The organism is Reyranella aquatilis, from assembly GCF_020880995.1.
Classification (GTDB): domain Bacteria; phylum Pseudomonadota; class Alphaproteobacteria; order Reyranellales; family Reyranellaceae; genus Reyranella; species Reyranella aquatilis.
In genome coordinates this window covers 113,415-167,997 of record NZ_JAJISD010000011.1, presented here as the reverse complement: position 1 = coordinate 167,997, position 54,583 = coordinate 113,415, and the positions used below count along the sequence as shown (strand labels likewise).

The following is a 54,583-nucleotide window of genomic DNA, read 5'->3' as shown; positions in this document are numbered from 1 at the left end:
TTCTTCGAGATCTTCTTCTCGAGCGTGTAGGCCGAGAAGGCACCCAGGGTCGGACCGCCGCCCGGCAGAACGCCGAGCGCCGAGCCGAGAAGGGTACCGCGCAGGGCCGCGGGGACGGCCCGCCGGACCTCGTCCATCGTCGGCCACAACGACGTCACCTTGATGGTGCCGCCGGTTCGGGTGAGATGCCGTTCGAGGTTCACCACGATCTCGGCGATGCCGAACAGGCCCATGGCGATCGGCGCGAAGTCGATGCCGTCGCTCAGCTCCGGAATGTCGAAGGTGAAGCGCTGGGCGCCGGTGTTGACGTCGGTGCCCACCAGACCGAACAGCAGGCCGAGGAACACCATCGCGATCGCCTTGGTCACCGAACCGCTGGCCAGGATAACCGCCGCGACGAGGCCGAGCGCCATCAGCGAGCAATAGTCGGCCGGGCCGAACTTCTGCGCCATTCGCGTCAGCGGCTCGGCGAAGAGCACGATGATGAGCGTGCCGACGGTGCCGGCGAAGAACGAGCCGACGGCGGAGATCGAGAGCGCCGCACCGGCACGCCCGTTTCGAGCCATCTGGTAGCCGTCGAGACAGGTGACGACCGACGACGCCTCGCCCGGCAGGTTGACCAGGATCGACGTCGTCGAACCGCCATAGGCAGCGCCGTAGTAGATGCCGGCGAGCATGATCAGCGAGGCGGTCGGCGGCAGGTGGAAGGTGATCGGCAGCAGCATGGCGATGGTGGCCACCGGGCCGATGCCGGGCAGAACGCCGATCAGCGTGCCGAGCAGACAGCCCAGCAGCGCGTAGGTCAGGTTCTGGAAGGTGAAGGCGACGCTGAAGCCCAGCGAGAGATTGTCGAGCAGTTCCATCTCACCAGACTCCGCGCAGGATGTAGATGTTCATGCCGAGCCCGACCTTGAAGACGAGCGTGCACAGCACGGAGAGGACGACGATGTTGCCGATGACCTCGGTGAGCTTGAACTCCTCGCCGGCCAGCGAGGCGATCATGATCAGCACGACGAGGGCGGGGATCAGTCCGGCGCGCTCGAAGAGCAGGGCGAAGCAGACGATGCCAAGCGTCACCAGGGTGATCGGCTTCCATTTCGGTCGCTCGACCGGCTCGCTGCCGCTCACGATCGCGATGATGCAAACCAGCGCTCCCAGGCCGATCAGCGTCAGGGAAAGCATGCGTGGTACATAACCCGGTCCCATGCGAACCGGTGTGCCGAGTGCGAGTTTTTGCCCGAAATACAGGGCAATCAGTCCAAAGCCGATGAACATCAGCCCGGACAAGAAGTCCTTGCTCAGGAATCGATTCAACGATGCCTCCCCAGAAACGCGCCGCCTTCACTGTGCTATTGGGTCCGAACCCCCGGACCGCCAACAGCTAAACACAATTCGGCCGCTTTGCCCAAGTGCCAAGTGCATTACAAGTGATAAGTGCACTATCGCAGAAGCAGACGGACTGCGATTAGGGCGAGACAAGCGGCGAACAAGCGCCGAAGCAAAGCGACGGGCGCCCTTGCGGACCACCGGGCGGCCATCGGCGCGACAAAGAGCGCGGGCAGCGACAGCGTCGCAACGCAGAACAACGAGACATCGCCCAGCGCATCGAAGGGACGGCCCTGCGTATGCCGATCCATCAGCAGGAACACGATCGTCGCCGGAGCGGCAATCACCAGATTGAATAGCGCTCCGGCGCCGATCGCGCGTTTGATGGAAAATGAGAAGAGCGTCAGGATCGGTGTACTCAAGGTGCCGCCGCCCACACCGACGGCCGCCGCCAGGCCTCCGGCCACCGCCGGCGGGATGTGCGAAAAGGGAGGGCCCGGTTGCCGCTGCCCAATAATGAGGCGGTCTCCGGCCGCCATCTTGAGGGCGAGCCCGGCCGCGACCACGGCGAACAGGGTGGTCAACACTTTCGTCGGCGCGAGAGGCCCGAGTGCCAGCCCGATCACTGCGCCGAGCATCAGGGCCGGAAGCCAGGATCGAACGAGATCGGGGTCGATCGTACCTGCCCGCCAGTGGGCTCCGGCGGCGGTGACGGAGGCGACGAGAATGCTTGCCTGGGCGGTGCCGACCGCCAATGGTACCGCCAGCGGTTCGGCGATGTCGTTCAGGGTGAACACCTCGAGAAGGACGGGCACGGCGACGATCCCGCCGCCAACGCCCAGCAATCCCGCGAGCAGCCCGATAAGGACGCCAGTGGCCAGCAGCACGGCCCAGGCGGCTGGCGGGTAGGTCGAAAGCAGCGCTTCCAAGTGTTCGTGTTCCCCGTTGGTCGATGTTGCGTGTACTCCGGCGTCCGAGCAAACTCCCGGCCAAGGTAAACGCTCGTTCAGGAGGCTATTCGGGTGGCACGGCGGGGCGACGATTTCATCGGCACGATGGCGGTGCAGGAAAAGCACCGGTTCGACGAGCAGCCGCTCGCGAGGTTCATGGCCGCCAATGTCGAGGGCTTCACGCCGCCGCTGACGGTCGAGCAGTTCAGGGGCGGGCAATCCAACCCGACCTACCGGCTGACCGACGGGGCCGGCCGACGCTATGTCCTGCGGCGCAAGCCGCCGGGCAAGCTGCTGCCCTCCGCCCACGCCGTGGATCGCGAGTTCCGGGTCATCTCCGCCCTCAACCGCACGAACGTGCCGACTCCTCGCGCCTATGCGCTGAGCGAGGACGCGAGCATCGTCGGTACGCCTTTCTACATCATGGAGTATTGCGACGGCCGGGTGCTGTGGGATCCGACCCTGCCGGACGTGCCCCGGGAAGGGCGCCTGGCCATCTATCGCGCCAAGTTCGAGGCGCTCGCCCGGCTTCATCTGGTCGATTACGCCGCGCTGGGCCTGGCCGATTTCGGCCGCCCCGGCAGCTACGTCGCCCGGCAGATTTCGCGCTGGGGCAAGCAGTACAAGGCGTCGGAAACCGAGAAGATCGAGTCGATGGACCGGCTGTTCGAATGGCTGCCGGCCAACCTGCCGGCAAACGACGAGACCGTGCTGGTGCACGGTGATTTCCGCCTCGACAACATGATCTTCCATGCCAGCGAGCCGCGTGTGCTGGGAATCATCGACTGGGAGATTTCGACCCTCGGCGACCCGCTGGCCGAACTTGCCTATCTCTGCATGCTCTGGCGTACGCCCAGGGACTGGAACGGCCTGCTGGGGCACGACCTCGGCGAACTCGGCCTGCCGACCGAGGCGGAGATGGTGAACTACTACAGCACGCTCGCCGGCCGCGCCGTTCCCGAGCCGGCTCTCTGGGAATTCTACATGGCCTACAATCTCTTCCGGGTGTCATGCATCCGGCAGGGCGTCTATGCGCGGTCGCTCGACGGCACGGCGTCGAACGTGCGGGCCGCGGAGTCCGGCAAGTTGGTGAAGCCCGCGGCCGATCTCGCCTGGTCCATCGTCGCCAACATGGGCGGAGCATCACGATGAGCAAGCGCAAGACCGTCGGTGCCGGGGAGGGACTGCCGGAGGCGACGGAGCGCGAAGCGCGGCCGCCGGTCGAGGCCATTCGCGCCGCCGCTTTCGCCCAGTTCGCCGAGCGCGGCTATCCGGTCGTCACCGTGCGCGACATCATGAAGGCCTGCGGCCTCACGCAGGGCGCCCTGTACAATCACTTCAAGTCCAAGGACGAGCTGCTGCACGACATCATCGCCTCGACCCAGGGCGAACTGGAGCGGCTGTGTCAGGAGGCGGTCAAGGGGGCGGGCGCGGATCCGCGGGCGCAGCTCGCGGCCTTCGTGCGCGTGTACGTGGTGCGGCATTGCCGGCTGAGGATCGAGGCGCTGGTTGCCAACCGCGAGATCGGCTGGCTCGACGCGGCGCGCGTGTCCGACATCCGTCGCAGTCGCCGCGCCATCCGCGACATCGTCGTGACCATTCTCACCCGCGGGGTTGAGAGCGGCGTGTTCGATCCGCCTCGCGTCGACGGCAAGCACGACCTGAAGGCGATCGCCATGGCGCTGCTCGACCAATGTACCCATGTCTCGATGTGGTACGGTCCGGGCGGCGACCTTGCGGAGGAGCAGATGGCGAAGCTCTACACAGAGATGGTGCTGCGGGTCGTCGGTGCCAGGCTGCAGGACTGAGTATCCGGAAAGCGGGAGCAGGAAGGTCATGTTGGTTCGCGTCGTTGCCCTCGTCGCGTTGCTGGCCGTGCTTGGCGCCTGCACGCCGGACTCCGGCTCGGCTCCTCCGGCAGGTCGCGCCACCGCCCTCGCAGCGGCGCCCGACGGCATCCCGGCGGCGCGCTGGCATGCCGTCCTGATCGCCGGCGACAACGACAGTCCTTCGTTCGACAACGGAATAGACGCGCTGCGCGACAAGCTCTCGGCGCGTGGCGTCCGTGACATCAGGATCCTGACCTCCGATCCTGGCCGCAATCCCTCTGCCCAGGTCGCCAGTGCGGCGAACGTCTCGAACGCCCTGCGCGGTGCCGGCGGGGCGGGGGCCTGCCTCGCCTTCATCACCAGCCATGGCAACGAAACCGGCGTCGTCTTGCGTCTGGCCAACGGCGTGATCCGGCCGGGCACGCTCGACAGTGCGCTGGATGCCGGCTGCGGCACGCTGCCGACGGTCGTGGTCGTCTCGGCCTGCCACAGCGGCGTCTTCTTGACGTCGGCCATGCGACAGCCCAACCGGGTGGTGCTGACCGCCGCCGCGGCCGACCGCGTGAGCTTCGGCTGCGGGGCCGGCGACCAGTTCACCTACTACGACCAGTGCCTGCTGCAGCAGTTCGACGGAGCCTCGACCTGGAGTCAGCTCGCCCAGGCGACGCGGGCCTGTGTCCAGTCGCTGGAGAAGAGCATGGGCATCCGTACGCCCTCGCAGCCGCAGGTTTTCGTCGGATCGTCGGTTGCCGCTCTCCGGTTGCCAGGACGCTGACCCCTTCTTTCGGGCGCTGGACTTTCCGGCCCGCCGGGCATTTGCCTTTTCCTGAAGGAGCCCTTGTCCTCCGGCGCCCTTCCGGCCGTCCCGTCCAACGGGGCCATGGCGGAGGCGACATCCGCCGAAGCAGATTTTCGGGGGCGAGCTGTCGAAATCGAGCGGGGCCGACGCACATACTCCCGAGCGCCAATCGTCGCTCGGCCGGAGAAGCATCTCCGGCCCTGAATCGAAAGGGAATGTTCCGATGCATTACATGCTTCTGTTCAACGAGACGGCCGCCGAGCTCGGCAAGCGTACCGATCCGGCGCGGGCGGACGCCTATTGGGGCGGCTGGACCGCCTACATGCAGGCCATTGCCCAAAGCGGCGCGATGGTCAGCGGCAATGGCCTCCAGCCGCCCGAAGTCAGCACGACGATCCGCGTCGAGAACGGCAAGCGCCACGTGGTCGATGGACCGTTTGCCGACACCAAGGAAATTCTCGGCGGCTACATCATTCTCGACGTTCCAGACCTCGACGCTGCGCTCGAATGGGCGGCGCGTGCGCCATGCGTCTCGGCCGGGTCCGTGGAGATCCGTCCGGTGATGCTGCCGCCCGCCGCCTGATGGATGGGGAGCGCCGCGCCGCCGCCCGCGAAGCGGAGGCCGCGGCGCGATCCTCGTACGGCAAGCTCGTGGCGATTCTCGCTTCGCGCACGCGCGACATCGCCGCGGCCGAGGACGCACTGGCCGACGCCTTCGCCGCCGCGCTTGCGCAATGGCCTCGCGACGGCGTGCCCGCGAACCCGGTGGGCTGGCTGATGACGGTCGCGCGCCGCAGCGTCGGTCATGCCGAGGGGCGGCGCCGGACGGCGGCGGCGGCCGAGAACGTGCTGCGCATGCTGGACGAGGAACGCGACGAGGTTCGGCCCGATTCCTTCGGAGACGATCGGTTGGCGCTGATGTTCGTCTGTGCCCACCCCGCGATCGACAGCGAGGCCCAGGCTCCGCTCATGCTGCAGACCGTTCTCGGACTCGATGCCGAGCGGATCGCTGCGAGCTTTCTCGTGTCCGCAGCTACGATGAGCCAACGGCTCGTGCGCGCCAAGCGGAAGATCCGCGATGCCGGGATCGCCTTTTCCATTCCCGATTCCGGTGAGGTGCCGGCGCGGATCGCTTCCGTACTGTCGGCCATCTACGCCGCCTATGGCACCGCCTGGGAGGATGTGACCGGTGCCGACAGCAAGCTTCGGAACCTTGCTGCCGAAGCGATCTGGCTCGCCCGGCTGCTCCGTCAGCTCTTGCCGGAGGATCCGGAGGTCATGGGGCTGCTCTCGCTCATGCTCCACTGCCAGGCGCGCAGCGCCGCCCGCCGCTCAGCAGAAGGCGCGTTCGTGCCGCTCCACGATCAGGACATGACGGTGTGGTCGCGAAGCATGATCGAGGAAGCGGAGACCCATCTTCGGTCCGCTGCGCGCTTGGCCACACCGGGCCGGTTCCAGACCGAAGCCGCAATCCAGTCGCTTCATGCCCACCAGCGCATGACCGGCGAACGTTTCGCCGAGCCGCTGGTATGCCTCTACGACGCCCTTGCCCGATTTGCGCCGACAACGGGTGTACTGGTCGCCCGCGCGGTCGCTCACGCCGAGAACGGCGATTCCGCCGCCGCACTGGCGCAACTCGACGAGATCCCGAATGTGGGCCGCTACCAGCCATATTGGGCTGCGCGTGCCCGCGTCTCATGGTTGTCGGGCGACGAGGATGCGGCCTGGACATCGGCAAGGAAAGCGGCGGGCCTGAGCAACGACGCCGGCGTGCGGGCCTTCCTGCTCGCCGGCGGATTTCGCGGAACAGGCCGCTGAACCTCAACTCGAGGCAGGCTTGGCTCGAGGGCGCGTCCGAGCCGTTACCCGCCGATCACCGCGGTGAAGTCGCAGGTCACGTGGTGCGGGCTGTCGCCCGAGAGCTGAAGCGTGTGGCGGGCGGGACGCGAGGCCTCATCGGGAAACATCTTCACCCACTCGTCGTTCAGCGCCGCGCGGCCCGTCGAGGGCTGCTTCATCCAGAAGTTCACCTTGATGATGTCGTCGGGCGTGCCGCCGGCCGCCTCGATGCAAAGCCGGATGTGCTTGAAGATATTGGTGACCTGGGTGGCGAGGTCGGGTGGGACCGTGCGGGTGCCGGGCTCGGTGCCGTTCATGATGCTCGACATCACGATGTTGCCGATGCGGCTCGCATTAGGGATCGGATTCTGGTGGCTGTAGCCGGGATAGTTGACGCTCTTGCGCTTGGTCATCGCTTCTCTCCCTTTCAGGGCGGCGAGCATCGCATTTCCCGTCGCCCCGGCAAACGCGCCTTCGAGCGGGAGCGTCGCCGGCCGCCGGCTACAGCCGTTCGAGCGCCATGTCGCGCAGCCGTGCGCGCTGGATCTTGAAGCCGTTGGCCGAGGGTGTCCTGGGGAAGTCGTCGACCGCGAACACCCGCACCGGCACCTTGTAGTTGGCGAGGCCCTGCCGGCAGTGCGCGATGGCGGCGGCTTCGTCGAGCGTCGCCCCCGGGGAGAGGATCACGAAGGCGACCGCGCGGACGCCGTCGGGACGCGGCACCGCGATCGCCTGGCACCCGGCGATGGAAGGCAACTTCTGCAGATGGGTCTCGATCTCGAGCGGATTGACGAGGAAGCCCGAGAGCCGCAGCACGTCTCCCATCCGGCTGAGGAACGTGAAGCCGCCACGCCCGTCGAGTTCGGCGAGATCGCCTGTCCGGACATAGCCGTCGGCGGTCACGGTCTCGGCCGTCGCCGCGTCGTTTCCGTAGTAGCCGACCATCAGGGAAGGACCGGCGCATTCCAGCATCCCCGGCTGTCCGACGCCCAGTAGTTCGCCCGTTTCCGGATCGCGCACGCGGACATGGCCGAGCGGCGAGGTGGGAACGCCGCCGCCCTTCTTGCGATGCGCGACGTCGGAGTCGATCGGCTGCAGGGAGTAGAGGGCCTGTACCTCGCTCATGCCATAGAGACCGCAGAGACGCAGGCCGCGCTTCTCGGCGGTTTCAGCGATGTCGTCGAGCGAGGCATTGAACGCGGCGTAGCCCGCCCACTTCACCGAGGGGAACGGACGATCGCCCGGCACCGCGTCGAGCAGGCGCGCGTACAGGTCGTCGCTGCCGAACAGGGTGGTCGGGCGGTGATCAGCGATCAGGCGGGCGATCTCGTCGATCTCATAGGATTCCACCAGCACGCAGGGCTTGCCCGCAGCGAGGGTCGCCATCGTCTGGTCGAAGCCATAGACGCCGCACAAGGGCAGGATCGACAGCGACAGCGTGTCCGGCGCGGTGAAGCCGAAGGCGCGGGCGACCTGCTGGGCATGGCTGGCGATCGCGCCCTGGCGATGCAGCACGAACTTGGGCGCGCTGGTCGTGCCCGAGGTCGTGAAAATGTTGCAGGGAGCGCTGGCCCGCGCGTTGTTCAGGCCGAGCCGCGGACGCGACAGCAGGCGCTCGTAGGGCACGCGTCGCAGCCGTGCTATGGCGGACGGCACAGAAGCGGGTTCGTCGCCCACGGTCACGATGGCCGCAAGCCTGTCGAGCGCGTCCGGTTCGATGTCGGCGAGGATCGACAGGAAGTCGATGCGCCGGAAGCCCGGGGCGCAGGCCAGCACCTTGGCCCCCGAACGGCCCACGATGTCGGCGACCTCGACCGCGCGATAGCGGGTGTTCACGGCAACGGCGATGGCGCCGAGCCTAATGCAGGCGAGATAGAGGATCGGGTAGGCCGGTACGTTGGGCAACCACAGCGCCACGCGATCGCCCGGTCCGACGCCGAGGTCCGCGAGGCCCTGGGCGGCGCGGCGCGCGCTCTCGGTCAGTTCCAGGAACGAAACCGTCCGGCCTCCATGAGTCAGGGCCGGAGCGTCGGGCGTTTGTCCGGCGACGTCGGCGACCAGCGTCCAGACATCGGCGGCGGGTTGGGCGAGAGGCATGCGCGCGGAGACTACCCGAAGACCGCATCATCTCAAGCGCCGCGCCTTGACCCGGCATGCACCTTGCCTGACGCTCGGCAGTGGGGATGAGGGGGTGTCATGCTGCGTCGAAACCTGTTTGCTGCTCCGTTGATGTTTGCCGCTGCGTCGGCGCGCGCCCAGCAATGGGTCCCGAAACAGCCGATCAAGATCCTTGTGGGCTATGCGCCAGGCGGAACGGCGGATCTGGCCGCCCGCATCGCGGCCGAGACCATACAGCGCCAGCATGGTTACACCGTCATCGTCGAGAACAAGACCGGCGCCGGCGGATTCATCGCCCTGAAGGCCGTGGCCCAGGCGCCGGCCGACGGCTACACGGTGGGCATCGGCATCATGGGGCAGCTCGCGGTCGGTCCGGTGGTGCCCGGGTCGCAGATTCCGCTCGATCTCGACAAGGAGCTGACCCCGATCTGCAATCTGGTCGGTGTGCCGATGGCGCTGATCGTGCGCATGGATGCACCGTTCACGACCATCCCGGAGTTCGTGGCCTATGCAAAGGCCAATCCCGGCAAAGTGAGCTACGCCTCGACGGGGCTCGGCTCGACCAACCAGCTTGGCGCGGAGTTCCTGGCGGCCGAGGCGGGCGGGCTGAAGCTGATCCACGTTCCCTATCGCGGGGGCGCGCCGGCCATCGCCGACGTGGCGGCGGGCAATGTCGACTTGTTCTTCGGCAACGTGTCGGAACTGATCGGGCAGGCGCGCGGCGGCAAGGTCCGCGTGCTGGCGCTGGCTTCGGCCAAGCCCACCGCGCTCGCGCCCGAACTGCCGCTGCTGACCAAGGACATTCCGGCGCTCGACATCAACAACTGGTTCGGGCTCATGGGACCGGCGGGCCTGCCGGCGGAGATCAGGAGCGGGCTCGCGAAGCTCTTCATGGATGCGATTGCCGACCCCAAGAATGGCGAAACGCTGGCCAAGCAGGGGCTTGAGCCAATCGGGCAGGGGCCCGATGCTTTCGCCGCCTACATCATCAAGGACCGCGAGCGCTGGGCGAAGGTCGCCAAGCAAGGCAATGTGAAGGCCGAATAGCAAAGGACGTGTAATGAGTGCGCCGCTTTCCCTCGGCATCGACATCGGGGGAACATTCACCGACCTCGTCATCCACGATCCACGCACCGGCCGGGCCGTCATCTGGAAGGAAAGTACGACACCCGACGATCCCGCCCGCGGGGCGCTCGAAGGCACCCGGCGGGTGCTTGAGAAGGCAGGCGCCAAGCCGCAGGACATCGGCCGCGTCGTGCATGCCACGACGCTGTTCACCAACGCGCTGATCGAACGCAAGGGCGCGAAGACCGGCCTGCTCACCACGGCCGGCTTCGGCGACGCGCTGGAGATCGCGCGCGAGCGCAAGTACGAGCTCTACGACCTTTTCATCGAGATGCCGAAGCCGCTGGTGCCGCGACCATGGCGCCGCGAGGCGAAGGAACGGCTGGCGCCGGACGGCACGGTCGAGGTCGCGCTGGACGTCGATGCGGCGCTCGCCGAAGTGGCTCACCTCGTGGAGCAGGGCGTCGAAAGCCTCGCCATCTGCTTTCTTCATTCCTATGCCAACGCCGCGCACGAGCGCGCGATCGGCGCGGCCGTTGCCGAGCGCTTCCAGAACCTGTCGATCTCGCTCTCCTCAGACATCGCTCCGGAAATCCGCGAATATCCGCGGGCCAGCACGACGGTGGCCAATGCCTATGTGCGGCCGCTGGCCGAGATCTATCTCGAACGCCTGGAACAGGCATTGCGCACCGAGGGAATTCCCGGCGGCCTGTTCCTCATGCTGTCCAATGGCGGTCTTACCCATGTGAGCGAGGCCAAGCGCGCGCCGGTGCAGTTGCTCGAGAGCGGTCCGGCCGCGGGCGCGCTGGCCGGTGCCTGGTTCGGACGAAATGCCGGCCTCGAACGCGTGCTCGCCTTCGACATGGGCGGGACGACCGCCAAGCTGGCGCTGGTCGACGACGGTGAACCGCTGGTCGCATGGGGCTTCGAGGCGGCGCGCGAGAAGCGCTTCCTGCGCGGCTCCGGCCTGCCGATCCAGATCGCCACCGTCGAACTGATCGAGATCGGCGCCGGCGGCGGCTCGATCGCGCATCGAAGCGACCTCGGCACGCTGAATGTCGGCCCGGAGAGCAGTGGCGCCCAGCCGGGCCCGGCCTGCTACGGCCGCGGCGGCACCGAAGCCACGGTGACGGACGCCGACCTGACCCTGGGCTATCTCAACGCCGACTTCTTCCTGGGCGGCGCGATGAAGATCGACGCCGTGGCGACCAGCGCCGCGTTCGGCAAGCTGGCGGGCGCGCTGGGCGTCGAGCCGGGCCGGGCGGCCTTCGGCGTCCACGACGTCGTCAACGAGAACATGGCCGGCGCTGCGCGCGTGGCGATCGCCGAGCGCGGTCGCGTGCCGTCCGAATATGCGCTGCTGGCGACCGGCGGCGCGGGGCCTGTCCATGCCTGGCACGTCGCGCGCAAGCTCGGCGTCAGTCGCGTCGTGTGTCCACCGGGGGCCGGTGCAGGCAGCACCATCGGCATGCTGATGGCGCCGGCGCGCGTCGATCGCGTGGCGAGCTTCACCACGGCGCTGGCCGGCGCCGACCTCGCCGCGGCGGGACGCATCTTCGCCGGTCTCGAAAAGGAATCGCTCGACCTGCTGCATCTCACCGGCGCCGACGTGGCCGGCCGGACCGTGCGGCGCCTGGCCGACATGCGGTACATCGGGCAGGGCAGCGAGATCACCGTCGTGCTGCCGCCGGAGCTGACCGAAGGGGCGGTGAAGGTGGCCTTCGAGGCAGCCTACAAGGCGCTGTTTGCGCGCGTGCCGCCCGGCGCCGCCATCCAGTTCGTGGCGCTGCGCCTCTCGGTCAGCGCGCCGATGCCCGGCACCGGCGGCGAGCTCGAACTGCCGCGCCATGCCTCGGACAACGCGCTCAAGGGCACGCGGCCGGTGTTCTTTCCCGATGAAGGCAAGACGCTGCCGACCCGTGTGTGGGATCGTTATGCCCTCGAACCGGGCGTCAGCATCGACGGGCCCGCCGTGTTCGAGGAAAACGAAAGCACCTTCATCGTCGGGCCGAACGCCACGGCGCGGCTGCTGCCCGACGGCTCCATCCTGGCGGAGGCAAACTGATGTCACGCACCTTCGATGCCATCGAACTCGAACTGCTGTGGCGGCGGCTGATCTCGCTGGTCGACGAGGCTGCCGCAGCGATGGTGCGCACCTCCTTCTCGACCCTGGTGCGTGAGAGCTACGACTTCTCCTGCGTCGTGACCGATGCCACGGGCCAGTCGCTGGTTCAGGCGAGCGAGAGTATCCCGAGCTTCATCGGCACGCTGCCCGAGACGGTGAAGCACTTCCTGCGCCACTTCCCGGAGGACCAGCTTTCGCCGGGCGACGTGCTGATCACCAACGACATCTGGCTGGGCACCGGCCATCTGCCCGACGTGACGCTCGCCAAGCCGATCTTCCGCAACGGCAGGCTGATCGCCTTCAGCGCGACGACAGCGCACGTGCCCGACATCGGCGGCAAGATCCGCAGCCCCGAGCCGCGCGAGGTCTTCGAGGAGGGGCTTCAGATTCCGCCGATGAAGATGATGGCGGCCGGCAAGACCGACGAGACGCTGGTCGCGCTGATCCGCAAGAACGTGCGCACGCCCGACCAGACGATGGGCGATCTCTATGCCCAGATCGTCGCGCTCGATCTCATGGAAGATCGCCTGCTGGTCTTGATGGAGAATTACGGGCTGCCCGATCTCACCGACCTCGCACGCGAGATCCAGGGACGCTGCGAGGCGGCGATGCGGGCGGCGATCCGAGAGCTGCCGGACGGGACGTATCGCAGCGAGCTGAAGACCGACGGCATCATGGACAAGCCGATCACCATCAGGATGGCGCTCACCATCAAGGGCGACGAGATCCTGATCGATTTCGCCGGTACCGACGCCCAGGTCGACCGGGCGATCAACTGCGCCATGTGCTACACGAACGCGATGTGCATGTATGGGGTGAAGGTCTGCACCAACTCCAGCCTGCCCAACAATGAAGGCGCATGGCGGCCGATCACGCTCAGCGCGCCGCCGGGCTGCATCGTCAATCCGCAATTCCCCGCGCCGGGCGGTTCGCGCATGCTGATCGGCCATTACATCCCGATGCTGGTGTTCGGCTGCCTGGGCCAGATCGTGCCGGACCGCGTGATGGCGGCCTGCGGCTCGCCGATGTGGGGCATGAACCAGTCGGGCGTGCGGGAAGGCGGCAAGCCCTACGCCAACATGTTCTTCTACAACGGCGGCATGGGCGGCAATACGCAGCGCGACGGCGTGACCTGCCTGTCGTGGCCGTCCAACGTCAGCTCGACCTCGATCGAGATCAGCGAGCACATCGCGCCGTTGCGTTTCCATCACAAGAAGTTGCGTCCCGATTCCGGCGGCGCCGGCCGTCATCGCGGCGGGCTTGGGCAGGAGATCCTGATCGAGAGCCGCAGCGAGACGCCGATCGCCGTTTCCTTTCTGGCCGAACGCACGATCTTTGCCGCGTTCGGCATCGAGGGCGGCAAGGACGGCGCGCCGGGTGAACTGCGCATCAACGGCGAGAAGACGGATCCCAAGAAGCAGTATGTGCTGAACAAGGGCGACACGGTTTCCCTGGGCACGCCGGGCGGCGGCGGGCATGGCGATCCGAAGCTGCGGTCCGAGGCCGCGCTCGCGGCCGACATCGCGGCGGGATACGTGACGGTGCAGTCAGTCTATCAGGGCGACGACTAACGAATTAGAACGGCTCCGTGCCCGCCACGATCACCCGGTGCATCAGCCGCCGTTCGCCTTCGGGATAGTCGGCGTTGGCCTTGTGCATCGTGCAGCGATTGTCCCAGATCACGATGTCGCCCTGCCGCCAGACATGGCGGTACTCGTATTTCGGTTGGGTCGCATGGGCGATCAGTTCGTCGAGCAGCGCATCGCTCTCGGCGCGGTCGAGGCCGACGATCTGCTCCATCCGGTTCGGGTTGAGGTAGAGCGACTTGCGGCCGGTCTCCGGATGGGTGCGCACCAGCGGGTGCGTCGCCTCGGGCATCGCGGCCATCTCCTCGGCCGGCCGGGTCGAGATGCGGCTGAGCTTGCGGCTCGAATGGTACTTGTGGATCACCTTCAGTGGATCGATGCGGGCCTTCATGTCGGCCGGCAGATCCGCGTAGGCGTCGTACATGTTGGTGAACTGCGTGTCGCCGCCACGCGACGGGACTTCTACACCGTAGAGCATGGTGAGCGAGCAGGGCGCCCGCATGAAGCTGTCGTCGGTGTGCCAGTTGGCACCGTTCACGATCTTCTTGCCGTCACCCAGCACGTCGCGGTCTTCACTCGAGATGATGTTCACCTCGGCGCATTCCGCCGTGCGGGCAAGCTGCTTGCGCAGCATCGGCATGCCGAACTTCGACATCGCTGCGAGGAACGCCGGCGGGTCGAGTTTCTGCCCCCGGATGCAGATCACGAGATTGTCGTGGAGCACGTCGGTCAATGCCGCCTGCGTCGCCTCGTCGGCGGGCACGTTGAGGTCGATGCCGCTCACCGCCGCGGCCATGTGGTGGCCGAGTTTCTCGGTCTGGAAAGTCATGGCGTTGCTCCGGTGATGCGGGATAACGTGCGCGCCGATTCGACGAATCTCAAGGGGGACCGCCATGAAGATCGCCTATTCCGCTGCAAGCCCGTATGTCCGGAAAGTGATGGCGTGCGCCATCGCGCGCGGGCTCAACGACAGGATCGAGCGCTGGAAGATCGGCACGACCGATCCCGCACTGGCGCCGGTCAATCCTCTCTCGAAGGTGCCGACGCTGATCACCGACGACGGCATGTCGATCTACGACAGTCCGGTGATCTGCGAGTATCTCGACAGTATCGGCAGCGCGCCGAAGCTGTTCCCTGCGCCGGGCGCGGCCCGCTGGAAGGCGCTCACCCAGGAGGCGCTGGCCGACGGCATCCTCGACGCCACCCAGCCGCGCCGCCGCGAGATCGCGCTGCCGCAGGACGAGGGCCGTCAGGGTTACATCGCGCTGCAGCAGGGCAAGGTCGCGCGCGCGCTCGACGAGCTGGAGAAGCAGGTCGATTCCCTGGGCGACCTGACCACGATCGGGGAGATCGCGATCGGCTGTGCGCTGGGCTATCTCGACTTCCGCTACGCCAACGAGCCGTGGCGCCCCGGTCATCCGAAGCTCGCGGCCTGGTACGAAAAGGTCGTGAAGCTGCCGCCCCTTGCCGAAACGATGCCGGTGGGGTGACAGTCGCCCTCCTGGGCGGAGGGATGCGATGCCGGCACGGACGGGTGAGCAGTTTCTGAAGGGGCTTCGCGGCCAGCGCGATGTATGGGTCGACGGCGAGAAGATCGCCGATGTCGTCGATCATCCCAAGCTGCGCGGTGCGGCCCACGCGCTCGCAGAGGTCTATGATCTCCACCACGCGGAGGCCGCGACCTGCCTCGCGCCCGATCCGGAGACCGGCGAGCCGATACCGGTCAGTCATCTGATCCCGCGTTCGCGCGAAGACCTGACCAGGCGCCATGCGGCGTTACGACAGGTGGCCGAGTATTCAGTCGGTCTGATGGGTCGTACTCCCGACTACATGAACGTGACCTATGCGGGATTCGCCGGCCGCCCCGACGAATGGGGTGCGCACGGTAACGAGGCCGGCGTCGAGCGGCTGGTCGCCTACCAGAAATTCCTGCGGCGCGGAGACGTGGCGCTCACGCACACGATCGTCCAGCCCACGGTCGACAAGGCGACCGGCGACGCGCCCTCGGCCGGCAACCAGCATGCCCTGCGCAAGGTCGGCGACACCGAGCACGGCATCGTCGTGCGCGGCGCGCGAGTGCTGGCGACGCTGGCGCCCTTCACCGACGAGATCGCGGTCTATCCCGGCGCACCGCTGCCGCAGGGCGCGGAGGACTATGCGCTGTCGTTCTGCATTCCCGTCGGGACGCCGGGCCTGAAGTTCCTCTGCCGCGATTCGATGTCGGCGCCGGACAACCGCTTCGACTTCCCGCTGTCGGGCCGCTTCGACGAGCAGGATGCCTTCGTGATCTTCGACGATGTCGAGGTGCCGCGCGACCGGCTGTTCATCGACTGCAATCTCGCCGCCTACAACACGGTGATGACGTCGAGCTGGCAGCCCAACATCATGCAGCAGACGATGATCCGCGCCTGGACGAAGCTCGACTTCGCCTGGGGCCTCGCGCTGCGCATGGCTGCCTCGATCAACGCAGCCGATCCCGAGACGCAGCGCCTGATTGGCGAGATCTGGACATACGCCGAGTTCACGCGTGCGGCCATCGTCGCGGCCGAAGCGGAGGCGCGCGAATGGCCGTCTGGCCTGTGGACCTGCGGCGTCCGCCCGCTGCATGCCTTGCGCGCCACCCTGCCTCTCTGGTTTCCGCGGGTGAACGAGATCCTGCGCCTGATCGGCTCGCACAATCTCCTGGCCGCGCCGACCGCGGCCCAACTTGCGGATCCGGATCTTCGACCGCTGATCGACCGCTACCTGCCGGGCGCCAAGGGCATGGCGGCCGAGGAGCGTATCCGCATCTTCCGGCTCGCCTGGGATTTCGCCGGCAGTGCCCTGGCCAGCCGCAACGAGCAGTACGAGCGCTTCTACCTCGCCTCGTCGGCCCGCAACCTGGCCCGCCACCTGCAGTTCACCGACCGGAGCCGGGCCGACCGGCTGGTGCAGCGCTTCCTGGACGAGGAATACTGAGGAGACGGGGCGAGGAGGGGCCGATGAGCGATATCGACACCAAGCCGCAGGCGGTCGAGCGGACGAAGACCAAGCAGCCGCCGCTCTACAAGGTGATCCTGTTGAACGACGACTATACGCCGCGCGAGTTCGTGGTCGTCGTGCTGAAGGCGGTGTTCCGCATGACCGAGGACCAGTCCTACGCCGTGATGATGACCGCCCACCAGCGCGGTGCCTGCGTCGTCGCGACCTACACCCGCGACATCGCCGAATCCAAGGCGAGCGAAGCCAACGACATGGCACGCGGCGCGGGCCACCCGCTCGAGTTCAGCACCGAGCCGGAAGAGTAGCCGCCGCCGGTTGCCCCGTTGCGCGGGCCGTTTCCGGCGAACCGCCGTCGCAGTGTTCGCGGGTATTCTCGGCGGCAAAGGGCGTGGATCGGGAGCGAGATCCGCAAGTATTTGCAATCATTGACGAATCCAGGATTTTCGGCAAAAAGGCTTCGGGGAAGTTGGGTGGAAAATCAATGGGTTGACGGGCAGCCCTCCGATCCGTATTTTCCGCCCGCTTTCGGAATTCACCCCGGCACGGCCGGGGCTTTTTGTTGAGTTAGGGCCATGAAGATCCGTCATTCTCTCAAGTCGGTGAAGCTCCGTCACAAGGACTGCCGCATCGTGCGCCGCAAGGGCCGTGTCTACGTGATCAACAAGACCAATCCGCGCTTCAAGGCCCGCCAGGGCTGAGACGCGTCGGCGTCTTGCTGAAAAAAGCGGCGGGAGCTTCGGCTTCCGCCGCTTTTTCATTTGGCGTATGAGCGAAGCATGGAGATGCCGCCGCTCGATCCCGCCATTCTCGCCCGCCGCTCGGACATCGTCGCCGCGCTGCGGGCCATCGTTCCGGGCGAGGGCGTGATCGACGACCTCGACGGCATGCGGCCCTACGAATGCGATGCCCTGTCGGCCTATCGCCAGATGCCGATGGTCGTGGTGCTGCCCGAGACCGCTGCCCAGGTCGCCGCGATCCTCCGCTATTGCCAGGACAACAAGGTCAAGGTCGTGCCGCGCGGCGGCGGGACCTCGCTGTCCGGCGGCTCGATGCCGATCGGCGACGGCATCCTGCTCGCGATGGGCAAGTTCAATCGCGTGCTGGAGATCGACTACGCCAACCGCTGCGCGCGGGTGCAGCCCGGCGTCACCAATCTCGGCGTCACCAAGGCGGTCGAACACGAGGGCTTCTACTACGCGCCCGATCCCAGTTCGCAGATCGCCTGCTCGATCGGCGGCAACGTCGCGGAGAATTCCGGCGGCGTGCACTGCCTGAAATACGGCCTCACCACCAACAACCTGCTCGGCATCGAGATGGTGCTGATGAATGGCGAGATCGTGCGGCTGGGCGGCAAGCATCTCGACGCCGGCGGCTACGATCTGCTCGGCCTGATGACAGGCTCCGAAGGATTGCTGGGTGTCGTCACCGAAGTCACCGTGCGGCTGCTGCGCAAGCCTTCGACGGCGCGCGCCGTGTTGCTGGGTTTTCCGACCGAGGCGGGGGCGGCCGACTGCGTTGCCGCCGTCATCGCCTCGGGCATCATCCCCGGCGGCATGGAGATGATGGACAAAGACGCAACCAAGTGCGCCGAGGCCTATGTCGGCGCGGGCTATCCGCTCGACGCAGAGGGGCTGCTGATCGTCGAACTCGACGGGCCGCCGGTGGAGGTCGACTATCTGGTCGAACGCGTCGCCGATATTGCGAAGGGCCGTGGCGCCACGACGATCCGCGTCAGCCACGACGAGCAGGAGCGGGTGCTTTTCTGGGCCGGCCGCAAGGCGGCATTCCCGGCCGTCGGCCAGATCTCGCCCGATTACATGTGCCTCGACGGCTCGGTGCCGCGCGGCAAGCTGGTCGAGGTGCTGGCCGAGATGCGCCGGCTCTCCAAGCAATATGGCCTGCGGGTCGTGAATGTCTTTCATGCCGGCGACGGCAATCTCCATCCGCTGATCCTGTTCGACGCCAATGATCCCGACGAGCTCAGGCGCTGCGAGGAGCTGGGCGCCGACATCCTGCGGCTCTGCGTGCGGGTCGGCGGGGTGCTGACGGGCGAGCACGGCGTCGGCATCGAGAAGCGCGACCTGATGGGTGTGCAGTTCACCGAGATCGATCTCGACCAGCAGATGCGCGTGAAATGCGCCTTCGACCCCGACCACCTGCTCAACCCCGGCAAGGTGTTCCCCCAGCTGCGCCGCTGCGCCGAGCTGGGACGCCTGGTCGTGACGCAGAACAGACTCCCATTCCCCGACATTCCGCGGTTCTAAGAGTGTTGCACTTCGCCCTCACAGGAGCGCGCAACTCCAGTTGCGCTCATGCTCATGAAAGAATGCGCAACTGGAGTTGCGCGCTCCCATGACCAGCACGATCAAGCCGCGCGACGCGAAGGAGCTGCGGCAGGCGGTGGAGTGGGCGCTGAACGAGGGCGTCACGCTCGACGTGCGCGGCGAGGGCAGCAAGCTGGCGCTCGGCAAGCCGATGCAGTGCGACCAGATGCTCGATCTCTCCGGTCTCTCCGGCATCGTCGACTACGCGCCGGAAGAGTTGGTCGTGACGCTGCGCGCCGGCACGCCGATGCGCGAGGTCGAGGCGCTGCTCGCCCAGCGCAACCAGATGCTGGCCTTCGAGCCGCCCGACCTCGGCCCGCTGCTCGGCCGGGAACCGGGGCAGGGCACTCTCGTCGGCGCCGTCATGGGCAATCTCGCGGGCTCACGCCGTCTCTCGGCCGGTGCGGCGCGCGACCACCTGCTGGGATTCAGCGGCGTCAACGGGCGCGGCGAGGCCTTCAAGTCGGGCGGCCGCGTGATGAAGAACGTCACCGGCTACGATCTCTCCAAGGTGGTGGCGGGATCGTGGGGCACGCTCGCCGTTCTGGACGAGGTTTCGGTCAAGGTGCTGCCGGCACCGGACCAGACCGCGACGCTGCTGCTGCTTGGCCTCGACGATGCGTCGGCAGTGCGCGCCATGTGCTCGGCGATGGGTAGCCCGCACGAAGTCTCGGGCGCCGCCCACCTGCCGGGCCGCACGGCGCTGCGCCTCGAAGGCGTGGCGCCTTCGGTCGAGGCCCGGCTCAAGGGCCTGCGCGAGCTGATGGCCGACGCCGGCGCGAAGATGCAGGAGCTCGGCACCCTGGAGAGCCGAACCTTCTGGCGCGAGGTGCGGGACGTGACGCCGCTGAACGCCGCGCCCGATGCCGTTGTCTGGAAAATTTCCTGTCCACCCACGGAAGGGCCCGCGATCATGGCCCGCATCGAGGCCAAGCGTTCCGGAGCGCAGGCCTACTACGACTGGTCGGGCGGCCTGATCTGGCTGGCGCTGCCGCCTTCGGACGACGCGGACCATGTGATCGTACGCGGGGCGCTGGGCGCGACGGGCGGTCATGCGACCTTGATCCGGGCGCCGCAATCCGTGCGTGCCGCGGTGCCGGTGTTCCAGCCGCAACCCGCCGCGCTCGCGGCGTTGGCCGGGCGGGTCAAGGAAAGCTTCGACCCCAAGGGTCTCTTCAATCCAGGCCGGGTGGGCTGACGTGCAAACCAATTTCACCCTGGCCCAGCTTGCCGATCCCGAGAACGCGCGCAGCGAGCACATCCTGCGCAAGTGTGTGCATTGCGGCTTCTGCACCGCCACCTGCCCGACCTTCGTGCTGCTGGGTGACGAGCGCGACAGTCCGCGTGGCCGCATCTACCTGATCAAGGCGATGCTGGAAGGCGACCGGGCGCCGACGCACCAGGAGGTGCGGCACGTCGATCGGTGCCTGTCGTGCCTGTCCTGCATGACGACCTGCCCCTCGGGCGTGAACTACATGCACCTGGTCGACCATGGCCGGCACCGCATCGAGGAGAGTTACGAGAGGGCGCCGGCCGATCGCCTCATGCGCGGGCTGCTGGCCTGGCTGATGCCGCGGCCCGCGGCGTTCCGCTGGGCCATGGTGCTGGGCCGCCTTGCCAAGCCGCTGGCACCGATGCTGCCCGCGACCAGCACCGATCCGGGCGGCGCCACTTTCCTGCGCCGCCTGCGCGCCATGCTCGACGCGGTGCCCGACACCGTGCCGTCGCCGTCGCCGGTCGACCGGCCGCAGACCTTTCCGGCCAAGGGGATGCGCCGCAAGCGCGTGGCGCTGATGCCGGGCTGCGGCCAGCAGGTGCTGGCGCCGGAAGTGAACGAAGCGACGGTGCGGCTGCTGACCCGCCACGACATCGAGGTGGTGAACGTTGCGGGCTCCGGCTGCTGCGGCTCGTCGGTCCTGCATGTCGGGCAAAACGAGCAGGCGATCGCGCTGGCCAAGGCCAACATCACCGCCTGGCTGCGCGAGATCGACGGGGCGGGGCTCGACGCCATCGTGATCAACGCCTCGGGCTGCGGCACGACGGTCAAGGACTACGGCAACATGCTGGCCGACGAGCCCGAGTGGCACGAGAAGGCGCTGCAGGTCGCAAAGCTCGCCAGGGACGTGAGCGAAGTGATGCTCGATATCGGCCTCGTGAACGTGGAGCCAAAGGGACTGACTGTCGCCTACCATTCGGCCTGCTCGATGCAGCACGGCCAGAAGGTGATCGAACCGCCCAAGAAGCTGCTGCGCGATGCCGGCTTCGTCGTGAAGGACGTGCCGGAAGGCCATCTCTGTTGCGGTTGGGCGGGCACCTACCAGGTACTGCAGCCCGAACTGTCGCGCCGCCTGCGTGACCGCAAGGTGGCCAACATCGAGAGCGTGAAACCCGATGTGATCGCCGCCGGCAATTTCGGCTGCATCGGCAACATCGCCGCGGGTACCGGCATCCCGATTGCCCATACGGTGGAATTGCTCGACTGGGCGACGGGCGGCCCCAAGCCCGCCGCGCTCGGCTGACCGAGGGAGTTCGAAGGATCCTTGATATTCCGGGGCTGCAGGAGAGGACTATGATCGTTCTTCGCACTTGCCTCGCCGCCCTGCTCAGCTTGATCCTCACGATCGACGTACAGGCGCAGAGCGCCGGGAGCGGCACCGTGCTCGATACACTCTTCGCGAAGCTGCAGGCAGCCACCGATCCTTCCGCGATCCGCTCGCTGGAGGCGGCAATCTGGGAGCAGTGGGTGATGGTGCCCGACATGAGCCAACGCGCGATGATGATGCGCGGCATTGCCGAGATGCAGCAGCAGGAGTTCAAGACCTCGATCGATACCTTCACGCGCCTGATCGACGTGGCACCGGATCTCCCGGAAGCATGGAACAAGCGGGCGACGGTCCACTGGCTGATGGGCAACTTCACGGCCTCGCTCGCCGACATCTGCGAGACGGTGAAGCGCGAGCCTCGCCACTTCGGTGCCTACTCGGGCCTCGGCATGATCCGCGCCGAGATGGGCGAGAACGCGCGCGCCATTGCCGCTTTCGAACTCGCCCGCAAATGGAACCCGCACATCGCGGGGATCGACGGAGAGATCAATCGACTCAGGGCGCTGGACGGAGACGGCAGCGGCGGTGCCGATCCATTGGGCTGCGGACGCCCGTCCACCTGACTGTAGTGCACCGACCGCGTAAGGTCGGCGTCAGCGAACCTGATCATCATCGCTTGGCGCTGCATTTCCCCGAGTGCCGCGTCGGCGCCAGGAAGCGGGTGCCGAGACGGTTCGTGCTCGCGGCTCCCACAGCTGCGAACGAACGGTCGACCCCACGCAGCGATACCTCCCCGCTGCGTGGGGCTCGCTTCCCTCCAGATTCGCTATGCGTGCACGGCAGTCGAGGTGACACGGCCGGTGCTTGCCCATCCGGAAGGGTAGGGGCAAAGTCATTTCACGTTTCAATTCAGGAGTGATTCCATGGCCACGCTGTATGTCGGCGGCCGTCTGTTCGACGGCGAGAAGGTGCAGGACGGGCAGGCGGTGCTGGAGGAAGGCGGCCGCATCAAGCGCGTGGCCCCGGCAGGCGAGTTCAAGGGCTTTGCCGGCGAGCGGGTCGACACGTCCGGTGCCACGCTGATCCCCGGCATCATCGACTGCCATGTCCATTCGCTGTCGGGCGCCGAGGGCAATCCCGGCGCCGTGCAGGATCGCCTGAGCGCGGCCCAGCTGACCGTGCGCGGAATGGAGTTCATGCGCCAGACGCTGGAAGGCGGCGTCACTGCCGTGCGCGATTGCGGCGGCAAAGACTATATCGAGTTCGCCATTCGCGACGCCTACAATGCCGGGCGCTTTCTCGGCCCGACGATGCGTTGCGCCGGCCGCATGATCTGCATGACCGGCGGTCACGGCAATCGCGTCGGGCGTGTCGCCGATGGTGTGGACGAAGTGATCAAGGCGGTGCGCGAGCAGGTCCATGCCGGCTCCGACCTGGTGAAGATCATGGCCACGGGCGGCGTCATGACCGCCGGCGTCAATCCCGAGGATGCGCACTACAGCGCCGAGGAGATGAAGGCCGGCATCTCGGAGGCGCATCGCTTCCACAAATGCTGCGCCAGCCATGCGCAGGGTGCACTGGGCATCCTGAACGCCGTGCGAGGCGGCATCGATTCCATCGAGCACGGCATCTTCATGGACGAGGAATGCTGCCGCGAGATGAAGGAACGCGGCGTCTGGCTGGTGCCGACGCTGGCGGCCGTGAAGAACATCCTCAAGGGCTACGACGAGGGCGACCGCTCGATCCCCGACTATGTGATCGACAAGAGCCGCCGAGTGTTCGACCGGCACATCGCCGCGACCAAGATGTATTACTCGGCTGGCGGCCGCATCGCCATGGGCACCGACGCCGGCACGCCGCACAACCGCCACGGCGAGAATGCGCGCGAGCTGGAGTTCATGTGCGACATCGGCATCTCGAGCCGCGATTCGCTGTTCTTCGCGACCGCGAGTGCCGCCGACCTGATGCGCCTGGCCGATCACGGCCGCATCAAGGAAGGCAACGTCGCCGACTTCGTGGTCTGTGACGGCGATGTGCTGGCCGACATCAAGCGTGCGGCGCGCAAGGAGAACCACCGGCTGGTGGTGAAGCGCGGCATCGTCGCCCGGGACAACCGCGCGGCCTTCGCCTCGCAGGCTGCCCGCGTCGCGGCGGAGTAGGGACCAGGGCAAGGCGATCCCGGAGCCTTCGTGGAAGAAATCTTCCTCATCCTCGTCGGGATCGCCTGGGCGCTCGGCACGCCGCTGATCGCCATCATGGCGCTGGTCCGCACGTCGGGCCTGCGTCGCCAGAACGAACGGCTTGCCGCAGATCTTGCGGCCCTGAGGCGCGAGGTTGCGGCATCGCGCGCGCAACCGCTGCCACCACCTGCCCTCGCGACGCCGCTGGAAGACACGCCTGTCGACGCCGCGGTGCCGCCACCCCCGGCGCCGCCGTTCATGCCGGAGCCCGGGCCTGACCCGGAGGCGTCGTCGAAGGCCGAGCCGGACGCCATCGTCATCGGCGCGGATCTGCCAGTCGCGGCAACGACCGCGGCGCCGCCGGTCGGCCCGCCAATCCTGGAGCCCGTCGGGGCGGGATGGGAGCAGAGGCTTGGGGCGCGTGCCTTTCTGTGGGTGGGCGCAATCACGTTGGCCCTCGCCGCCATCTTCCTCGTCCGCTACTCGATCGAGGAGGGCTATCTTTCACCCGAAGTCCGCGTGATCCTCACGGCCCTGTTCGGTTTCGCGCTGATCGCGGGCGCAGAGCGGATACGGCCGCGCGACGATCGCGTGTCGCAGGCCCTTGCCGCCGCCGGTGTCGCCGCGCTCTACGGCTCCCTGCTGTCCGCCGTGGCGCTGTACGGGATGATCTCCAAGGTCGCCGCGGGCGGCGGAGCCGCGGCGCTAACCGCCTTCGCCATCACGCTCTCGCTGCGCTATGGCATCTTCGTCGCGGGCCTGGCCTTCGTCGGCGGTTTCCTCAGTCCCGCGATCATCGGCAGCGAGCAGCCCAATACGCCGGTCCTGTTCGGCTATCTGCTGGCGATTGCCGCCGGCACCCTGACGGTCATCCGCGTGCGCGGCTGGTGGATGCTGGGCTGGGGTGTGCTGGCGGGTTCGGCGCTGTGGACCGTGATCTGGATGCTGGCCGATCCCGAACAGCCCGAGTTGCACTGGGTCGGGCTCTTCCTGGTGGCCCTCGCCGGGCTCTTCGTCTGGGCGTCGTGGCGACGCATCCTGGAGCGCGAGAATCCCCCGAGGGACGTGCTGGCGCTGGTCTGGGCCTCGCTAGCGGTCACAGGCGGCTTGCTCGTATTGGCGATTGCGCAGGATTCCGGTCAGCAGACGACGGGTTGGCTCGCGCTGGCAGCGCACGGGGTCGGAACCCTGGCCTTCGCGCGCTGGACGCCGCGCTTCCAGTTCGTGGGCGGACTCGCGCCGGCGCTGTCGCTGGCGGCGCTGGCCTTGTGGTGGTGGACGGCAGGCGGCGTGCCGGCCCATTGGGACGTCGACCGGTTCGGCTGGCTGGCAACCTGCTTCGGCGGCCTCTATGCGGCAGCCGCTTTTGCGCTGCTGTGGAATGCGCCGCGGCCGGGCTTCTGGGCGGCGCTCTCGGTCTCGGCCGCGCTCTCGCACTTCCTGTTCGCCTGGTATGTGCTGCGCGGCACGTCGCCGGGCGTGCCGTGGGGACTGATCAGCATCGGCCTCGCGGTGCCGTTTTTCGTCGGCGCCGAGCGCCTCACCCGCTGGCGCGAGACGATGCCGGGCGGCACCGAGGCGCTGGGCTTCCTTGCCGCCGGCGTCACCTTCTTCATCGGCACGGCCATCCCGCTGGAACTCAATCGCGAGTGGATCACCGTCGCCTATGCGGTCGAGCTGGCGGCCGTCGCTGCCATCGCCGCGCAGCTCGGCCTCGTGGCCCTGCGGCGGCTCTGCTGGCCATTGCTCGTCATCGTGGTCGTGCGCTTCGTCGTCAATCCGGAGATCCTGAAATATCCGATCGGCCTCACGCCCATCTTCAACTGGATGCTCTGGGGCTACGGTATCTCGGTCGCCGCCCTGGTCGTGGCGCTGCGCTTCCTGCGGCCGACCGGCGACGTGCGGCTCGTCCGTTCGGTGGAGGCCGCGGCAGCGTTGCTGGTCTTCGTCCTGCTGACGCTCGAGGTGCGCAGCGTCTTCCAGCCGACGACCATGATGACGCTGGGTGCGAGCTTCATGGAGCGCGCTTTCTACGTGCTGGTGTGGGGCGCCTTCGCCCTGGCGGCGCTTTGGAAGACGCGGCTCGACGGCGACGTCGTGGCGCTGTGGGCGTGGCGCCTGAGCAGCGCGCCGGCCGTCGCCGTCGTGCTCTTCCTGCAGGTGCTGGTGGCCAGTCCCGTGGTCCAGCCGGCGGATGTCGGCCGGCTGCCGATCCTCAACGGACTCCTGTTGGCCTATGCGGTACCGGCGGCCTTGGCGGCGCTGGCGCGGCGCTGGGTGGCGGACGTGGAGCCGGACCGGCGGCTCGTCATGGTCGTGGGTGGCGTCGCCTCGATCCTGGCCTTCGCCTATGTCTCGTTCGAGGTGCGCCACTTCTTCGATCCGGGCTTCGAGCGGCTTGGCTTCGAGGCGCGGGGACTCGAACTCTATGCCTACTCGATCGCCTGGCTGCTGTTCGGGGTGGCGCTGCTGGCGCTGGGCTTCCTGCGGAAGGCCGCGGCGCTTCGCCATGCCGGCATGGCCCTGGTCTGCATCGTGGTCGCCAAGGTGTTTCTGATCGACATGGCGGGGCTGCAGGGCCTGTTGCGTGTCTTCTCGTTCCTGGGCCTCGGCGCGGCGCTGATCGGCCTCGGCTACGCCTATCGCCGCCTGGGCTTCGACAGCAAATGACAGAGCTCTTTCCCGAACTCGCGATGTCGCTCGACGCGCTGCGGGCGCTGCAGCTCGAGCGGCTGCGCGCCACGCTCCGCCATGCCTACGACAACCAGGCGCCGTATCGCGCCAAATGCCAGGCGGCGGGCGTTCATCCGCAGGATCTCAGGACCCTCGACGATCTGTCGCGCTTTCCGTTCACGGAAAAGGGCGACCTGCGCGACGCCTATCCCTACGGCATGCTGGCGATCCCGCGTGAACGCTGCGTGCGCGTCCATGCCTCGAGCGGGACGACGGGACGGCCGACAGTGGTGGGCTATTCCGCGAAGGACATCGCCACCTGGGGCGAGCTGATGGCGCGCTCGCTTTACGCCGGCGGGGCGCGGCCGGGCGACATCATCCACAATGCCTACGGTTATGGCCTCTTCACCGGCGGCCTGGGCGCGCACTACGGCGCGGAGCGGCTCGGCTGCACGGTCGTGCCGATGTCGGGCGGCTTTGGCGAACGGCAGGTCCAGCTCATCCGCGAGTTCGGCGCCCGTGTCGTGCTGATGACGCCGTCCTACATGCTGGCGATCGCCGACGAGTTCGAGCGTCAGGGCATTGATCCGCGCGACACGGCGATGCGCATCGGCATCTTTGGCGCCGAGCCCTGGACGGAGGCGATGCGCGCCGAGATCGAGCGGCGGCTGGGCATCGACGCGGTCGATATCTATGGCCTGAGCGAGGTCATGGGCCCGGGCGTCGCCTGCGAGTTCGTCGAGAGCAAGGACGGGCCCACGATCTGGGAGGATCACTTCTATCCCGAGATCATCGATCCGGTGTCAGGCCGGCCGGTTGCCGAGGGTGAGCCCGGCGAACTGGTGTTCACGACGCTGTCGAAGGAAGCGATGCCCGTCGTGCGCTACCGCACGCGCGATCTCACGCGGCTGATGCCGGGCTCGGTCACCGCGATGCGGCGCATGGCCAAGATCACCGGCCGCAGCGACGACATGCTGATCGTGCGCGGCGTCAATCTGTTCCCGAGCCAGGTCGAGGAACAGATCCTGCGCGACCCGGCGTTGAGCGGGCATTACGTCATCGAACTCTCGCGCAGCGGCGCGCTCGACGACCTGCTGGTGCGCGCCGAGGCGCGCGAGGCTCAGGAAGAAGAGGAGAGGGCCCGGTCCGTCGCCGATCTTGTACAGCGCCTCAAGGGCATGTGCGGGCTGACGGCCGAGGTGGAGATCGCCGCGCCGGGCGGGATCGAAAGATCCCTGGGCAAGGCACGCCGGGTCATTGACCGGCGCCCCAAAGTCTAGACGCGGCGCCTACAGGCCCGTCGCCAGGCGGATGCGGGCCTTGAGCAGATCCGTGTCGTGCGGAAGCTGACTGACCTCGGCCTCGATCAGCGACGAGGTGGAAGTGGGGGCGGCCTTGGCCCGGCCGGTCGCCGCATCGACGACCACGGCGAGGGTGAGGAGCGCGGCCACGACGACCAGCAGATCGACCAAGGAAAAACGCATCCGGCGATACTCTTGGGGAATGGCGATGGCCCGGGGCTTGTTCTGGCCGGTTTGCATGATGGCCTCTTGGAGTTTCGTCTGGGCTGGAATGGTTGCTTATGATTGCCGTTTCAGTCGGCCCCGGGACCGGACTGCGGCGATAACAAGATGGATTGTGTCAACCGCGTCCGATCGTGGCTCCGGCGACGGCTGCGAAGGTCAGGATTGAGGCGGCAATTACCAGGAAGTCGATCCAGCCGAGTGATAGGCGACGGCGCTTCACGACCGGTCTCCGGACTTGCTGGGCGGGTTATCGCCGCGGGGCGGCGACGCCGGACGGTACTTCTCCAGCACCGGCATGAGCCTTTCGGCCGACACGTTCAGCGCGGTGGCGAGAGCCTGGACGTGACTCTTCATCTGCGCCTCGGTCGGTTGCTGCCGCTCGGCGTGCTGGGGCGGACCGACCTTGCGGAAGGCCTCGCGCACCCGGTCGGTGGGCAGGCCGAGATCGGACGCGATCTGCTCGACCGGGGGCCCGCCGCGGGCGGGCACTCCCTGCCCGGAAGGGCTTTGCGCGAGCACGCCACCTGCGAAGATGACGACGCAGCCGAGGGCGAGGAGAGCGTCAACGGTGGCGAAATTGCGGCGAGCCATGGAACCTCTCGTTGTGTCTTCACGAGAGCTTACGGGGACACGCCGACGATCATCCCTCGCCCGAAATCGTGCGCGGGTCGTGCGGTGTGGCCCAGGCCGTCAGACGTAGGCGATCCGCAGGATGTTGGTGGCGCCAGGGGTGCCGAACGGGACGCCCGCAGTGACGACCAGGCGCTCGCCTTCCTGGGCGATGCCCTGCTGGCGGGCGATGCGGACGGCGCGCTGGACCATGTCGGCGAAGTTGTGCGCGTCTTCCGTCTGCACCGGAAGCACGCCCCAGGTGAGCGTCATGCGCCGGGCGGTGTCGTGGTTCGGCGTGAGGCACAGGATGCGCACGTCGGGCCGCTCGCGGGCCGCGCGCAGGGTCGTCGAGCCGGTGTTGGTGTAGGTGACGATCGCGGCGGCGGAGAGCGTATGGGCGCATTGGCGGGCGGCCGCGCTGATCGCATCGGCGGTCGTCGCCTCGGGCTCGCGGCGGCTGGCATCCATGAGGCGGCGATAGAGGGGATCGCCTTCGACGCTCTTCAGGATGCGGTCCATGATCGTGACGGCTTCGACCGGATAGTCGCCGGAGGCGGACTCTGCGGACAGCATCACGGCGTCCGTGCCGTCATAGACGGCGGTGGCCACGTCGGACACTTCGGCGCGAGTCGGCGTCGGCGAATGGACCATGGAATCCAGCATCTGGGTCGCCACGATTGCCGGACGACCAGCGACGCGACAGGCGGCGAGGATGCGCTTCTGCAGCGGCGGCACGGCCTCGGGCGGCATTTCCACCCCGAGGTCGCCGCGTGCGACCATGATGCCGTCGCTCTGCTCGATGATCTCGTCGAGATGCTCGATCGCCTGCGGCTTCTCGAGCTTGGCCATCACGGCGGCGCGGCCGGCGACCAGCTTCTTCAGCTCCGCGATGTCGTTGGCATGCTGCACGAAGGACAGCGCCACCCAGTCGACGCCGAGCGACAGGCCGAACACCAGATCCTTGTGATCCTTCGGCGTCATCGGCGACATCGGCAGGACAAGGTTGGGCAGATTGACGCCCTTGCGATCGCTGATGGGGCCGGCGACCTCGACGACCGTGTCGATCGTCTCGGCATCGTGCTCGACGATGCGCAGGCGGACCTTGCCGTCATCGATCAGCAGGAGGCCGTCGGGCTTCGCGGCCTTGAATATCTCCGGATGGAGCAGGGGGATGCGCTTGGCCGTGCCCGGTGCCGGATCCATGTCGAAGCGCAGCCGCTGTCCCTTCTTCAGTTCCATCGGACCCTTCGCAAAGGTGCCGAGGCGCAGCTTGGGGCCCTGCAGGTCCATCAGGATGGCGATGGGGTGCTTGTATTCCTTCTCCAGCGCGCGGAGCTGCTGGACGCGCTTGCGATGGTCCTCATGCTGTCCGTGGCTGAAATTCAGGCGAAAGACATCGGCCCCGGCCTCGAACAATGTGCGCAGGCGCTCGGTGGTCGCGGAAGCGGGGCCGAGGGTGGCGACGATCTTGGTGAAACGGCTGCGATGCATCGGTCCAGTCTACTTTGCCGGTGACGACACTTTGAAGTCGCCCGCCTGTTCGTAGACCTTTACGACGGCAGCGTCATCCAGCTTGCCCCAGCCGGCGCCCGCCGCCGCGATGAACAATTGATGAGCGGCAGCGGCCAAGGGAAGCGGCAACCGCAGCTCATGGCCGGTATCGAGCACCAGGCCGAGATCCTTCACGAAGATCTCGACGGCGGAGAGCGGCGTGTAGTCGTCGTCGAGCATGTGGGGTACGCGATTGCCGAACATCCAGGAATTTCCGGCGCTGGCGGAGATGACCTCGTACACCGCGCGCGTGTCGGCGCCGGCCTTGGCCGCGAGCGCCATCGCCTCGGCAGCCGTCGCGATGTGCACGCCGGCCAGGAGCTGGTTCACCGTCTTCACCAGTGAGCCGATGCCGGCCTTGTCGCCGAGACGAAACACTTTCGCGGCGGTAGCCGAGAGGATCGACTCCGCCGCGGCGTAGGCCTGGGCATTGCCCGAGGACATGAAAGTGAGTTCGCCGGACTCAGCGCGCGCCCGGCCGCCGGACATCGGCGCATCGAGCAGATCGTGGCCGCTCGCCGCCAGGCGCTCGTCGAGCTTGCGCACGAAGGCGGCGGGGCAGGTGGCGCACTGCATCACGAGGCCGCCCTTGCGCAGGGACGCTGCGGCGCCGCCCTCGCCATAGAGGACGGTCTCGACCTGCTGGGCGTTGACGACGGCCACGATCACCACGTCGGCGCCTTTGGCGGCCTCGGCCGGCGTGGCGGCCGTGGTGCCGCCCGCGGCCACAAAGGCGTCGCGCGCGGCGGCGCTGGGATCGACGCCGATCACCTTGTGGCCGTGCTTCAGCAGGTTCTTCGCCATGCCGAGGCCCATCGAGCCCAGGCCCACGAAAGCGACGACGGGTGTGTTCTTGTCGGTCATGGATCAGGCCTCGATGCCGTATTTTTTCGCCCAACCGAGACCGGCACCGGTCGTCGTCCTGGGCTTGTATTCGAGCCCGACATAGCCGTCGTAACTGAGGCGGTCGAGCACATCGAGCAGGTAGAGGTGATTGACCTCGCCGAGATCGGGCTCGTTGCGATCCGGGTTGCCGGCGATCTGCACATGCGAAGTTATGGGAAACAGGCGCTCCATCCGCTTCTGCAGGTCCCCCTCGGTGACCTGCAGGTGATAGAGGTCGAGCTGCAGGCGCAGATGCGGCGCGCCGACTTCGTCGATGATCGCCTTCACCTGGTCTGTCGTGTTGGTGAAGTAGCCCGGAATGTCGCGATGGTTGATCGGCTCCAGCACGATGGTGATGCCGCTCTTGGCGGTGCGATCGCAGACTTTCTTCAGGTTGGAGACGAAGGTGCGGTGCATCGCTCTCACGTCGGCGCCCGGCGCGATCATGCCCGACATCACGTGCAGGGTCCGGCACTCCAGCACCTGCGCATAGTCCAGCGCCTTGTCGATGGCCGCCGCGAACTCGGCTTCACGGCCGGGCAGAGCCGCCAGTCCGCGCTCGCCTTTGCTGGCGTCGCCCGGCGGCAGGTTGAACAGTGCCTGCGTCAGCTTGTGCTTCTTCAACTCGGCGGCGATGTCGGCGGCCGGCGCCTCGTAGGGGAACAGGATCTCGACGGCCTTGAAGCCGTGCGCGGCGGCGGCGCCGAAGCGCTGCAGGAACGGCACTTCCTGGTAGATCCAGGAGAGATTGGCAGCGAGCTTGGGCATTCTTCTTGGTCCAATCAGGAAGGATAGGCTTCTTCGACGTCGCGCACTTCGCGATCCGACAGGATGCGGGGCTTGAAGCCCTGTAGCAGCAGATGCAGCTTGGCCGTCTCTTCCAGTTCCTCGATCGAGGCCGAGGCGGCCGACAGCGACGTTCCCGCGACCACCGGGCCGTGGTTGGCCAGCAGCACGGCGCGATGGCCCTTGGCATAGTCTCGGATGGCGTCGGCCAGCTTCGGATCGCCCGGCTTGAAATAGGGGACCAGCGGCAGCTTGCCGACCCGCATCACGAAGTAGGGCGTGATCGGCGGCAGGGTTGTCTCGGCATTGTGGTGGCAGGACGGATCGAGGCAGGAGATCGCCACGGCATGCGTGCAATGGAGATGCACGATGGCGCCGTCCTTGGGCCGCACGTCGTAGACCGAGCGGTGCAGCAGCGCTTCCTTGGTCGGGAGATCGCCCGCGACATGCTTGCCCGAGAGGTCGATCTTGGAGAGCTGGCCGGGCTCGAGTTCGCCCAGCGACGAATTGGTCGGCGTCATCAGCCAGCCGTCGGCGATGCGGGCGCTGATGTTGCCCGAGGTGCCGGGGCACAGGCCGCGCGCGGCGAGCTTGGCGCCCAGCGCGCAGATCTGCTCGCGCATCTTGGTTTCTGCGGTGCTCATGGCCGGTCGAACGCCTTCGTGAAGAAATCGGGGGCGCCGAAATTGCCGGACTTCAGCGCAAGCAGGATCGGCTTCGCACCGACCGAGGCGGTCCACGGCACGCCGGGATCGATCTCGGGGCCGATGCGCAGTGCCGTCACGTCGAGCGCGCTCACGACGGCGCCCGACGTCTCGCCGCCCGCGACGACCAGCCGGCCGACGCCGGCAGCCACCAGGCCGCGCGCCAGCCCCGCCATCGTCTTTTCGATGGCCTGGCTCGATGCCTCGACGCCGTACTTCGCCTGCAGGGCCTTGACCTTTTCGGGCTTGTCGCTGGCCGAGAGAAGGATCGGCCCGCTGCCGAGCTTGTCCTTCGCCCAGTCGAGCGCCTTGCCGGCGACGTCCTCGCCGCGGCAGATCGCGTCCGTGTCGAGGGCGAGATGCGGGCCCTTGAAGGTCGCGATCTGGCCGAGTGTCGCGGCCGAGCAGGAACCCGCCACGACTGCGCACGCACCCTCGACCTTCGGCAGAGCGCCGGCGCCGGCGCGATGGGCGAGCAGGCCGCGGCGGCGATAGGCGGCCGGAAGACCGAGGGCGACGCCCGAGCCGCCCGTCACGAGGACATCGTCGCCGATCGCCTCGCCGATGATGCCGAGATCGGTGTCGGCCACCGCATCGACCACGACATGGCGCACGTCGTCGGCCGCGAGCCTGTCCAGCGCCGCGCGCAGCACGGCCGAGCCCGACTGGACCTGCTTCAGTGCCACCAGGCCGACCTTGTGGGGCGTCTGCCGTGCGAGCACGCGCACCAGGCTGGCGTCGGTCATCGGCGTCAGCGGATGGTGCTTCATGTGCGAATCTGACAGCAGCAGGTCGCCCACGAACAGGTGGCCGAAGAAGGTCGTGCGGCCGTTCACCGGGAAGGCGGGGCAGTAGATCGCCTGCTTGGCCTTCAGCGCGTCGAGCAGGGCGTCGCCGACGGGGCCGATGTTGCCGGCGTCGGTCGAATCGAAGGTCGAGCAGTACTTGAAGAAGAACCGCACGCAGCCCGCGTCCTGCAGCGCCTTCAGGGCGTCAAGCGACTGGGCGACCGCGTCGGCGGCGGGGATCGAGCGTGTCTTGAGCGCCACGACGACGGCATCGACGTCGTCGGGGATCGTGCCTTTCGCCGGCACGCCGATTGTCTGGATCGTGCGCATGCCGCCCTTGACCAGCATGCCCGCGATGTCGGTTGCGCCGGTAAAGTCGTCGGCGATAACTCCGAGAATGGCCATGGTCCGACGTTAGGCGATGACCGTTGCCGGCATCCAGAACTTTCGGCGCCGGGCGCGCCGACGCGCCTCGTCCTCCCCGTCATAGTGATGCAACGGCGGTGCAGCATCGAAAGTGTCGCGGAGATCGAGTGCGTTCACGTTCACGATCCCGATGGCGCCGCTTTCGCCCGGCATCACGGCGCCGACATAGGTGCCGCAGCGGGCGCAGAGCAGGTAGTCGGTGATGCCGAGGCCAAACCGATAGCGCGACAGCGTGCCCGGTTCGGCGCGAAATTCGACGCTACCGCCGGGATCGCCCATGGTGCGGGCGCCGTGGCGCCGGCAGAAGCTGCAGCCGCAGCGACCGACGCGCATTTCCTCCGGCTTCTTGTCCGACGTGAGCGCGATGGCGATCGCGCCGCAATGGCAGGACCCTGGATAGGTCGTCATGGTGCGATCAGGGTGACTCTGAAGTCGTTGACGTTGGTGCGCGTCGGCCCGGTTATCAGGCTGTCGCCCAGTCTCTCGAAGAAGCCATGACCGTCATTGTCGTCGAGCAGGGCCTGCGGATCGCAGCCCCCCGCGCGTGCGCGGGCGAGCGTGTCGGGCGTGAACACGGCGCCGGCGATGTCCTCCGCCCCGTCGACGCCGTCGGTATCGGCCGACAGGCCCCAGATGCCGGGCGTGCCGCCCGCCGCGATGGCCTGGGCCAGCAGGTATTCGACGTTGCGGCCCCCACGGCCCTTGCCACGCACCGTGACGGTGGTCTCACCGCCGGACAGGATTGCCACCGGCTTGCCGCCGCGCTGCGCCGTGTCGATGGCCAGGCGGGCGTGCGCCGCGCCCAGTTCGCGGGCTTCGCCTTCGAGATTGTCGCCCAGCATCACGACGTCCACGCCGTGCGCCTTGGCCACGGCCGCCGCGGCGTCGAGGGAGCGCTGCGGCGTGGCGACCATGATCGTCTCGACGTCGTTCAGGCGCCGATCGCCGGGCTTCGGCGTCTCCTCGATGCGACCGGCCGCGCCGTCCTGCAGATGCTTCAGCACCGGGGCGGGCGGATCGATGCGGTACTTGGCCAGCACGGCGAGCGCATCGGCGAACGTCGTCTTGTCGGCGACGGTCGGACCGGAGCCGATCACGCCGGGATCGTCGTTCGGCACGTCGGAGATCAGCCAGGAGAGGACGCGCGCCGGTTGGGCAGCGATGGCGAGACGGCCGCCCTTGATCGCCGAGAGATGCTTTCGCACCGTGTTCATCTCGACGATGTTGGCGCCCGATTTCAGCAGGGCGCGATTGACGTTCTGCTTGTCGGACAGCGTCAGCCCCTCGGCGGGAAGCGACAGCAGCGCGGAGGCCCCGCCGGAGATCAGGCAAAGCAGGAGGTCGTCGGCGCTGAGTCCCTGCACGCGCTCGAAGATGCGGCCGGCGGCCTGGCGGCCCTTGTCGTCGGGCACGGGATGCGCGGCCTCGACGATCTCGATTCGCTTGCAGGTCTCGCCGTAGCCGTAGCGCGTGACGACCAGTCCTTCGAGTGGATGCGGCCACTGATCCTCGACCGCGCGCGCCATGGCGGCGCTGGCCTTGCCCGCGCCGATGACGATCGTGCGCCCCTTCGGCGGCTGCAGTTTCGCGATGTAGGGGGCGAGGCAGGTCGCGGGACGAGCGGCGGCGAGGGCGGCATCGAAGAGAGCGCGCAACAGGGCGCGGGCATCGGCATCTTTCATTTGCCCGATCTTCGCACTATAGGGGCGCGATGCAACCGTTGCTCGGGCCGGGCGATCCGCCTCCGTTTTCCGTCTTCAACGAGCAGGGCAGGGCGCCGCTGTTGTTGCTCTGCGACCATGCCAGCAAGGCGGTGCCGCGGGCGCTGGGGGATCTCGGCATCCCCGGGAGCGAGCTCGCGCGCCACATCGGCTGGGACATCGGCGGTCTCGACGCCGCCATCGAACTGGCGAAGACGCTCGATGCACCGCTGGTGTCGTCCGGCTATTCCCGTCTCGTGATCGACTGCAATCGCTGGCCGGGCGGCGAAGGCTCCACACCCGAGATCAGCGACGGAACCGTCGTGCCCGCCAACCGAGCGCTTACGAAGGAGCAGGTCGACGCCCGCGCCGAGGCCTGTTTCTGGCCCTATCACCGCGAGGTCGACCGGCTGCTCGATGCGATGACGGAGGGCGGCCGCGCGATCTGCCTGCTGGTGATGCACAGTTTCACGCCGGTGATGAAGGGCTTCGTGCGCCCCTGGCACGTCGGCGTGCTGTGGAACGATGATGCGCGCCTGCCCGAACCGCTGCTCGCGGAACTGCGCCGCGACGCCTCGCTGGTCGTGGGCGACAACGAGCCCTATTCGGCGCGCGCCTCCTACGAATACACGCTGACCGCCCATGCCCGGCCGCGGGCGCTGCCGCATTGTTCGCTCGAGGTCCGGCAGGATCTCATGGGCACGCCGGAAGATGCGCGGGCTTGGGGCCGGCGGCTGGCGCCCGCGATCTCAAGCGCCGTCGGAAAGGCTCTCTCATGAACTGCGTCGAACTCTCGGAAGCGCCGCGCGATCTCGTGCGACGTCACCTCGCCGATGCCGCGAACGGCTGGAGCGTCGGGACCTGGGGCGCCATCGGCGAATTCCAGTACGACGAGGGCGAGCCCGGTCTCGTCGTCGACGCAGAGAACCTGTCGGTGTCGAGCCGGCGCGGGGCGTTGCGGGTCGGCGACCTCGCGGAGGTCAAGCCGTTCGCCCTGGTCGACGAGAAAGGCCGTACCCGCGAAATCGCCTTCTGCTCGGCGCGGCCGGCGAGCGGGCGGACGGTGATCCATGCGCTGGACGCGGTGACGTTCGATCTTGGGATCGGCGTTCCTCATATCGACATGCTGGTGCGCCTGCGCGAGGACGACGCGGAAACCCGCCGCGCCCTGGAGGCGGGGATCGGCAGGCCGCTGCTGACGGCGGAGAATCCGGCCGGGCCGGCAATCGGCAAGGCCAGCCCTACGCGGGTCTTCGCGTCGGCCTTCGCCACGCTCGAAGTCCATCAGCCGATCCCGCCGCCGGGCGGCCGCTCGCCGGAAGGACCTCACAGCCACCTGCTGCCCCATCACCTCAAAGAGGGACGGATGCATGCGCCGGGATCGCCCCTGCCGGCTGGTTTATACTGCGGCCTGAGCCTATATCCCCGGACACGCCTTTAGCCTGTGGTTCAGGAGAGCATCATGGACGACAAGACCCGCACCGAACTCGAGGCCGCTGCTTTCCGGCGTCTGGTGTCGCACCTGCAGGAACGCACAGACGTCCAGAACATCGACCTGATGAACCTGGCCGGTTTCTGCCGCAATTGCCTGTCGCGCTGGTATCGCGAGGAAGCCGGCAAGCAGGGCATCGAGATCGCCGATCCCAAGGCCCGCGAGATCGTCTACGGGATGCCCTACGAGGAATGGAAGGCCAGGCACCAGAAGGAAGCTTCGGGCGATCAGAAGAAGGCCTTCGAGAAGGCGCAGCATAAGCACGGCTGACGTAACGCGGCCGCCGCCCCGGCCAGGCGGCCGGGGCTAGCCCGGCCAGTCGTCGATCGCGGCGGCAAAGCGTGAAAGTTCCTCAAGCAGTCGCTTCTGACCGTCGTCGCCGAGTATCCTGAGGCGGCTGCGCTGAACGTCGAAAACCCGTGGGATGGCCTCGTTGATGACGGTTTCTCCCGCCGCGGTGAGTTGTACCCGCAGCGTCCGGCGATCGCTCGGCTCGGCGAGCCGGGCGATGAAATTCTGGGATTCGAGCTTGTTCAGCCGGCTCGTCAGACCGGCCCCGCTCAAAAGCAGCGATTGAACCAATTGCTTGGGCGTGAGGCAGTAGGGCGTGCCGGCGCGCCTCAGAGCCGTCAGAACGTCGAATGTGCCGCGGGTCAGGTCGAAGGGGGCGAGAGCTTCCTCGATGAAGGCGGTGCACTGCATCTGGATCCTCGCAACGAGGCCGTAGATCTGCACCGGGCTGGTATCGATGTCGGGCCGTTCGGTGCGCCACTGCGAAAAAATCGCATCGACCTGGTCGCGGGCGGCCCGGGCACTTGCCGTCGGCCGCCGGCCCTGCCGCTTCGGCTTCGCGGCCGTGGGCCCCGGAGTGCGTTCGCTTCGTGGCTTGCCGCTGACCATCTTTCCTCCGTTGGCAAGGGCGAGGCCCCGATGCCGCCCAGGCTGCCGTTGGTCCGTGGCGGACCCCGCCCTCCGTGAAAGGGTTTGCACGGCCACGCTCAGGGCGTCCAGTCGATCACCCGGCGCTCGATCCATTCGATGCCGTGAAAGAGAGCGATGCTCAGCAGCGTAAGCAGCGCGATGGCGGCGAAGGCGAGAGGGGTCTGCGACTGCGACGTCGAGATGAGGATAAGATAGCCGAGCCCCTCCTGTGCCGCCACGAACTCGCCGATGACAGAACCGATGACGGCGAATGTCACCGCCACCTTGCAGCCCGTGAAGAAGTGCGGCAGCGCAACCGGAATGCGCAGGCGCCGAAAGATCATGTGCTGCGAGGCGCCGAGCGACCGCATCAGGTCAAGCATGGTTCGAGGAGCCGCTTCCAGGCCAGCGATCAGATTGACCAGGATCGGGAAGAAGCACACGAGGATGACGATCACGATCTTGGGCCACTCCGAGAGACCTAGCCATAGGATGATCAGGGGAGCGACCGCGACCTTGGGCACCGATTGGAGACCGAGCAAGATCGGATAGAGCAGCCTGCGGGCGGTCGCGTTCAGGGCGATCAGGACCGCCAGCGGCAGCGACAGCGCGATGGCCAGAAGGAATCCCACAAGGGTTTCGCGCAAGGTCACGAGACTGTTGAGGCCGAGTTCGGGCGCCCATTTGAGCGCCGTGCTGCCGATCTCGCTCGGGGCCGGCAGGATCCAGGCGGGAATCGCGAACACGCGGACGGACACTTCCCAAGCGACCAGAAGTATCAGGTAAACCGCGGGGATGGTGGCGCGGTCGGCGAAGCGCGAGGAGGAAGATCCGCTCATCGCTCAGGCCCTGCGGTCGAAGATGATATCGCGGATCTGCTGCTTCAGTTCCTGGAAGCGCGGCAGTGCGGGCGTGTCGGCATTGCGCGGGCGCGGCAGGTCGATCTCGATGTCGGCGCGGATCCGTCCGGGTCTCGGGGACATGACCAGCACGCGGTCGCTGAGCAGGATCGCCTCCTCGATGTCGTGAGTGATCAGGAATGCGGTGCGTCCCAAGTCCTGCCAGAGGCCGGACAGTTCGAGCGACAGCTCCTCACGCGTCAGCGCATCGAGCGCGCCGAACGGCTCGTCTAGCAGCAGCAGGCGCGGATCGGCGAGCAGTGCCCGGCAGAGCGCCGCGCGCTGGCGCATGCCGCCGGACAACATCTGGGGACGATGGTTGGCGAAAGCGCTGAGGCCGGTCATCTCCAGAAGGCGCAGCGCGCGCTCGCGCGCTGCCGCCTTGGGAAGCGCGAGAACGTCGGCGGGAAGCAGGACGTTTTCCAGCACTGTGTTCCAGGGGAACAGCACATGCTCCTGGAATACGATGCCGACCTCATGGGAGGGCGCATCGAGCGGTGTGCCGTAGCGCATCATCGTGCCGCCGTCGGGCATCTCCAGGCCGGCGACCAGCCGCAGCAGGGTGGACTTGCCGCAGCCGGAGGGGCCGACGACGGCGACGAAGCTGCCGGTCGGGATATGCAGGTCGATCGGCCCGAGCGCATGGACCGACGTTCCTGCTGCGCCGGGGTAGTGCTTGCTCACCCCTTGGAGATCGATGGCCACCACGTCCGCCGCCGGCCGCCATCATTCGACGAAGCCCGGAGCGTAGAGCTGCTCCGGCTGCACGGGCGACTTCAGGGTGAAGTTGGCAGACATGACCTCGACGGTGCCCGCGATGCTCTTCGGGTTGATGCTGCCCAGCGGCTGGCCGGGCACGGTCGCGAGCTCGCCGACCAGCTTGGTCTCGCCCTCGATGATCGCCGGGGCCAGTTCCTTCTGGTACTTGGCCATGATGGCGGCGGCTTCGGCCGGGTTGGCGAAGGCATCCTTCATGCCCCTGATCGTCGCCTTGACGAAGGAGCGCACCAGTTCGGGCTGCTTGGCGATCGTCTCCTCCGACGCGATCAGTCCGTTCCCGTAATAATCCAGGCCCGAATCCTTGTAGGCGATGCGCACCGTTTCCTTGGGCGCGATCGCCGCCGCGATCAACGGCTCGCCTACCGAGAACTGGCCGATCGCGTCGACGCGGCCGTTGGCAAGGAGCGAGGGCAGGGCGGAGCCTTCCGCGACGACCCACTTCACCTTATTGGCGTCGATGCCGGCCGCCTTGGCGAAGGCCGGGAACAGCAGGCGGACCGAACTCGACGCGGTGTCGGCGATGGTCTTGCCTTCCAGGTCCTTGGGCGAGGCGATGCCCGTTCCCTTCACGCCGAAGATGGCCTGCGGCGGCCGGGCATAGACGATCGAGACCAGCTTCACCGGCACGCCGTCATTGCCGCGCGCCAGGACCAGCGAGCCCGCATCGGCGAAGCCGATCGTCGCCAGGCCGGCGGCCACCTTCTTGATCGCATCGGCCGAGCCCTGGCCGCGCAGGAAGGTCACGTCGAGGCCGGCTTCCTTGTAGTAGCCCTTCTCGCGCGCGACGTAGAAGTAGGCGTGGCGTCCGTTGAAGCCGAAGTCGGTGATGAAGTTCACATCGGTCGCGCGGGCCGGCGCCGCACTGGCCGCGGCCATGCCGGCGACAAGGCCGATTGCGGCGGCGAGACGTCCAAGCAGTTCCATAGATCACACCCTCGTTCGAACAGGGAAGGCCCCCGGCAGGCTGCGGCGCCATCGCCGCCACTGAGCGTTCCGATTGCCTTTGCACATTTCATTCCATATCGAACGAAAAGCATACTGCAGTTCAGCGTGCCGCTCCGAGCCCGGTGCTCATCTCTTGGTCAAAATGACCAATAAACAGCCTGAAATTCGGTCTTTATGGGTGGATACGATGTCGCCCAAAGGGCTCGGAATGGCAAACCGGCCTCTATTCATTCGATATCGAATAATCTACGAAGGGTCTTCGAAACGCGTGATCGAGGTGAAGCGGATGGATCGGCAGACGCGAATCGCAGTTGTCGGCGGCGGGTTGGCGGGGCTCACGGTGGCGGCTCTGTTGCAGCGCAATGGATATCCTGTCGCCGTCTACGAGCAGACGCCGAACTTTTCGCGGATCGGGGCGGGCATCATCCTCGGGGCCAATGTCGCCAAGGTCCTGCGGTCGCTCGGCCTCGAACCCAGCTTCACGGAAACCGGCATTCGGCCCGATGCCTTCGTCAGTCGCGCCTGGGACAGTGGCGAGACGCTCTACGAACTCGTCTTCGACGCCGCCTGCGAAGCGCGGTTCGGCGGTCCCTTCGTCAACATCCATCGCGCCGACCTGCATCGCATCCTGCAGACGCCGCTTGCGCCGGGAACGATCCGGTTCGGTCATCGGCTGGCGGGACTCGAAGAGACGCCGGGCGGGATCACGCTGACTTTCGACAATGGTGCCAGCACCGAGGTCGACATCGTGATCGGCGCCGACGGCATTCGCTCGCGCGTGCGCGACGAGATCCTCGGGCACGAGCAGCCGCGCTTCATCGGACGCATTGCCCCGAGGGCGGTCTTCCCGGCCGAGCGTCTCGGCGACCTCGCGATCCGCGATTGCACCAAATGGTGGGGCCCCGATCGCCACGTGCTGGTCTATTACATGACGGCGCGGCGGGACGAGGTCTATGTCATGGCCGCCATCCCGGCCGATCGCTGGGACGGCGATGGCACGCCGATCCCTGGCACGCGCGACGACTTCGTGTCGGCGCTGGAAGGCTTCCATCCCGAGCTGCTGCGGGCGGCCGAGGCGGCGACCGACGTGTCCGTCTGGCCGATCATGGATCGGCCGCGTAACGACACGTGGCACAAGGGCCGCGTCGTTCTGATGGGAGACGCCTGCCACGCCGTGCGGCCGTTCATGGCCGCGGGCGGCTCGATGGCGATCGAGGATGCCGCCATTCTCCATCGCTGCATCGTCGAGGCGACCGACACCGAGGCGGCGTTCCGCCGTTACGCGGCCAACCGCATCCCGCGGGTGGCCGAGGTGCAGCGCATCTCCATCGCCAATACCTGGATGCACGGGCCGACGGAGGTTGACTGGTTCTTCGCCTACGATCCCAGCACTGCCCCGCTCGACGCCGCCGCCTGATCCCGGAGCCGCCAATGTCCGCATTCGATTCCGCTGCCGCCACCGACATCCGCCCCGACGCGATGAAAGTCCGCGATCTCGTCGGCTATGGCGAGACGCCGCCCCATCCGCACTGGCCGGGCAATGCGCGGATCGCCGTCAACTTCAACCTCAACGTCGAGGGCGGTGGCGAATCGACCTTGGCCAACGGCGATGCGGTGTCGGAGGGGATGCTGAACGACATCGGCGTGGAGACTAAGGCGAGCCGCCGGGTGCCGCTCGTCGAATCGGTCTTCGAGTATGGCAGCCGCCGCGGCGCGTGGCGGCTCCTCGACATCTTCGCGCGTTTCTCGGTCCCGGTGAGCGTGCTGGGCGTTGCCCGGGCGCTGGAACAGAATCCGCTGCTCGCGCGGGCCTGCGTCGAACGCGGTCACGAGATGGTCAGCCACGGCTATCGCTGGATCGACTATGGCGAGGTCGATGAGGCGACCGAGCGTGCGCACATCCGCCAGGCGGTGGAGATCCTGACACGCCTCGCCGGCAGTCGTCCGGTGGGCTGGATGACCGGGCGCCCCGGCGAGAACACACGCCGGCTCGTGGCCGAGGAGGGCGGCTTTCTCTACGATCGGGATTCGCTTGCCGACGAATTGCCCTACTGGGTGGAAACCGCAAACGGGCCCCATCTGGTGATCCCGTATTCCTACGAGACGAACGACAACCGGTTCGACGCGAACTCCGGCTTCTCGACCGCCCAGGATTTCTTCGAGTACATGCGCGACGCCTTCGACATCCTCTACGAGGAGGGTGCTGCGGGGGCGCCGAAGTTGCTGTCGATCGGACTGCACGATCGGCTGATCGGACGACCGGGCCGCGCGGGCGGCCTCGTCAAGTTCCTGCAGCATGCGACGGCCCGCGAGGGAGTCTGGTTCTGTCGCGGCATTGACATCGCACGCCATTGGCGGGCGCGGTTCCCGGCCCGTGCATAGAAGGGCCCCCTGCCGTGCGCCGTCCCCGTTATCCCCACCTTTCATCGCATCGTCATCATTGAGCCGACGGGTCCGCTCCCCCTATGGTCCGGCGGTCGAGAGCAAGGAGTAGGGACATGCCGGACGGCAGCGACATTTCCAAGAAGACGAAAGCCGGCCCGATCTCCGCAGACCGCCTGAAGAGCTTCGTCGAGCGTATCGAGAAGCTCGAGGAAGAGCGCAAGGCCATCGGCGGCGACATCAAGGACGTCTACAGCGAGGCCAAGGGCGTCGGCTACGACGTCAAGACCATGCGCAAGATCATTTCCCTGCGCTCGATGGATGCGGCCGACCGGGCCGAGCAGGAGACGCTGCTGGATGTCTACAAGCACGCCCTCGGGATGGTCTGAGACCGCTCGGACCGACTACGGAAAATTGATTTCGCACGCCTCGGGCAGGCGCTAGGGTCTTCCACGGCACGAACGCTCCACCAAGGAGCCGGCCGTGGAGGAAGCCCATGCGAAATACCGTTATCACCGGCGTCTGCCTTGCCTTGAGTTTCGGCGCACCACAGGCGTATGCCCAGCTTGCCGTCTCTTCGAACGATCACAAGATCGTCCAGGAGAACGGGGTCAACCGCAATCTGCCCAATCCGCCGCCCGACACGGTCACGATCATGGATCTCGGGGCGCTGCCCGTTAAGGTGGTCGGCACCGTCTCGAACGTGCCGGGCAGCGTCGTCGGCCCGCCGCTCTCGGTCGCGATCACCCCGGACGAATCGATTGCGCTGATCGCCTCCTCGTCGAAGATCGACCCCGCCGACCCGACGAAGCTCGTGCCCGACGATCGCGTGACCGTGATCGATCTCAAGGACCGCAAGATCCTGGGAACGCTCAACACCGGTCCCGGCGCGGCCGGCATCTCGATCACGAAGGACGGCAAGCGAGCCTACGTGGCCAACCGCATGGCGGGCTCGATCTCGATCCTGTCGATCGACGGCAAGGACGTGAAGCTGGTGAAGACGGTGCCGCTGATGGATGCCAAAACACTGCTCAGCCACCTGGCGGTCTCGCCGGACGGCGCGACCGGTGTCGCGACGCGCAACGGTGACGCCAAGGTCGAACTGATGAAGCTCGGCGGCGACAACATCACCTCTTCTTCCGTGCTGGATGTCGCGCCGCGCCCCTATGCCGTTTCTGTGACGCCGGACAGCAAGACCGCCGTCGTCGCGAGCCTCGGGGATCCCAAGGCCAATGGCATCCTCACCGTGATCGACCTCGCCACCGGCAAGATCGTGGGCACCACCGACATCGGTCACGAGAACCTCGAAGGCATGATGATGTCGAGCGACGGACGATGGATCGCCGCCGTCGCGCATGCCGGCTCGACCCGGCCCAAGGACGCGCCGCAATTCAAGCCCAACGGCATGGTCGTGCTCTACAAGCTCGACGGCACGGGCCTCACCAAGACCGGAGAGGCGCCGATCGGCGGCTGGTCGCAGGGCGCCTCGTTCTCGCGCGACGGATCGGCCATCGTCGTGCAGAACATGAACGAGAAGAACCTGCAGGTGTTCAAGAACGACAACGGCAAGCTCACGGACACCGGCCAGAAGATCGATGTCGGTGGCGGTGCGGCGGCTGTCAGGAGCTCCACCGACCGATGATCCGGCGGCGGAGTATGCTGGTCCTTCCGCTCGCCGCTGCCGCGGCGGGCGGGACACCGTCGGCGCGCGGGCAGGGCTTCCCGTTGCAGCCAGTGCACGTCGTCGTGCCGTTTCCGCCGGGCGGCGGCACCGATTCGCTCGCCCGTGCCATCCAGGAGCCGATGCAGAAGGCCCTCGGCGGCACGGGAGGCGGCACGATGATCGTGGACAACAAGGGGGGTGGCGGCGGCAGCATCGCGCACGAGTTCGTCGCCAAGCAGCCGGCCGACGGTCACTGGCTGGTGGTCAGCGCCAACAACCTGCCGCTCTATCCGCACATCGTCGCGAAGCTCGGCTTCGACGCCCGGACAGCCTTCGTGCCGATCGGCTTCATCGCCAAGCAGGAGTCGATCCTGGTCGGCAGTCTCGATGCACCCTGGCCCGACCTCAAAGCGATCATCGCGGCCGCCAAGGCTTCACCGGGCTCGGTTCAGTACGGCACGGCGGGGCTCACCACGCCAATGCATCTGTCGACTGAGCAGTTCGCCATGCTGAACGGTATCAGGCTGACGCATGTGCCATTCCGCGGCACCGGCCCGCTGGTGACCGACCTGCTGGGCGGCCATATAAAGCTCGGCATGTCGAGCATCACCAGCGTGGCGCAGCAGATCGCCGCCGGGAAGCTGAAGCCCTACGCGATGGCCTCGCTCGAGCGCTCGTCGGTCGCCCCCTTCATACCGACTTTCAAGGAACTGGGCGCGGGCGATGTCGACGGCACGATCGTCTATACGCTGCTCGCACCGGCCGGCACGCCGCCGGCGGTCGTCACCCGTCTGAACGAGGCGCTGAATGCTGCGGTGGCGACGCCGGAACAGAAGCAGGATCTCTCCAGGCGCGGCTTCGTCGCCATGGGCGGCACGCCACAGCAACTCGGCGACTGGCTGAAGGTGCAGGAACCCATCTGGGTGCCGGTGCTTCAGGCGGCGGGGATCAAGCCGGAGTAGAGGTCGCCTGAGCGGCTTGGCTCCGGCACGGAGAGAAACGGCTTGATCGACGTCAAGGCGGGCCTCCTTGTCATCTTCACATTGCCCTATCCCGCCGCGGAGAGCTGAATGCGCTCAATACTGGTTACTGTCGACGATACTCCGTCCGCGATCGCTGCGAGGGCGATCGCCGCTGGACTGGCTCGACAATGTGGGGCTCGGGTGAGGGGTGTGACGGCACTGGACGTCAGCGATCTCGAGGGCGCGGAAGCGGTTCCCATGGGTGGCGCGCAACTGGGCTACGAGCGGTACCGGCGTCGGCAGGAACTGGCAAGGGAGCGCCGCGAGCGCGTTGCTGGACTACCCGCCATGTTCGAAAGGGCTCTGGCCGAGTCCGGCATGCATGCGCCTTGCACGACGCTCGATGCGGACATTCGCGTCGGACTGCTTCGACTCATCGAAACATCCGATCTCGTCGTCACCGGGCGGGACACCGACTTCCATCTCGAGCCGCTCGACGGAGTGACTCCGCTCGTCGACCACATCATTGCAAAGGGATGTCGTCCCGTCGTGGTGTGCGGCCCCGACTGGAACGAGCGCGGGCCGGTCATGGTAGCCTACGACGGAAGCGCCCCGTCGGCGAAGGCGCTGCAGATCGCCGCTTTGATGGGGGTCTTTGGTTCTGCCAACGTTCGGGTCGTCTCGGTATCGCGCGAGGCTGCGGCGGCCGTGACGGCTGCCGAGCGCGCCCGCTCGTACCTGCGTCTGCATGGTTTCGATTGTGAACTCGAAGCTGTCGAAACGACGGAGAATCCGGCCGACGTTCTGCTGAGACGCGCGTCGGAGACCGGCGCGCGATTGCTCGTGATGGGAGCCTTCGGTCACCGTGGCTTTCGCGAGATCCTGTTCGGTTCAACGACGAGGCGCCTGTTCGACAGCGCACCGGTTCCACTCTTCATCTACCACTGACCACGTAGGGACCCGGCTTCGCCATTGATCCAGATCAAGGGCGGACTGGGGGGCATTCTCCAGAATTGCACACCATGTGAGATGGCCCTTTTGGCGATGTCTCGCACCGTGTTCAGCCATTTTGGAGAAGCGAGATGATTACGATCCGCAGGACCTACATGCCGCTGTCGACCTATCCGCAGGCCGTTCCGGATGAAGCAATCCGGTCGGCCGCCGGTTTCGCCGCGGCGCTGGGAGGGACGGTCGACGTCACGACTTTCTCGGTCGACATTCCAAGAGTGCAGTCGCCACTGGCTAGCCTCGTGATCGACATTCCCGCGCTGGTTCAAGCGGCCGAAGACAAGAGCAAGGCCGAATGCGTCCGGCTCGAGACCCTGGTGCGCGGGGTCGCCGCCGCTGCCGCCATGAATTGTGCCAGCAGGAAGGTCCTGCTGAGTGGGGTTTTCGAAGCGGCTGCCGCCGAAGCTCGATACTACGACCTCGCGGTACTTCCCTGGTCCAAGGAGGAGGCTACAGCCCGGGACGTGATCGAGGCTGTCGTATTTGGGTCCGGCCGGCCCACCATTCTGGTGCCGCAGTCGGGCCATACCACGTCGAAGCTCGAGCATATTGCCGTGGCGTGGGACGCAAGCCGCGTCGCCGCCCGCGCACTCGGGGACGCGCTGCCTCTTCTGGTACCGGGCGGTCGCGTCACGGTGCTGACGGTCCGGGACGAGAAGCCCCTTGCCGGTGCATCTATCGCCAGTCTTCTAGCGTCGTCGCTGGGCAAGCGGGGGATCACGGCGCATCCCATCGAGATCGACCTTCGCGACAGGACGATTGCCCAGGCATTGCAGGAAACGACGCTGGCGGAGGGGGCCCAGTTGCTCGCGATGGGAGGGTTCGGCCATTCCCGCATCCGCGACTTCGTTCTGGGGGGCGCGACGACCGGTGTGTTCGACGATCTGCGCCTCCCCGTGTTGCTCTCGCACTAGTACCAGATGTTCATCGGCAGGCCGTGACGGTCGCGGTCGTGCTCGGGGCCGAGGCGGGTCGCCTTGCCCTCGGCGATCAGCAGGGCCGTGCGGCAGACCGCGATGGCGTCGAGGACGTCGTCGTGGGCTGCGCCCGAAAGCGTCTGCGGCGTCCACTTGAAGCCGTGCCGCGCGAGCAGGGCGAGGCGTTCGGCGAAGCCCTCCGGCTTGCGCTTCTTGGAGAGGACCGGCTTGCCGCCGTTCATGCGGGCGAAGGCCAGTTCGGGGTGCGCTTCCCGCACGATCGCCTGCAGGGCCGGGTGCCCGCGCATCAGCGCATCGACTTCGCGCATTTTGGGAAAGAGATGGAACGTCTGCCGGGTCAGGCCGATCCCGAGGCTCTTGCTGAGCGCATTGGCATCGGCGTGGGTGGTGCAGCCGAGTGCCGGCCGACAGGGCGTGGGGAAGACCGAGCTGGTCTTGCCGGGGAGGAGCCTGCGGGCCTCGACCTCGCAGGCGCGCGGCGGGCGCGGCACGTCGATGAAGCCGATCGGCATGTCCACGGCCAAAAGGGAAAGACCCTCGCAGGCTTCCGCGAGGGTCTTCAAGACTCTGATGTCCAGGGTGCCGTCGACGTCGCGGCGGCAGACCACCCAGCCGGTGCGGCAGCCGTCGGCGCCCGCGACGATCAAGGGCGTTCTACCAACTCGCCATCCGGGCGGTGAGGTCGTGGTCGAGGACCGAGAGGAACTCCTCGGTGGTCATGTAGGGCTGGCCCTTGTCGATCAGCAGCGCGAGATCCTTGGTCATCTTGCCGCTCTCGACGGCCTCGACGCAGACCTTCTCCAGCGCCTCGGCGAACTTGACCACCTCGGGCGTGCCGTCGAACGTGCCGCGATACTTGAGCCCCTGCGTCCATGCGAAGATCGAGGCGATCGGGTTGGTCGAGGTCGGCTTGCCCAACTGGTGCTCGCGGTAGTGACGCGTCACCGTGCCATGTGCGGCCTCGGCCTCGACGGTCTTGCCGTCGGGCGTCAGCAGCACCGACGTCATCAGGCCCAGCGAGCCGAAGCCCTGCGCCACCGTGTCGGACTGCACGTCGCCGTCGTAGTTCTTGCAGGCCCACACGAATTCGCCGTGCCACTTGAGCGCCGAGGCGACCATGTCGTCGATCAGGCGGTGCTGGTAGCCGATGTTCTTCGCCTTGAACTTGTCGGCGAACTCCTTGTCGAAGACCTCCTGGAAGAGGTCCTTGAAGCGACCGTCGTAGCGCTTGAGGATGGTGTTCTTGGTCGACAGATAGACCGGCCAGCCGCGCATCAGGCCGTAGTTGAACGAACTGCGCGCGAAGCCAATGATCGATTCGTCGAGATTGTACATCGTCATGGCGACGCCGCCCGCCGGAAAGTCGAACACCTCACGCTCGATCACCGTGCCGTCCTCACCCTCGAAGCGGACCGTCAGCTTGCCCTTGCCCGGCACCACGAAGTCGGTGGCCCGATACTGGTCGCCGAAGGCGTGGCGGCCGATGACGATCGGATGCGTCCAGCCCGGCACGAGGCGGGGGACGTTCTTGCAGACGATCGGCTCGCGGAAGATCGTGCCGCCGATGATGTTGCGGATCGTGCCGTTGGGCGACCGCCACATCTCCTTGAGCTTGAACTCTTCCACGCGCTGCTCGTCCGGCGTGATCGTCGCGCATTTCACGGCGACGCCGTACCGAAGCGTGGCCTTGGCCGAATCGACCGTCACCTGGTCGTTGGTGGCGTCACGGTTCTCGATGCCGAGGTCGTAGTACTTCAGGTCTATGTCGAGGTAGGGAAGGATAAGCTTGTCCTTGATGAACGACCAGATGATGCGGGTCATCTCGTCGCCGTCCATCTCGACGATCGGATTCTTCACCTTGATCTTCGGCATCATGCTTCCTTTCGCATCGTCAACGCCGATGCGGGCGCGGTTCTAGCCAAGCGGCGTGGGCGCTGCAACGCGGCCTGCCCGCGCACGGTCTGCAAACGTCAGACGCGGTCCAGCCGCTTTTCGAAGCCTTCGGAGCGGGGCATTGCTGCAATCGCGGGCAGCACGTCCTTCAAGTCGTTCACGAAGGCGACATGGTCGAGATGGGTGGGTTCGGCGAAGCCGCCGCCCACCACGCCCTTGAGGAGCGCCGCCAGCGGCTGCCAGTAGCCGCCCTGGTCGATGATGACGATCGGCTTGCTGTGCAGGCCGAGGGTCCGCCACGACAGGACCTCGAAGAATTCCTCCAGGGTGCCGATGCCGCCCGGCAGGACCACGAAGGCATCGGAGCGCTCGAACATCTGGAGCTTGCGCTCGTGCATGGTCTCGACGACCACGGTCTCGGTAAGCGCCGGATGGCCCGCCTCGCGCTGCAGCAGGAAGTTCGGGATGATCCCGACCGCCCGGCCGCCGGCGTCCAGGGCTGCGTTGGCCACCAGACCCATCAGCCCGACGCCGCCGCCGCCATAGACCAGCGTGACGCCCTCTTGGGCCAGCAGGCGGCCGAGGCCGACCGCGGTCTCGCGGGTGGCGGGATCGGTGCCGAAGCGGGCACCGCAGAAGACACAGAGGGAGGAGGGGGTGAACTCGGGCACGAAAGCTGCTTTTCTGGGACGAACCAGCGCGTTTCAGCGCGGGTGTGACATGGTATTGTTACGCAAAGGCTGGCTGCGACGCCAATGGGGATGGTGGTCGCACCTTGGGGAGGGCGATGTCACGAACTGTTTTCGGGCTGGTCGCTGTGGGCGCCGTGGTGATCGCGATTGCCCTGGGCGTGGCCTGGCGCGGAAAGATGACCGAGCAGGCCGCCATCGACCGTCCGGCCCAGGTCCTCGGCACCGCCGCATCCGGCGGCCCGGCGACAACTGCCGCCGCGAACGGCCCGACGAGTGGGGGCACCGGGAGCGCGCCCGCAGGCTCACCGGCCGGTGCATCCCCGACGGTCACGCCGCCGACGAACGCGGGCGTGCCGACCTTCGACGTCGCCCGCATCGGGACGGACGGGCGGGCCGTGATCGCCGGCCGCGCCGCGCCGGGGGCCAAGATCGTCCTGCTCGACGGCGGCCGGGAGATCGCCAAGGCCGAGTCGGACGCGCGAGGCGAATGGGTCGTCATCGTCCAGGATCCGCCGCTCAGCGTGGGCCAGCACGAGCTGCGCGTGGTCCAGCACATCGAAGGCAAGGCGCCGCTCACCTCCGAACAGTCGGTGGTCGCGGTGGTGCCGGAACCGCCGGCGGCGAGCGCGTCGGCCCAGCCGCGCGCCGAGACGCTGGTGATGATCTCGCCGCCGACCGGCGTGGCCACCGTGGTGCAGCCGCCGACCACGGCGGGCCTGCCCAAGTCGGCCGACCTCTCGCTGTCGACGGTGGATTATGACGATCAAGGCCATGTCACCGTTTCGGGACTTGCCGCACCGGGTACCGTGGTCAGGGGCTATGTGAACGACAAGATGGTGGCCGAAGGCGTGGCCGCGGCGGACGGCCGGTGGCGGCTCAGGCCGGCCGAACCGGTCGCGCAGGGCAAGCATCTGCTGCGGCTCGATCGGATTGCCCAGGATGGCAGGCCGGTCGCACGGCTCGAGTTGCCGTTCGAGCGCGTCGTCGTGGCGCCGGTCTCGAACAGCGACGCACGGCGCCTGCATATCGTGAAGGGCGACAATCTCTGGAACATCGCCCAGGCCCATTATGGTGCGGGCTGGCACCACACCGTCATTTTCGCCGCAAACAAAGATCAGGTAAAAAATCCCGATCTGATATATCCGGGGCAGATTCTCAGCCTGCCCAAGGTCAACTGACCTTCGCAAACGGAGCGCGTCCGACACATGATGGCAAACTTCCTGGTGCCGATCCTCGCGGACGGTTGGCGCTTCATCGGCCTTTTCGCGGCCGCGACGTTCCTCGCGGCCCTGACCGGGGCGGCGTGGCTGTTCTGGCCGCTGATGGTTGTGACCCTGTGGTCGATCTACTTCTTCCGCGATCCGCCGCGCGGTGTGCCGCAGGATGACGGGCTGCTGATCGCGCCGGCCGACGGGCTTGTCCAGATGGTGGTCGATGCCGTGCCGCCCGCCGAGCTTGGACTGGGGGACAAGCCGCTGACCCGCGTGTCGATCTTCCTCAGCGTGTTCGATGTCCACATCAATAGAAGCCCCTGCGCCGGCACCATCGAGGTGGTCGCCTATCGGCCCGGCAAGTTCCTGAGCGCCAATGCCGACAAGGCGAGCGAGGACAACGAGCGGACGGCGCTCGCCCTGCGTCGCGCCGACGGGCGGCTGATCGGCTGCGTGCAGATCGCGGGATACGTGGCCCGCCGTATCGTCTGCTACGTCAAGCCGGGGCAGGCGGTCGTCGCCGGGGAACGATTCGGCCATATCCGCTTTGGTAGTCGTACGGACCTTTACCTGCCCGAAGGCGCGCGCCTGCTGGTTTCGCCGGGGCAGCGCATGATCGGCGGGGAAACCGTGATGGCCGAACTCGATCCCGTCGTTGCGGGGCCGCGCGTCGCCATTGAATTCTAGCGTCCGGGAGCAGCGACATGGACAGCGAGCGGCGTTCACAGAGAAGCGGATTGCGCGGTTTTTCCATCAACCGCCTGATCCCCAACGTCCTGACGCTCGCCGCACTGTGTTCCGGCCTCACCGCCATACGGTTCGGGCTGCAGGGGGAACTTCGCCTGGCCGTGATCGCGATCATCGTGGCCGCGATTTTCGACGCGCTGGACGGTCGGGTTGCCCGGCGACTTGGCGTCACCAGCCGGTTTGGTGCCGAACTCGATTCGCTGTCGGATTTCCTCTGCTTCGGCGTGGCGCCGGCGATCGTCCTGTACCTCGCGTCGCTCTCCCATGCCGGTGCGCTGGGCTGGGTGGTGACGCTGATGTTCCCGATCTGCTCGGCGTTGCGCCTCGCGCGCTTCAACACGGCGCTGGAAGCCGACACGCCGCCGCCGGCCTGGACAGGCTCCTTCTTCACAGGCGTCCCGGCCCCCGCCGGCGCGCTCCTCGCGCTGATGCCGCTGATGGTGAGCTTCGAGATCGAGGCGGCCTGGCCGCGTCATGCGGTGGTGGTCGGGGTCGTGCTGGTGGCCGTCGGCGGCCTGATGGTCAGCCGGCTGCCTACATTCTCCTTCAAGAAGGGCCGGATCCCACGCCATCTCGTGTTGCCGGCGCTCCTGGCGGCGGCGCTGGTCATGGGTGTGCTGGCGAGCGCTCCCTGGATCGCGCTCTCGCTGATTGGGCTGGGCTATCTGTGCCTGATCCCGTTCAGCATCGTCTCCCATCGGCGCCAGACGCTGCAGGATCGCAAGGCCGCCGAGGCGTCTGCCGTCGTGCCGCTGCGCTCCGTCGACAAGGGCATCCCGCCGCGCGAATAGCCCGGGGGCGCCGATGCTCGATCCCGTCCTGCGCCGCTGGATCGACCCGCCGCTTACGCGCACTGGCGCATGGATCGCAAACCGCGGTGTTTCGGCCAACGGCTTGAGCCTTGCCGGCCTCGCCATTGGGCTGTCCTGCGTGCCGCTGCTGGCGTTCGGGCACTATGGACTGGCCCTGGGGGCGATCCTGATCAACCGCCTTTTCGACGGGCTGGATGGGGCCGTCGCCAGACAGGGTCAGCCGTCGGCCGTGGGTGGCTATCTCGATATCGTCTGCGACATGGCCTTCTATGCCGCGATCCCTCTGGGCTTCGCCCTGGCGAGGCCTGAAAACTCCATCTGGGCGGCTCTGTTGCTCGCCTCCTTCGTCTGCACCTGCGCTTCCTTCCTCGGACGAGCCGTCATGGCAGCCGGCCGGGGAGAGCCGGATACCGGGGCGAGGGGGCGGAAGTCGTTCTTCCATGCGGCCGGCCTGATGGAAGGGACGGAGACGATCCTGGCCTTCGTCCTGTTCTGTCTCTTCCCGATGGCCTTCCCGTGGCTTGCCGGGTGTGTGGCCTTGCTGTGCTTCTGGACGGCGGCGGCGCGGGTCATTTCGACTTGCTTCGCAGAGTCGAATTTCTGATTTCGGAAAGTTTCGAAGGCGCTCCGATTCGCAGGGCGATCGCGGAAGGCCCGTCAAAATTCCTCATAAAAATCATATTGTTAGAAAAGATGACACAAATTGGTCTAGTTTCAATTGACCTGCCAATTCACTTTAAGTACGGTTGCTAAGTGATTCGGTGTGGGCCGCTGGGCGGCCGTCAATATTGAGCTGGAGATAGAAATGCTTTCGATTTTCCGCCGCTTGATGAAGAACACCGATGGCGCCACGGCGGTCGAGTACACACTCATCACGTCGCTGATCGCCGTCGCCGCGATCGCCTCCATGCGCTCCGTGAGCGGCAAGGTGAGTCATGTTCTCGGCGCGGCGACCAACGCTCTCAACTAACCGGTAGTCGAAGGCCTTGCCGCAGCTTGGAGTTCTGCTCCAGGTCGCCTGCCTGCTGACCCTGTCCATGCTGCTGTTTGCTGCCGCTTGGCAGGATCTGCGGCGCCTGCGCATCGGCAACGGGGTTTCGATCGCAATTGCCATCCTCTTCGTGATCTGGACCGGTGCCGGGGGCTTGGCGGCGGGCTCCTTCCCGTTGTCGTCCTTCGGCCTTTCACTGGCCTGTGCGATCGGACTGTTCGCGCTGGGGGCCACTGCCTTTGCCGCAGGCATGTTCGGCGGAGGCGATGTGAAGCTTCTCGCCAGCGTCGGTCTGTTCGCCGGCCCGGAGCTGGCCGTCGACCTGCTGCTGGTCACCGCTCTGACAGGGGGACTGATGGGATTGGCGGCCATGGCAGGCGCGCCGATCGGTCCGATGCCGGCGGCACGAGGAGAGGCGACGCTGCGGGACCGGATGCGAACCCGCATCCCCTACGGCCCGGCCATCGCGGCCGGCGGACTCTGGGTTGCAACCCGGCTGGCTCTGGGTTGAGATCGGCCTCGACGAAAGGAAAACCCATGTCTCCGCTCACGCCCAAGATTCTCCTCTCGGCCCTCTTCGCGTCGGTGCTCGTCTCCCCGGCCATCGCGCAGACTCCGGCGGGATCGGCGTCGGTGGTGCGCAGCAGCGTCGATATCCTGGCAACGCCCGGCGGTCCGGAGTTTCGTGATCCGAAGACCGGTCAGGTCTGGACGCCGCAGAACGTCGGGCAGGGCCCGATCGGCAAGCCGACGCCGGCCGACCTCGCCTTTGACCCGCTGGCGCAGGCGGCGCGCATCGAGGGCCGCGTGATCCAGCGCCCGGTCTTCGTCCCGCTCGGCTGGTCGACGCCGTCGGCCGGCCCTACCACGCCCCTCGTGACGCTCGACAATGCGAGCCTGCGCGCCGTCCCGGCCCGACGGTGGCAGGTC

Annotated in this window: 57 protein-coding genes and 1 pseudogene (2 of these 58 only partly in view); 36 read left to right on the top strand and 22 right to left on the bottom strand. The window is 67.2% G+C overall.

Going from position 1 to position 54,583, the window contains the following annotated elements; genetic code table 11:
- The 3 genes from LJ725_RS22860 to LJ725_RS22850 all read right to left on the bottom strand — a co-directional run.
- Nucleotides 1-863, bottom strand: partial view of a tripartite tricarboxylate transporter permease gene (locus tag LJ725_RS22860; protein ID WP_230553261.1) — the 5' portion only. 640 nt of this gene lie to the left of the window's left edge; 863 of the gene's 1,503 nt are visible here — the first part of the coding sequence; it begins with the start codon at nt 861-863; its stop codon lies beyond the left edge, outside the window.
- A gap of 1 nt (nt 864) precedes the next feature.
- Complete coding sequence (locus LJ725_RS22855) at nt 865-1,314, bottom strand: tripartite tricarboxylate transporter TctB family protein (RefSeq protein ID WP_230553260.1); 450 nt, start codon at nt 1,312-1,314, stop codon at nt 865-867.
- 125 nt (nt 1,315-1,439) lie between these two features.
- Entirely contained in the window at nt 1,440-2,255 is an 816-nt protein-coding gene (locus tag LJ725_RS22850; RefSeq protein ID WP_230553259.1) for a sulfite exporter TauE/SafE family protein, read from the bottom strand.
- 126 nt (nt 2,256-2,381) lie between these two features.
- On the opposite strand from LJ725_RS22850, the gene LJ725_RS22845 reads away from it, so the two are divergent.
- The 5 genes from LJ725_RS22845 (at nt 2,382) to LJ725_RS22825 (ending at nt 6,722) form a co-directional block, all read left to right on the top strand.
- Nucleotides 2,382-3,428 carry a phosphotransferase gene (locus LJ725_RS22845; RefSeq protein WP_230553324.1) on the top strand — a complete coding sequence of 349 codons (1,047 nt, stop codon included), beginning with the start codon at nt 2,382-2,384 and terminating at the stop codon, nt 3,426-3,428.
- Nucleotides 3,425-4,084: a TetR/AcrR family transcriptional regulator gene (locus LJ725_RS22840; RefSeq protein WP_230553258.1), complete on the top strand. Its 660-nt coding sequence runs from the start codon at nt 3,425-3,427 to the stop codon at nt 4,082-4,084. Before LJ725_RS22845 ends, LJ725_RS22840 begins: the two co-directional genes overlap by 4 nt.
- Nucleotides 4,085-4,112: 28 nt before the next feature.
- A complete protein-coding gene (locus LJ725_RS22835; protein WP_230553257.1) occupies nt 4,113-4,880 on the top strand; it encodes a C13 family peptidase in 768 nt (255 codons plus the stop codon).
- A 247-nt stretch (nt 4,881-5,127) separates the two neighbouring features.
- Complete coding sequence (locus LJ725_RS22830) at nt 5,128-5,487, top strand: YciI family protein (protein WP_230553256.1); 360 nt, start codon at nt 5,128-5,130, stop codon at nt 5,485-5,487.
- Nucleotides 5,430-6,722 carry an RNA polymerase sigma factor gene (locus LJ725_RS22825; RefSeq protein WP_230553255.1) on the top strand — a complete coding sequence of 431 codons (1,293 nt, stop codon included), beginning with the start codon at nt 5,430-5,432 and terminating at the stop codon, nt 6,720-6,722. The genes LJ725_RS22830 and LJ725_RS22825 overlap by 58 nt, the downstream gene beginning before the upstream one ends.
- 44 nt (nt 6,723-6,766) lie before the next feature.
- Here LJ725_RS22825 and LJ725_RS22820 read toward each other — a convergent pair whose 3' ends face one another.
- Nucleotides 6,767-7,156: a RidA family protein gene (locus LJ725_RS22820; protein WP_230553254.1), complete on the bottom strand. Its 390-nt coding sequence runs from the start codon at nt 7,154-7,156 to the stop codon at nt 6,767-6,769.
- Nucleotides 7,157-7,244: 88 nt separating this feature from the next.
- Entirely contained in the window at nt 7,245-8,840 is a 1,596-nt protein-coding gene (locus LJ725_RS22815) for an AMP-binding protein (RefSeq protein ID WP_230553253.1), read from the bottom strand.
- Nucleotides 8,841-8,939: 99 nt separating this feature from the next.
- Here LJ725_RS22815 and LJ725_RS22810 point away from each other — a divergent pair, with 99 nt between their 5' ends.
- The 3 genes from LJ725_RS22810 to LJ725_RS22800 are packed head-to-tail and all read left to right on the top strand — an operon-like array spanning nt 8,940 to nt 13,622.
- The gene (locus LJ725_RS22810; protein WP_230553252.1) at nt 8,940-9,908 is read left to right on the top strand and encodes a Bug family tripartite tricarboxylate transporter substrate binding protein; all 969 of its coding nucleotides are present in this window, start codon (nt 8,940-8,942) and stop codon (nt 9,906-9,908) included.
- Between the two features lie 13 nt (nt 9,909-9,921).
- On the top strand, nt 9,922-11,991 hold the full coding sequence (locus LJ725_RS22805) for a hydantoinase/oxoprolinase family protein (RefSeq protein ID WP_230553251.1): 2,070 nt from the start codon (nt 9,922-9,924) through the stop codon (nt 11,989-11,991).
- Nucleotides 11,991-13,622, top strand: a complete 1,632-nt coding sequence (locus LJ725_RS22800; protein WP_230553250.1) for a hydantoinase B/oxoprolinase family protein — start codon at nt 11,991-11,993, stop codon at nt 13,620-13,622. The genes LJ725_RS22805 and LJ725_RS22800 overlap by 1 nt, the downstream gene beginning before the upstream one ends.
- A gap of 4 nt (nt 13,623-13,626) precedes the next feature.
- Here the strand turns inward: LJ725_RS22800 and LJ725_RS22795 are convergent, their stop codons facing one another.
- Nucleotides 13,627-14,466, bottom strand: coding sequence for a TauD/TfdA dioxygenase family protein (locus tag LJ725_RS22795; protein ID WP_230553249.1), 840 nt, complete (start codon nt 14,464-14,466; stop codon nt 13,627-13,629).
- 64 nt (nt 14,467-14,530) lie between these two features.
- Here LJ725_RS22795 and LJ725_RS22790 point away from each other — a divergent pair, with 64 nt between their 5' ends.
- The 11 genes from LJ725_RS22790 to paaK all read left to right on the top strand — a co-directional run bounded on the left by LJ725_RS22790 (nt 14,531) and on the right by paaK (nt 27,619).
- Nucleotides 14,531-15,127 (top strand): glutathione S-transferase N-terminal domain-containing protein, encoded by a 597-nt coding sequence (locus LJ725_RS22790; protein WP_230553248.1) that lies wholly within the window; start codon nt 14,531-14,533, stop codon nt 15,125-15,127.
- 28 nt (nt 15,128-15,155) lie between these two features.
- On the top strand, nt 15,156-16,595 hold the full coding sequence (locus tag LJ725_RS22785; RefSeq protein WP_230553247.1) for a 4-hydroxyphenylacetate 3-hydroxylase family protein: 1,440 nt from the start codon (nt 15,156-15,158) through the stop codon (nt 16,593-16,595).
- Nucleotides 16,596-16,618: 23 nt separating this feature from the next.
- The gene (clpS, locus tag LJ725_RS22780) at nt 16,619-16,924 is read left to right on the top strand and encodes an ATP-dependent Clp protease adapter ClpS (protein WP_230553246.1); all 306 of its coding nucleotides are present in this window, start codon (nt 16,619-16,621) and stop codon (nt 16,922-16,924) included.
- Between the two features lie 267 nt (nt 16,925-17,191).
- Nucleotides 17,192-17,317, top strand: coding sequence for a type B 50S ribosomal protein L36 (gene ykgO / locus LJ725_RS22775; RefSeq protein WP_068191747.1), 126 nt, complete (start codon nt 17,192-17,194; stop codon nt 17,315-17,317).
- Nucleotides 17,318-17,395: 78 nt separating this feature from the next.
- Nucleotides 17,396-18,883 carry an FAD-linked oxidase C-terminal domain-containing protein gene (locus LJ725_RS22770; protein WP_230553245.1) on the top strand — a complete coding sequence of 496 codons (1,488 nt, stop codon included), beginning with the start codon at nt 17,396-17,398 and terminating at the stop codon, nt 18,881-18,883.
- A gap of 88 nt (nt 18,884-18,971) precedes the next feature.
- Complete coding sequence (glcE, locus tag LJ725_RS22765; RefSeq protein WP_230553244.1) at nt 18,972-20,141, top strand: glycolate oxidase subunit GlcE; 1,170 nt, start codon at nt 18,972-18,974, stop codon at nt 20,139-20,141.
- Between the two features lies 1 nt (nt 20,142).
- Nucleotides 20,143-21,462, top strand: coding sequence for a glycolate oxidase subunit GlcF (glcF, locus tag LJ725_RS22760; protein ID WP_230553243.1), 1,320 nt, complete (start codon nt 20,143-20,145; stop codon nt 21,460-21,462).
- A 50-nt stretch (nt 21,463-21,512) separates the two neighbouring features.
- Entirely contained in the window at nt 21,513-22,109 is a 597-nt protein-coding gene (locus LJ725_RS22755) for a tetratricopeptide repeat protein (RefSeq protein WP_230553242.1), read from the top strand.
- 300 nt (nt 22,110-22,409) lie between these two features.
- The gene (locus tag LJ725_RS22750) at nt 22,410-23,645 is read left to right on the top strand and encodes a metal-dependent hydrolase family protein (protein ID WP_230553241.1); all 1,236 of its coding nucleotides are present in this window, start codon (nt 22,410-22,412) and stop codon (nt 23,643-23,645) included.
- A gap of 30 nt (nt 23,646-23,675) precedes the next feature.
- Nucleotides 23,676-26,336 (top strand): DUF2339 domain-containing protein, encoded by a 2,661-nt coding sequence (locus tag LJ725_RS22745; RefSeq protein ID WP_230553240.1) that lies wholly within the window; start codon nt 23,676-23,678, stop codon nt 26,334-26,336.
- Nucleotides 26,333-27,619 (top strand): phenylacetate--CoA ligase PaaK, encoded by a 1,287-nt coding sequence (paaK, locus tag LJ725_RS22740; protein ID WP_230553239.1) that lies wholly within the window; start codon nt 26,333-26,335, stop codon nt 27,617-27,619. The genes LJ725_RS22745 and paaK overlap by 4 nt, the downstream gene beginning before the upstream one ends.
- A 9-nt stretch (nt 27,620-27,628) precedes the next feature.
- Here paaK and LJ725_RS22735 read toward each other — a convergent pair whose 3' ends face one another.
- The 9 genes from LJ725_RS22735 to LJ725_RS22695 all read right to left on the bottom strand — a co-directional run bounded on the left by LJ725_RS22735 (nt 27,629) and on the right by LJ725_RS22695 (nt 35,299).
- Nucleotides 27,629-27,880, bottom strand: coding sequence for a hypothetical protein (locus LJ725_RS22735; RefSeq protein ID WP_230553238.1), 252 nt, complete (start codon nt 27,878-27,880; stop codon nt 27,629-27,631).
- A 201-nt stretch (nt 27,881-28,081) separates the two neighbouring features.
- Nucleotides 28,082-28,456 (bottom strand): hypothetical protein, encoded by a 375-nt coding sequence (locus LJ725_RS22730; RefSeq protein WP_230553237.1) that lies wholly within the window; start codon nt 28,454-28,456, stop codon nt 28,082-28,084.
- 99 nt (nt 28,457-28,555) lie between these two features.
- Nucleotides 28,556-29,968 (bottom strand): pyruvate kinase, encoded by a 1,413-nt coding sequence (gene pyk, locus LJ725_RS22725; protein WP_230553236.1) that lies wholly within the window; start codon nt 29,966-29,968, stop codon nt 28,556-28,558.
- A 9-nt stretch (nt 29,969-29,977) separates the two neighbouring features.
- Complete coding sequence (ltnD, locus tag LJ725_RS22720) at nt 29,978-30,892, bottom strand: L-threonate dehydrogenase (protein WP_230553235.1); 915 nt, start codon at nt 30,890-30,892, stop codon at nt 29,978-29,980.
- 3 nt (nt 30,893-30,895) lie between these two features.
- Entirely contained in the window at nt 30,896-31,681 is a 786-nt protein-coding gene (gene otnI / locus LJ725_RS22715; protein ID WP_230553234.1) for a 2-oxo-tetronate isomerase, read from the bottom strand.
- 14 nt (nt 31,682-31,695) lie between these two features.
- On the bottom strand, nt 31,696-32,343 hold the full coding sequence (gene otnC / locus LJ725_RS22710; RefSeq protein ID WP_230553233.1) for a 3-oxo-tetronate 4-phosphate decarboxylase: 648 nt from the start codon (nt 32,341-32,343) through the stop codon (nt 31,696-31,698).
- A complete protein-coding gene (gene otnK, locus LJ725_RS22705) occupies nt 32,340-33,596 on the bottom strand; it encodes a 3-oxo-tetronate kinase (RefSeq protein WP_230553232.1) in 1,257 nt (418 codons plus the stop codon). Before otnK ends, otnC begins: the two co-directional genes overlap by 4 nt.
- 9 nt (nt 33,597-33,605) lie before the next feature.
- On the bottom strand, nt 33,606-34,025 hold the full coding sequence (locus LJ725_RS22700; RefSeq protein ID WP_230553231.1) for a GFA family protein: 420 nt from the start codon (nt 34,023-34,025) through the stop codon (nt 33,606-33,608).
- On the bottom strand, nt 34,022-35,299 hold the full coding sequence (locus tag LJ725_RS22695) for a glycerate kinase type-2 family protein (protein ID WP_230553230.1): 1,278 nt from the start codon (nt 35,297-35,299) through the stop codon (nt 34,022-34,024). The genes LJ725_RS22700 and LJ725_RS22695 overlap by 4 nt, the downstream gene beginning before the upstream one ends.
- Nucleotides 35,300-35,328: 29 nt before the next feature.
- Between LJ725_RS22695 and LJ725_RS22690 the strand changes: the two genes are divergently transcribed.
- Genes LJ725_RS22690 through LJ725_RS22680 form a run of 3 tightly spaced genes read left to right on the top strand, consistent with a single transcriptional unit; the run spans nt 35,329 to nt 37,079 of the window.
- Nucleotides 35,329-36,096, top strand: a complete 768-nt coding sequence (locus tag LJ725_RS22690; protein WP_230553229.1) for an N-formylglutamate amidohydrolase — start codon at nt 35,329-35,331, stop codon at nt 36,094-36,096.
- Nucleotides 36,093-36,758: a DUF6925 family protein gene (locus tag LJ725_RS22685; RefSeq protein ID WP_230553228.1), complete on the top strand. Its 666-nt coding sequence runs from the start codon at nt 36,093-36,095 to the stop codon at nt 36,756-36,758. Before LJ725_RS22690 ends, LJ725_RS22685 begins: the two co-directional genes overlap by 4 nt.
- A 21-nt stretch (nt 36,759-36,779) precedes the next feature.
- Nucleotides 36,780-37,079, top strand: coding sequence for a DUF1244 domain-containing protein (locus LJ725_RS22680; RefSeq protein WP_230553227.1), 300 nt, complete (start codon nt 36,780-36,782; stop codon nt 37,077-37,079).
- A 36-nt stretch (nt 37,080-37,115) separates the two neighbouring features.
- On the opposite strand, the gene LJ725_RS22675 is transcribed toward LJ725_RS22680, so the two are convergent.
- From LJ725_RS22675 to LJ725_RS22660, 4 genes are all read right to left on the bottom strand, one after another.
- On the bottom strand, nt 37,116-37,709 hold the full coding sequence (locus LJ725_RS22675; protein WP_230553226.1) for a MarR family winged helix-turn-helix transcriptional regulator: 594 nt from the start codon (nt 37,707-37,709) through the stop codon (nt 37,116-37,118).
- Between the two features lie 98 nt (nt 37,710-37,807).
- On the bottom strand, nt 37,808-38,569 hold the full coding sequence (locus LJ725_RS22670; RefSeq protein ID WP_230553225.1) for an ABC transporter permease: 762 nt from the start codon (nt 38,567-38,569) through the stop codon (nt 37,808-37,810).
- A gap of 3 nt (nt 38,570-38,572) precedes the next feature.
- Nucleotides 38,573-39,334, bottom strand: coding sequence for an ABC transporter ATP-binding protein (locus LJ725_RS22665; RefSeq protein ID WP_230553224.1), 762 nt, complete (start codon nt 39,332-39,334; stop codon nt 38,573-38,575).
- Between the two features lie 21 nt (nt 39,335-39,355).
- Complete coding sequence (locus LJ725_RS22660; RefSeq protein ID WP_230553223.1) at nt 39,356-40,333, bottom strand: ABC transporter substrate-binding protein; 978 nt, start codon at nt 40,331-40,333, stop codon at nt 39,356-39,358.
- Between the two features lie 307 nt (nt 40,334-40,640).
- On the opposite strand from LJ725_RS22660, the gene LJ725_RS22655 reads away from it, so the two are divergent.
- The 7 genes from LJ725_RS22655 (at nt 40,641) to LJ725_RS22625 (ending at nt 47,283) form a co-directional block, all read left to right on the top strand.
- Nucleotides 40,641-41,771 carry an FAD-dependent monooxygenase gene (locus tag LJ725_RS22655; RefSeq protein ID WP_230553222.1) on the top strand — a complete coding sequence of 377 codons (1,131 nt, stop codon included), beginning with the start codon at nt 40,641-40,643 and terminating at the stop codon, nt 41,769-41,771.
- 14 nt (nt 41,772-41,785) lie between these two features.
- On the top strand, nt 41,786-42,736 hold the full coding sequence (locus LJ725_RS22650) for a polysaccharide deacetylase family protein (RefSeq protein ID WP_230553221.1): 951 nt from the start codon (nt 41,786-41,788) through the stop codon (nt 42,734-42,736).
- Nucleotides 42,737-42,852: 116 nt separating this feature from the next.
- On the top strand, nt 42,853-43,125 hold the full coding sequence (locus LJ725_RS22645) for a DUF2312 domain-containing protein (RefSeq protein ID WP_230553220.1): 273 nt from the start codon (nt 42,853-42,855) through the stop codon (nt 43,123-43,125).
- A 107-nt stretch (nt 43,126-43,232) separates the two neighbouring features.
- A complete protein-coding gene (locus LJ725_RS22640; protein WP_230553219.1) occupies nt 43,233-44,378 on the top strand; it encodes a YncE family protein in 1,146 nt (381 codons plus the stop codon).
- 14 nt (nt 44,379-44,392) lie between these two features.
- Nucleotides 44,393-45,361, top strand: a complete 969-nt coding sequence (locus tag LJ725_RS22635) for a Bug family tripartite tricarboxylate transporter substrate binding protein (protein WP_230553218.1) — start codon at nt 44,393-44,395, stop codon at nt 45,359-45,361.
- A 210-nt stretch (nt 45,362-45,571) separates the two neighbouring features.
- Entirely contained in the window at nt 45,572-46,309 is a 738-nt protein-coding gene (locus LJ725_RS22630; protein WP_230553217.1) for a universal stress protein, read from the top strand.
- Nucleotides 46,310-46,443: 134 nt separating this feature from the next.
- Nucleotides 46,444-47,283, top strand: a complete 840-nt coding sequence (locus tag LJ725_RS22625; protein WP_230553216.1) for a universal stress protein — start codon at nt 46,444-46,446, stop codon at nt 47,281-47,283.
- Here the strand turns inward: LJ725_RS22625 and LJ725_RS22620 are convergent.
- The 3 genes from LJ725_RS22620 to LJ725_RS22610 all read right to left on the bottom strand — a co-directional run bounded on the left by LJ725_RS22620 (nt 47,280) and on the right by LJ725_RS22610 (nt 49,871).
- On the bottom strand, nt 47,280-47,954 hold the full coding sequence (locus LJ725_RS22620) for a DUF429 domain-containing protein (protein WP_230553215.1): 675 nt from the start codon (nt 47,952-47,954) through the stop codon (nt 47,280-47,282). The genes LJ725_RS22625 and LJ725_RS22620 overlap by 4 nt on opposite strands.
- Before the next feature lie 7 nt (nt 47,955-47,961).
- Complete coding sequence (locus tag LJ725_RS22615; protein ID WP_230553214.1) at nt 47,962-49,179, bottom strand: NADP-dependent isocitrate dehydrogenase; 1,218 nt, start codon at nt 49,177-49,179, stop codon at nt 47,962-47,964.
- Between the two features lie 98 nt (nt 49,180-49,277).
- Complete coding sequence (locus LJ725_RS22610) at nt 49,278-49,871, bottom strand: LOG family protein (RefSeq protein WP_230553213.1); 594 nt, start codon at nt 49,869-49,871, stop codon at nt 49,278-49,280.
- 116 nt (nt 49,872-49,987) lie between these two features.
- Here LJ725_RS22610 and LJ725_RS22605 point away from each other — a divergent pair, with 116 nt between their 5' ends.
- The 7 genes and pseudogenes from LJ725_RS22605 to LJ725_RS22575 form a co-directional block, all read left to right on the top strand.
- Nucleotides 49,988-51,070 carry a LysM peptidoglycan-binding domain-containing protein gene (locus LJ725_RS22605; protein WP_230553212.1) on the top strand — a complete coding sequence of 361 codons (1,083 nt, stop codon included), beginning with the start codon at nt 49,988-49,990 and terminating at the stop codon, nt 51,068-51,070.
- A gap of 24 nt (nt 51,071-51,094) precedes the next feature.
- A pseudogene (locus LJ725_RS22600) lies at nt 51,095-51,790 on the top strand (phosphatidylserine decarboxylase); the annotation flags it as partial.
- 50 nt (nt 51,791-51,840) lie between these two features.
- Entirely contained in the window at nt 51,841-52,641 is an 801-nt protein-coding gene (pssA, locus tag LJ725_RS22595) for a CDP-diacylglycerol--serine O-phosphatidyltransferase (RefSeq protein WP_230553210.1), read from the top strand.
- 13 nt (nt 52,642-52,654) lie between these two features.
- The gene (locus LJ725_RS22590; RefSeq protein WP_230553209.1) at nt 52,655-53,266 is read left to right on the top strand and encodes a CDP-alcohol phosphatidyltransferase family protein; all 612 of its coding nucleotides are present in this window, start codon (nt 52,655-52,657) and stop codon (nt 53,264-53,266) included.
- Between the two features lie 201 nt (nt 53,267-53,467).
- The gene (locus LJ725_RS22585; protein WP_082752294.1) at nt 53,468-53,632 is read left to right on the top strand and encodes a Flp family type IVb pilin; all 165 of its coding nucleotides are present in this window, start codon (nt 53,468-53,470) and stop codon (nt 53,630-53,632) included.
- Nucleotides 53,633-53,699: 67 nt separating this feature from the next.
- Nucleotides 53,700-54,164 (top strand): A24 family peptidase, encoded by a 465-nt coding sequence (locus LJ725_RS22580; protein ID WP_230553208.1) that lies wholly within the window; start codon nt 53,700-53,702, stop codon nt 54,162-54,164.
- A 26-nt stretch (nt 54,165-54,190) separates the two neighbouring features.
- On the top strand, nt 54,191-54,583 hold the 5' portion of the coding sequence (locus LJ725_RS22575) for a hypothetical protein (protein ID WP_230553207.1). Its footprint extends 201 nt past the window's final position; 393 of the gene's 594 nt are visible here — the first part of the coding sequence; the start codon lies at nt 54,191-54,193; the stop codon falls past the right edge of the window.

What these genes read in the sequence shown, in the direction of transcription:
- LJ725_RS22845 (WP_230553324.1), top strand. Translation starts at nt 2,382, where the DNA reads ATGGCGGTGCAGGAAAAGCACCGGTTCGACGAGCAGCCGCTCGCGAGG.
- LJ725_RS22840 (WP_230553258.1), top strand. Translation starts at nt 3,425, where the DNA reads ATGAGCAAGCGCAAGACCGTCGGTGCCGGGGAGGGACTGCCGGAGGCG.
- LJ725_RS22835 (WP_230553257.1), top strand. Translation starts at nt 4,113, where the DNA reads ATGTTGGTTCGCGTCGTTGCCCTCGTCGCGTTGCTGGCCGTGCTTGGC.
- LJ725_RS22830 (WP_230553256.1), top strand. Translation starts at nt 5,128, where the DNA reads ATGCATTACATGCTTCTGTTCAACGAGACGGCCGCCGAGCTCGGCAAG.
- LJ725_RS22825 (WP_230553255.1), top strand. Translation starts at nt 5,430, where the DNA reads ATGCGTCTCGGCCGGGTCCGTGGAGATCCGTCCGGTGATGCTGCCGCC.
- LJ725_RS22820 (WP_230553254.1), bottom strand. Translation starts at nt 7,156, where the DNA reads ATGACCAAGCGCAAGAGCGTCAACTATCCCGGCTACAGCCACCAGAAT.
- LJ725_RS22815 (WP_230553253.1), bottom strand. Translation starts at nt 8,840, where the DNA reads ATGCCTCTCGCCCAACCCGCCGCCGATGTCTGGACGCTGGTCGCCGAC.
- LJ725_RS22810 (WP_230553252.1), top strand. Translation starts at nt 8,940, where the DNA reads ATGCTGCGTCGAAACCTGTTTGCTGCTCCGTTGATGTTTGCCGCTGCG.
- LJ725_RS22805 (WP_230553251.1), top strand. Translation starts at nt 9,922, where the DNA reads ATGAGTGCGCCGCTTTCCCTCGGCATCGACATCGGGGGAACATTCACC.
- LJ725_RS22800 (WP_230553250.1), top strand. Translation starts at nt 11,991, where the DNA reads ATGTCACGCACCTTCGATGCCATCGAACTCGAACTGCTGTGGCGGCGG.
- LJ725_RS22795 (WP_230553249.1), bottom strand. Translation starts at nt 14,466, where the DNA reads ATGACTTTCCAGACCGAGAAACTCGGCCACCACATGGCCGCGGCGGTG.
- LJ725_RS22790 (WP_230553248.1), top strand. Translation starts at nt 14,531, where the DNA reads ATGAAGATCGCCTATTCCGCTGCAAGCCCGTATGTCCGGAAAGTGATG.
- LJ725_RS22785 (WP_230553247.1), top strand. Translation starts at nt 15,156, where the DNA reads ATGCCGGCACGGACGGGTGAGCAGTTTCTGAAGGGGCTTCGCGGCCAG.
- clpS (WP_230553246.1), top strand. Translation starts at nt 16,619, where the DNA reads ATGAGCGATATCGACACCAAGCCGCAGGCGGTCGAGCGGACGAAGACC.
- ykgO (WP_068191747.1), top strand. Translation starts at nt 17,192, where the DNA reads ATGAAGATCCGTCATTCTCTCAAGTCGGTGAAGCTCCGTCACAAGGAC.
- LJ725_RS22770 (WP_230553245.1), top strand. Translation starts at nt 17,396, where the DNA reads ATGGAGATGCCGCCGCTCGATCCCGCCATTCTCGCCCGCCGCTCGGAC.
- glcE (WP_230553244.1), top strand. Translation starts at nt 18,972, where the DNA reads ATGACCAGCACGATCAAGCCGCGCGACGCGAAGGAGCTGCGGCAGGCG.
- LJ725_RS22755 (WP_230553242.1), top strand. Translation starts at nt 21,513, where the DNA reads ATGATCGTTCTTCGCACTTGCCTCGCCGCCCTGCTCAGCTTGATCCTC.
- LJ725_RS22750 (WP_230553241.1), top strand. Translation starts at nt 22,410, where the DNA reads ATGGCCACGCTGTATGTCGGCGGCCGTCTGTTCGACGGCGAGAAGGTG.
- paaK (WP_230553239.1), top strand. Translation starts at nt 26,333, where the DNA reads ATGACAGAGCTCTTTCCCGAACTCGCGATGTCGCTCGACGCGCTGCGG.
- LJ725_RS22735 (WP_230553238.1), bottom strand. Translation starts at nt 27,880, where the DNA reads ATGCAAACCGGCCAGAACAAGCCCCGGGCCATCGCCATTCCCCAAGAG.
- LJ725_RS22730 (WP_230553237.1), bottom strand. Translation starts at nt 28,456, where the DNA reads ATGGCTCGCCGCAATTTCGCCACCGTTGACGCTCTCCTCGCCCTCGGC.
- pyk (WP_230553236.1), bottom strand. Translation starts at nt 29,968, where the DNA reads ATGCATCGCAGCCGTTTCACCAAGATCGTCGCCACCCTCGGCCCCGCT.
- ltnD (WP_230553235.1), bottom strand. Translation starts at nt 30,892, where the DNA reads ATGACCGACAAGAACACACCCGTCGTCGCTTTCGTGGGCCTGGGCTCG.
- otnI (WP_230553234.1), bottom strand. Translation starts at nt 31,681, where the DNA reads ATGCCCAAGCTCGCTGCCAATCTCTCCTGGATCTACCAGGAAGTGCCG.
- otnC (WP_230553233.1), bottom strand. Translation starts at nt 32,343, where the DNA reads ATGAGCACCGCAGAAACCAAGATGCGCGAGCAGATCTGCGCGCTGGGC.
- otnK (WP_230553232.1), bottom strand. Translation starts at nt 33,596, where the DNA reads ATGGCCATTCTCGGAGTTATCGCCGACGACTTTACCGGCGCAACCGAC.
- LJ725_RS22700 (WP_230553231.1), bottom strand. Translation starts at nt 34,025, where the DNA reads ATGACGACCTATCCAGGGTCCTGCCATTGCGGCGCGATCGCCATCGCG.
- LJ725_RS22695 (WP_230553230.1), bottom strand. Translation starts at nt 35,299, where the DNA reads ATGAAAGATGCCGATGCCCGCGCCCTGTTGCGCGCTCTCTTCGATGCC.
- LJ725_RS22690 (WP_230553229.1), top strand. Translation starts at nt 35,329, where the DNA reads ATGCAACCGTTGCTCGGGCCGGGCGATCCGCCTCCGTTTTCCGTCTTC.
- LJ725_RS22685 (WP_230553228.1), top strand. Translation starts at nt 36,093, where the DNA reads ATGAACTGCGTCGAACTCTCGGAAGCGCCGCGCGATCTCGTGCGACGT.
- LJ725_RS22680 (WP_230553227.1), top strand. Translation starts at nt 36,780, where the DNA reads ATGGACGACAAGACCCGCACCGAACTCGAGGCCGCTGCTTTCCGGCGT.
- LJ725_RS22675 (WP_230553226.1), bottom strand. Translation starts at nt 37,709, where the DNA reads ATGGTCAGCGGCAAGCCACGAAGCGAACGCACTCCGGGGCCCACGGCC.
- LJ725_RS22670 (WP_230553225.1), bottom strand. Translation starts at nt 38,569, where the DNA reads ATGAGCGGATCTTCCTCCTCGCGCTTCGCCGACCGCGCCACCATCCCC.
- LJ725_RS22660 (WP_230553223.1), bottom strand. Translation starts at nt 40,333, where the DNA reads ATGGAACTGCTTGGACGTCTCGCCGCCGCAATCGGCCTTGTCGCCGGC.
- LJ725_RS22655 (WP_230553222.1), top strand. Translation starts at nt 40,641, where the DNA reads ATGGATCGGCAGACGCGAATCGCAGTTGTCGGCGGCGGGTTGGCGGGG.
- LJ725_RS22650 (WP_230553221.1), top strand. Translation starts at nt 41,786, where the DNA reads ATGTCCGCATTCGATTCCGCTGCCGCCACCGACATCCGCCCCGACGCG.
- LJ725_RS22645 (WP_230553220.1), top strand. Translation starts at nt 42,853, where the DNA reads ATGCCGGACGGCAGCGACATTTCCAAGAAGACGAAAGCCGGCCCGATC.
- LJ725_RS22640 (WP_230553219.1), top strand. Translation starts at nt 43,233, where the DNA reads ATGCGAAATACCGTTATCACCGGCGTCTGCCTTGCCTTGAGTTTCGGC.
- LJ725_RS22635 (WP_230553218.1), top strand. Translation starts at nt 44,393, where the DNA reads ATGCTGGTCCTTCCGCTCGCCGCTGCCGCGGCGGGCGGGACACCGTCG.
- LJ725_RS22625 (WP_230553216.1), top strand. Translation starts at nt 46,444, where the DNA reads ATGATTACGATCCGCAGGACCTACATGCCGCTGTCGACCTATCCGCAG.
- LJ725_RS22615 (WP_230553214.1), bottom strand. Translation starts at nt 49,179, where the DNA reads ATGCCGAAGATCAAGGTGAAGAATCCGATCGTCGAGATGGACGGCGAC.
- LJ725_RS22605 (WP_230553212.1), top strand. Translation starts at nt 49,988, where the DNA reads ATGTCACGAACTGTTTTCGGGCTGGTCGCTGTGGGCGCCGTGGTGATC.
- LJ725_RS22590 (WP_230553209.1), top strand. Translation starts at nt 52,655, where the DNA reads ATGCTCGATCCCGTCCTGCGCCGCTGGATCGACCCGCCGCTTACGCGC.
- LJ725_RS22585 (WP_082752294.1), top strand. Translation starts at nt 53,468, where the DNA reads ATGCTTTCGATTTTCCGCCGCTTGATGAAGAACACCGATGGCGCCACG.
- LJ725_RS22580 (WP_230553208.1), top strand. Translation starts at nt 53,700, where the DNA reads ATGCTGCTGTTTGCTGCCGCTTGGCAGGATCTGCGGCGCCTGCGCATC.